At 64.4% G+C, this 55167-nt stretch carries 57 protein-coding genes and 1 tRNA gene (2 of these 58 only partly in view); 25 read left to right on the top strand and 33 right to left on the bottom strand.

Annotated elements, in window-relative coordinates; translation table 11 throughout:
• Positions 1-300: the start of a pirin family protein gene (locus EBB56_RS08960; RefSeq protein ID WP_124803977.1), read on the bottom strand. It extends 585 nt beyond the left edge of the window; the window shows 300 of its 885 coding nt (coding positions 1-300); its start codon is at positions 298-300; the stop codon falls past the left edge of the window.
• Between the two features lie 152 nt (positions 301-452).
• Here EBB56_RS08960 and EBB56_RS08955 point away from each other — a divergent pair, with 152 nt between their 5' ends.
• Positions 453-1370 carry a LysR substrate-binding domain-containing protein gene (locus tag EBB56_RS08955; protein ID WP_045995066.1) on the top strand — a complete coding sequence of 306 codons (918 nt, stop codon included), beginning with the start codon at positions 453-455 and terminating at the stop codon, positions 1368-1370.
• A 143-nt stretch (positions 1371-1513) separates the two neighbouring features.
• On the opposite strand, the gene EBB56_RS08950 is transcribed toward EBB56_RS08955, so the two are convergent.
• On the bottom strand, positions 1514-3022 hold the full coding sequence (locus EBB56_RS08950; RefSeq protein WP_045995065.1) for a sodium:alanine symporter family protein: 1509 nt from the start codon (positions 3020-3022) through the stop codon (positions 1514-1516).
• A gap of 216 nt (positions 3023-3238) precedes the next feature.
• Positions 3239-3607 (bottom strand): ribbon-helix-helix domain-containing protein, encoded by a 369-nt coding sequence (locus EBB56_RS08945; protein WP_083970678.1) that lies wholly within the window; start codon positions 3605-3607, stop codon positions 3239-3241.
• Between the two features lie 213 nt (positions 3608-3820).
• Between EBB56_RS08945 and EBB56_RS08940 the strand changes: the two genes are divergently transcribed.
• From EBB56_RS08940 to gloA, 3 genes are all read left to right on the top strand, one after another.
• Positions 3821-4387: a tat (twin-arginine translocation) pathway signal sequence gene (locus EBB56_RS08940; protein ID WP_045995064.1), complete on the top strand. Its 567-nt coding sequence runs from the start codon at positions 3821-3823 to the stop codon at positions 4385-4387.
• 131 nt (positions 4388-4518) lie between these two features.
• A complete protein-coding gene (locus EBB56_RS08935) occupies positions 4519-6102 on the top strand; it encodes a GMC family oxidoreductase (RefSeq protein WP_108133313.1) in 1584 nt (527 codons plus the stop codon).
• A gap of 43 nt (positions 6103-6145) precedes the next feature.
• Positions 6146-6688, top strand: a complete 543-nt coding sequence (gene gloA, locus EBB56_RS08930) for a lactoylglutathione lyase (RefSeq protein ID WP_045995063.1) — start codon at positions 6146-6148, stop codon at positions 6686-6688.
• Positions 6689-6753: 65 nt separating this feature from the next.
• Here gloA and EBB56_RS08925 read toward each other — a convergent pair whose 3' ends face one another.
• The 3 genes from EBB56_RS08925 to EBB56_RS08915 form a co-directional block, all read right to left on the bottom strand.
• Entirely contained in the window at positions 6754-7668 is a 915-nt protein-coding gene (locus EBB56_RS08925) for a complex I NDUFA9 subunit family protein (RefSeq protein ID WP_124803975.1), read from the bottom strand.
• The gene (locus EBB56_RS08920; RefSeq protein WP_124803973.1) at positions 7665-8345 is read right to left on the bottom strand and encodes a DsbA family protein; all 681 of its coding nucleotides are present in this window, start codon (positions 8343-8345) and stop codon (positions 7665-7667) included. The genes EBB56_RS08925 and EBB56_RS08920 overlap by 4 nt, the downstream gene beginning before the upstream one ends.
• 190 nt (positions 8346-8535) lie before the next feature.
• Complete coding sequence (locus EBB56_RS08915; RefSeq protein WP_197037138.1) at positions 8536-9024, bottom strand: Lrp/AsnC family transcriptional regulator; 489 nt, start codon at positions 9022-9024, stop codon at positions 8536-8538.
• A 164-nt stretch (positions 9025-9188) separates the two neighbouring features.
• Here EBB56_RS08915 and EBB56_RS08910 point away from each other — a divergent pair, with 164 nt between their 5' ends.
• Complete coding sequence (locus tag EBB56_RS08910; protein ID WP_124803971.1) at positions 9189-10112, top strand: DMT family transporter; 924 nt, start codon at positions 9189-9191, stop codon at positions 10110-10112.
• Between the two features lie 89 nt (positions 10113-10201).
• Here EBB56_RS08910 and EBB56_RS08905 read toward each other — a convergent pair whose 3' ends face one another.
• On the bottom strand, positions 10202-11203 hold the full coding sequence (locus tag EBB56_RS08905) for an NADP-dependent oxidoreductase (RefSeq protein WP_108133317.1): 1002 nt from the start codon (positions 11201-11203) through the stop codon (positions 10202-10204).
• Between the two features lie 388 nt (positions 11204-11591).
• Between EBB56_RS08905 and EBB56_RS08900 the strand changes: the two genes are divergently transcribed.
• From EBB56_RS08900 to EBB56_RS08875, 6 genes are all read left to right on the top strand, one after another.
• On the top strand, positions 11592-12392 hold the full coding sequence (locus tag EBB56_RS08900; protein WP_045995058.1) for a FadR/GntR family transcriptional regulator: 801 nt from the start codon (positions 11592-11594) through the stop codon (positions 12390-12392).
• A 7-nt stretch (positions 12393-12399) separates the two neighbouring features.
• Complete coding sequence (locus EBB56_RS08895; protein WP_108449155.1) at positions 12400-13440, top strand: TRAP transporter substrate-binding protein; 1041 nt, start codon at positions 12400-12402, stop codon at positions 13438-13440.
• A gap of 133 nt (positions 13441-13573) precedes the next feature.
• Positions 13574-14188, top strand: a complete 615-nt coding sequence (locus EBB56_RS08890; RefSeq protein WP_124803969.1) for a TRAP transporter small permease subunit — start codon at positions 13574-13576, stop codon at positions 14186-14188.
• Positions 14188-15492: a TRAP transporter large permease subunit gene (locus EBB56_RS08885; RefSeq protein ID WP_124803967.1), complete on the top strand. Its 1305-nt coding sequence runs from the start codon at positions 14188-14190 to the stop codon at positions 15490-15492. Before EBB56_RS08890 ends, EBB56_RS08885 begins: the two co-directional genes overlap by 1 nt.
• Positions 15493-15584: 92 nt before the next feature.
• Positions 15585-16259: a 2-dehydro-3-deoxy-6-phosphogalactonate aldolase gene (locus EBB56_RS08880; protein WP_045995289.1), complete on the top strand. Its 675-nt coding sequence runs from the start codon at positions 15585-15587 to the stop codon at positions 16257-16259.
• Positions 16256-17164 carry a 2-dehydro-3-deoxygalactonokinase gene (locus EBB56_RS08875; RefSeq protein WP_124803965.1) on the top strand — a complete coding sequence of 303 codons (909 nt, stop codon included), beginning with the start codon at positions 16256-16258 and terminating at the stop codon, positions 17162-17164. Before EBB56_RS08880 ends, EBB56_RS08875 begins: the two co-directional genes overlap by 4 nt.
• 344 nt (positions 17165-17508) lie before the next feature.
• Here EBB56_RS08875 and EBB56_RS08870 read toward each other — a convergent pair whose 3' ends face one another.
• The 10 genes from EBB56_RS08870 to EBB56_RS08830 form a co-directional block, all read right to left on the bottom strand.
• Complete coding sequence (locus tag EBB56_RS08870; RefSeq protein WP_045995291.1) at positions 17509-17817, bottom strand: hypothetical protein; 309 nt, start codon at positions 17815-17817, stop codon at positions 17509-17511.
• Between the two features lie 380 nt (positions 17818-18197).
• Positions 18198-18683 (bottom strand): gluconokinase, encoded by a 486-nt coding sequence (locus tag EBB56_RS08865; protein WP_311767531.1) that lies wholly within the window; start codon positions 18681-18683, stop codon positions 18198-18200.
• 186 nt (positions 18684-18869) lie between these two features.
• A complete protein-coding gene (locus EBB56_RS08860; RefSeq protein ID WP_124803961.1) occupies positions 18870-19727 on the bottom strand; it encodes a nitrilase-related carbon-nitrogen hydrolase in 858 nt (285 codons plus the stop codon).
• 60 nt (positions 19728-19787) lie between these two features.
• Positions 19788-19964, bottom strand: a complete 177-nt coding sequence (locus EBB56_RS21880; RefSeq protein WP_185696407.1) for a hypothetical protein — start codon at positions 19962-19964, stop codon at positions 19788-19790.
• Between the two features lie 199 nt (positions 19965-20163).
• The gene (locus EBB56_RS08855) at positions 20164-21471 is read right to left on the bottom strand and encodes an MmgE/PrpD family protein (protein WP_124803959.1); all 1308 of its coding nucleotides are present in this window, start codon (positions 21469-21471) and stop codon (positions 20164-20166) included.
• Between the two features lie 134 nt (positions 21472-21605).
• Complete coding sequence (locus tag EBB56_RS08850; protein WP_124803957.1) at positions 21606-22490, bottom strand: glycine betaine ABC transporter substrate-binding protein; 885 nt, start codon at positions 22488-22490, stop codon at positions 21606-21608.
• A gap of 49 nt (positions 22491-22539) precedes the next feature.
• Positions 22540-23433, bottom strand: a complete 894-nt coding sequence (locus tag EBB56_RS08845) for a glycine betaine ABC transporter substrate-binding protein (protein WP_124803955.1) — start codon at positions 23431-23433, stop codon at positions 22540-22542.
• A 45-nt stretch (positions 23434-23478) separates the two neighbouring features.
• Complete coding sequence (locus tag EBB56_RS08840) at positions 23479-24210, bottom strand: ABC transporter permease (RefSeq protein ID WP_124803953.1); 732 nt, start codon at positions 24208-24210, stop codon at positions 23479-23481.
• Positions 24211-24214: 4 nt separating this feature from the next.
• On the bottom strand, positions 24215-25375 hold the full coding sequence (locus EBB56_RS08835) for an ABC transporter ATP-binding protein (protein ID WP_045995114.1): 1161 nt from the start codon (positions 25373-25375) through the stop codon (positions 24215-24217).
• 187 nt (positions 25376-25562) lie between these two features.
• Complete coding sequence (locus EBB56_RS08830; RefSeq protein WP_045995115.1) at positions 25563-26228, bottom strand: ABC transporter permease; 666 nt, start codon at positions 26226-26228, stop codon at positions 25563-25565.
• A gap of 430 nt (positions 26229-26658) precedes the next feature.
• Here EBB56_RS08830 and EBB56_RS08825 point away from each other — a divergent pair, with 430 nt between their 5' ends.
• The 7 genes from EBB56_RS08825 (at position 26659) to EBB56_RS08795 (ending at position 33550) form a co-directional block, all read left to right on the top strand.
• Positions 26659-27120, top strand: a complete 462-nt coding sequence (locus EBB56_RS08825) for an SUF system Fe-S cluster assembly regulator (protein WP_045995116.1) — start codon at positions 26659-26661, stop codon at positions 27118-27120.
• A 79-nt stretch (positions 27121-27199) separates the two neighbouring features.
• On the top strand, positions 27200-28642 hold the full coding sequence (gene sufB, locus EBB56_RS08820) for a Fe-S cluster assembly protein SufB (protein ID WP_045995117.1): 1443 nt from the start codon (positions 27200-27202) through the stop codon (positions 28640-28642).
• Positions 28643-28716: 74 nt separating this feature from the next.
• A complete protein-coding gene (gene sufC / locus EBB56_RS08815; protein WP_045995118.1) occupies positions 28717-29469 on the top strand; it encodes a Fe-S cluster assembly ATPase SufC in 753 nt (250 codons plus the stop codon).
• On the top strand, positions 29466-30812 hold the full coding sequence (gene sufD, locus EBB56_RS08810; protein WP_108133009.1) for a Fe-S cluster assembly protein SufD: 1347 nt from the start codon (positions 29466-29468) through the stop codon (positions 30810-30812). Before sufC ends, sufD begins: the two co-directional genes overlap by 4 nt.
• A 2-nt stretch (positions 30813-30814) precedes the next feature.
• Positions 30815-32056 carry a cysteine desulfurase gene (locus tag EBB56_RS08805; RefSeq protein WP_045995120.1) on the top strand — a complete coding sequence of 414 codons (1242 nt, stop codon included), beginning with the start codon at positions 30815-30817 and terminating at the stop codon, positions 32054-32056.
• Positions 32057-32142: 86 nt separating this feature from the next.
• Positions 32143-32715, top strand: a complete 573-nt coding sequence (gene sufT / locus EBB56_RS08800; RefSeq protein ID WP_045995121.1) for a putative Fe-S cluster assembly protein SufT — start codon at positions 32143-32145, stop codon at positions 32713-32715.
• Positions 32716-32773: 58 nt separating this feature from the next.
• Entirely contained in the window at positions 32774-33550 is a 777-nt protein-coding gene (locus EBB56_RS08795) for a vancomycin high temperature exclusion protein (protein ID WP_124803951.1), read from the top strand.
• A gap of 100 nt (positions 33551-33650) precedes the next feature.
• On the opposite strand, the gene EBB56_RS08790 is transcribed toward EBB56_RS08795, so the two are convergent.
• The 4 genes from EBB56_RS08790 to EBB56_RS08775 form a co-directional block, all read right to left on the bottom strand.
• Positions 33651-34127 carry a hypothetical protein gene (locus tag EBB56_RS08790; protein ID WP_045995122.1) on the bottom strand — a complete coding sequence of 159 codons (477 nt, stop codon included), beginning with the start codon at positions 34125-34127 and terminating at the stop codon, positions 33651-33653.
• A 288-nt stretch (positions 34128-34415) separates the two neighbouring features.
• Positions 34416-35330: a 30S ribosomal protein S6--L-glutamate ligase gene (rimK, locus tag EBB56_RS08785; protein WP_045995123.1), complete on the bottom strand. Its 915-nt coding sequence runs from the start codon at positions 35328-35330 to the stop codon at positions 34416-34418.
• 33 nt (positions 35331-35363) lie between these two features.
• On the bottom strand, positions 35364-35801 hold the full coding sequence (locus EBB56_RS08780; protein ID WP_045995124.1) for a RimK/LysX family protein: 438 nt from the start codon (positions 35799-35801) through the stop codon (positions 35364-35366).
• A 91-nt stretch (positions 35802-35892) separates the two neighbouring features.
• The gene (locus EBB56_RS08775) at positions 35893-36930 is read right to left on the bottom strand and encodes a DUF3549 family protein (protein WP_045995125.1); all 1038 of its coding nucleotides are present in this window, start codon (positions 36928-36930) and stop codon (positions 35893-35895) included.
• Positions 36931-37409: 479 nt separating this feature from the next.
• On the opposite strand from EBB56_RS08775, the gene EBB56_RS08770 reads away from it, so the two are divergent.
• The 5 genes from EBB56_RS08770 to EBB56_RS08750 all read left to right on the top strand — a co-directional run bounded on the left by EBB56_RS08770 (position 37410) and on the right by EBB56_RS08750 (position 40663).
• Positions 37410-38156: an amino acid ABC transporter substrate-binding protein gene (locus tag EBB56_RS08770; protein ID WP_045995126.1), complete on the top strand. Its 747-nt coding sequence runs from the start codon at positions 37410-37412 to the stop codon at positions 38154-38156.
• Positions 38157-38173: 17 nt separating this feature from the next.
• Positions 38174-38848: an amino acid ABC transporter permease gene (locus EBB56_RS08765; protein WP_108450181.1), complete on the top strand. Its 675-nt coding sequence runs from the start codon at positions 38174-38176 to the stop codon at positions 38846-38848.
• Positions 38845-39594, top strand: a complete 750-nt coding sequence (locus tag EBB56_RS08760) for an amino acid ABC transporter ATP-binding protein (RefSeq protein ID WP_124803949.1) — start codon at positions 38845-38847, stop codon at positions 39592-39594. Before EBB56_RS08765 ends, EBB56_RS08760 begins: the two co-directional genes overlap by 4 nt.
• Positions 39595-39777: 183 nt before the next feature.
• Positions 39778-40122 carry a YqcC family protein gene (locus EBB56_RS08755; protein ID WP_108133007.1) on the top strand — a complete coding sequence of 115 codons (345 nt, stop codon included), beginning with the start codon at positions 39778-39780 and terminating at the stop codon, positions 40120-40122.
• A 40-nt stretch (positions 40123-40162) separates the two neighbouring features.
• On the top strand, positions 40163-40663 hold the full coding sequence (locus tag EBB56_RS08750) for a gamma-glutamylcyclotransferase family protein (RefSeq protein ID WP_124803947.1): 501 nt from the start codon (positions 40163-40165) through the stop codon (positions 40661-40663).
• A gap of 299 nt (positions 40664-40962) precedes the next feature.
• Here EBB56_RS08750 and EBB56_RS08745 read toward each other — a convergent pair whose 3' ends face one another.
• The gene (locus EBB56_RS08745) at positions 40963-41604 is read right to left on the bottom strand and encodes an OmpW family protein (RefSeq protein WP_124803945.1); all 642 of its coding nucleotides are present in this window, start codon (positions 41602-41604) and stop codon (positions 40963-40965) included.
• A gap of 268 nt (positions 41605-41872) precedes the next feature.
• Complete coding sequence (locus tag EBB56_RS08740) at positions 41873-42481, bottom strand: OmpW family protein (RefSeq protein WP_124803943.1); 609 nt, start codon at positions 42479-42481, stop codon at positions 41873-41875.
• Positions 42482-42780: 299 nt separating this feature from the next.
• On the opposite strand from EBB56_RS08740, the gene EBB56_RS08735 reads away from it, so the two are divergent.
• Positions 42781-43101: a hypothetical protein gene (locus tag EBB56_RS08735; RefSeq protein ID WP_108450176.1), complete on the top strand. Its 321-nt coding sequence runs from the start codon at positions 42781-42783 to the stop codon at positions 43099-43101.
• A 143-nt stretch (positions 43102-43244) separates the two neighbouring features.
• On the opposite strand, the gene putP is transcribed toward EBB56_RS08735, so the two are convergent.
• From putP to EBB56_RS08715, 4 genes are all read right to left on the bottom strand, one after another.
• Positions 43245-44723, bottom strand: a complete 1479-nt coding sequence (putP, locus tag EBB56_RS08730) for a sodium/proline symporter PutP (RefSeq protein ID WP_045994400.1) — start codon at positions 44721-44723, stop codon at positions 43245-43247.
• Positions 44724-44932: 209 nt separating this feature from the next.
• Positions 44933-48124, bottom strand: a complete 3192-nt coding sequence (putA, locus tag EBB56_RS08725) for a bifunctional proline dehydrogenase/L-glutamate gamma-semialdehyde dehydrogenase PutA (protein WP_108133002.1) — start codon at positions 48122-48124, stop codon at positions 44933-44935.
• 180 nt (positions 48125-48304) lie between these two features.
• On the bottom strand, positions 48305-49129 hold the full coding sequence (locus tag EBB56_RS08720) for an AraC family transcriptional regulator (protein ID WP_124803941.1): 825 nt from the start codon (positions 49127-49129) through the stop codon (positions 48305-48307).
• Positions 49130-49197: 68 nt separating this feature from the next.
• Entirely contained in the window at positions 49198-49569 is a 372-nt protein-coding gene (locus EBB56_RS08715; RefSeq protein ID WP_045994420.1) for a hypothetical protein, read from the bottom strand.
• Positions 49570-49954: 385 nt separating this feature from the next.
• Between EBB56_RS08715 and EBB56_RS08710 the strand changes: the two genes are divergently transcribed.
• On the top strand, positions 49955-50878 hold the full coding sequence (locus tag EBB56_RS08710) for a YeeE/YedE thiosulfate transporter family protein (RefSeq protein WP_108133000.1): 924 nt from the start codon (positions 49955-49957) through the stop codon (positions 50876-50878).
• Positions 50879-50993: 115 nt separating this feature from the next.
• Here the strand turns inward: EBB56_RS08710 and EBB56_RS08705 are convergent, their stop codons facing one another.
• The 6 genes from EBB56_RS08705 to EBB56_RS08680 form a co-directional block, all read right to left on the bottom strand.
• Entirely contained in the window at positions 50994-51401 is a 408-nt protein-coding gene (locus EBB56_RS08705) for a DUF1090 domain-containing protein (protein ID WP_124803939.1), read from the bottom strand.
• Positions 51402-51770: 369 nt separating this feature from the next.
• Positions 51771-51844, bottom strand: a tRNA-Gly gene (locus EBB56_RS08700).
• A 164-nt stretch (positions 51845-52008) separates the two neighbouring features.
• Positions 52009-53262 (bottom strand): methyl-accepting chemotaxis protein, encoded by a 1254-nt coding sequence (locus EBB56_RS08695; protein ID WP_045994406.1) that lies wholly within the window; start codon positions 53260-53262, stop codon positions 52009-52011.
• A gap of 355 nt (positions 53263-53617) precedes the next feature.
• Positions 53618-53962, bottom strand: a complete 345-nt coding sequence (locus EBB56_RS08690) for an AzlD domain-containing protein (RefSeq protein ID WP_045994407.1) — start codon at positions 53960-53962, stop codon at positions 53618-53620.
• Positions 53959-54684 (bottom strand): AzlC family ABC transporter permease, encoded by a 726-nt coding sequence (locus EBB56_RS08685; RefSeq protein WP_045994408.1) that lies wholly within the window; start codon positions 54682-54684, stop codon positions 53959-53961. The genes EBB56_RS08690 and EBB56_RS08685 overlap by 4 nt, the downstream gene beginning before the upstream one ends.
• Positions 54681-55167: the 3' portion of a helix-turn-helix domain-containing protein gene (locus EBB56_RS08680; RefSeq protein ID WP_045994409.1), read on the bottom strand. 80 nt of this gene lie beyond the right edge of the window; 487 of the gene's 567 nt are visible here — the last part of the coding sequence; its start codon lies off the right edge, out of view; its stop codon occupies positions 54681-54683. Before EBB56_RS08680 ends, EBB56_RS08685 begins: the two co-directional genes overlap by 4 nt.

Here is a 55167-nt window from a genome sequence, read left to right as displayed (position 1 = left end):
TGCGGTCATCCACTGAACGTCGCCCGGGCCGATGGTGCCGCCCCCGCCGGAGGAATCGCGGTGGCTGACCTCGCCGCGATGCACGAAGGTCACCGTCTCGAAGCCCCGATGGGGGTGCACGCCGACGCCACGCTTTTGCTCGCTGGGCGCGAAGTGGTGAGGCCCGGCGTGGTCCAGCAGCAGAAAGGGGCTGATGCGCTCGGCGCCAAGGCGGTCGTAGCTGAACAGCGAGCGCACCGGGAAGCCGTCGCCCACCCAGTGACCGCGAGGGGCAGCGTGTACGGCGTTGATGGTCTTCATGGGACACCTCCTGTCATGGAAGGATCGTTGGCGATCCGTCATGGTGACAGCATAGAATCGAGACGATGGAGGCGGTAGTAGGCAAAATTCGGACGCATCGTTGCATATGTGGAACGATGGTGCGCTCAATCACCCTCGACAGGACCCGAGCCGTGCAGGATCTCAACGACTTCTTCTATTTCGTCAAGGTGGTGGACCACGGCGGTTTTGCTCCGGCGGGCCGCGCCCTGGGGCTGCCCAAGTCACGGCTCAGCCGACGTATCGCGGCGCTGGAGGCACGCCTCGATACCCGCCTGATTCAGCGTTCCACCCGTCAGTTTGTGGTCACGGAACTGGGCCAGGCCTTCTATCAGCATTGCCAGGCCATGCTGTGGCAGGCCGAGGCGGCGGTGGAGGTGGTCGAGCGCCACCAGGCCGAACCGCGCGGGCGCATTCGCCTGAGCTGTCCGCCGAGCCTTCTCGCCACCTTGTTCACGCCGCTGTTTTCCGAGTTCCTGCGTCGCTGCCCCCGCATCGACCTGGACGTGGTGGCGACCAGTCGCCGCGTCGACGTGGTGCGAGAAGGTTTCGATCTGGCGATCCGGGTACGCTATCCGCCGCTGGAAGACAGCGAACTGGTGATGCGCAGGCTGTCGCGCAGCCCCCAGCGGCTGCTGGCATCACCGGATCTGGTGGCGCGCCTGGGGATGCCGGAAGCGCCGCAAGCCTTGAGCGATTGGCCCAGTCTCGACTTCGAGGAACCGGACCGGCGCCATCGCTGGCGCCTGGACGGTCCCGGCGGCGAGGAGCGAATCATCGAGCATCGGCCTCGGCTGGTGACCGACGACGTGGGGCTCTTGCACCGGGCGGTGCTCGATGGCCAGGGGGTGGCACGCTTGCCGTTGGTGGCCGCGGGCGCCGATCTGTGCGCCGGGCGTCTGGTGGACGTGTTGCCGGGCTGGGAGCCTCGGGCCGGACTGATCCACGCGGTCTACCCCAGCCGCCGCGGACAGTTACCGTCGGTACGGGCACTGCTCGACTTTCTCGACGGTGCCCTGGACGAGGAGGACGCGCCGCTGCCCAGGGCGTAGGGACGATCGGGGCGCAACGGTGCCTGGCCTGACGAGACGGCCCGTGTCCGGCCGTCGGAAACGACAACGCCACGGCATGGGCCGTGGCGTTGTTGGTGCCGGGGCTCAAGCGGCCCCTGCGGTCTTGCTGGTCCAGCGCCTGATCAGGCGTCCTTTCCGCTGCCCTTGGGCGCTTCAGAGGAGGAGGCCTGCGAGGCCTTGTTGCTCAAGCTCGGCCAGGCGCTTGGGTCCACCTTGCCCTTGAGCTTGGGGAACTCGTCCGGGTTGAAGGTCGGCTCCTGGCCGGCCTTGAGCTGACGCTCGTAGTCGCGGAACAGGGCGAAGGCCAGCGGCGAGAGCAGCAGGATGGCGGTCAGGTTGATCAGTGCCATCATGCCCATGGACAGGTCGGCGAAGTTCCAGATGGTGCCGAGCTGGGCGATCGAGCCGATCATGATCATCGCCAGCACCGCCAGGCGATAGATGAACACCGCGCCCGCAGAGCGACGCGAGCCCGCCAGGTACTCGATGTTGGATTCACCGTAGGAGTAGTTGGCGATCAGCGAGGTGAAGGCGAACAGCAGGATGGCGATGGCCACGAACATGCCGCCCCAGTCACCCACGTGCTCGGACAGCGCGACCTGGGTCAGCTGGATGCCGTTGGGCGCATCACCGCTCTGCAGCGCCGGCTCCGACAGGATGATCACCGCGGCGGTGGCGGTACAGATCACCAGGGTGTCGAAGAACACGCCGAGCATCTGGATAAAGCCCTGGGCCGCCGGATGGTTCGGTCGGGTGCTGGCGGTGGCGGCCACGTTCGGGGCGGAACCCATGCCGGCCTCGTTGGAGAACAGGCCGCGCTTGATGCCCTGCATCATGGCCTGGGCCACGGCGTAGCCGACGGCACCGCCGGCGGCTTCTTCGAGGCCAAAGGCACTGTTGAAGATCAACGCGATGGCGCTCGGCAGCTCATCGATATTCAGCGCCACCACCACCAGAGCGAGGATCAGGTAGAGCAGTGCCATCAGCGGCACGATCAGCTCCGCCACCTTGGCGATGGAGCGCAGGCCGCCGAAGATGATCGGGGTAACCCCCACCAGCAGGGCGATGCCGACGATCCAGGTCGGGATGTTGAATGCCTGCTCCATGGCCTGGGCGATGGAGTTGGCCTGGACGCTGTTGAAGGCGAGACCGAAGGCGATGATCAGACAGATCGAGAAGGCGATGGCCATCCAGCGCTGACCGAGCCCGCGCTCGATGTAGCGGGCCGGGCCGCCGCGGAAGGTCTTGTCGCCGTGGTCGACCTTGTAGGCCTGGGCCAGGGTGGACTCGACGAAGCTGGTGGCCATGCCGACCAGCGCGGTCATCCACATCCAGAAGATGGCGCCGGGGCCGCCCAGATAGATGGCCACGGCGACACCCGCCAGATTGCCGGTACCCACGCGGGCCGCCAGGCTGGTGGACAGGGCCTGGAAGGAGGAAATGCCCTCGCCGCCATCACGGGATCCCTTGAGCAGGGCGAACATATGGCCGAAGAAGCGGAACTGGATGCCGCGGGTCATGACGGTGAAGTAGAGACCGGCGCCGATCAACAGGTAAACGAGCAGTTTACCCCAGATCAGGCCGTTGCCGACGGAGACGGCATCGTTGAACCAGGTGGCGATGGAATCCATGTCAAATTGTCCATTGGGTAGGAATGCGGAGGCCATTCTTCACGAATTGCCGCGTATGACAAGGAGCGTAGAGAAAAGATTGAGATAAGGCGTAGTTTTCGAGAAAAAAGATATAGACTTTAGTCGCATCAAGAAAGGTGCTGTTCTCAATGGCGCCTCAGGCCAGACATGTGAGGCCGAACGAGGTGTCGGTGAGCCCCTTTACCCGGCGCCGTTTCAGTTTATGCCCAGCGATGCCCGAGACAGGCGTTCGACAGCGGGTTGGGCGGCATTCTGTTGGGCGACATTCTGTTGGGCGGCATTCCCCTGGATGACATTCTCCTGAATGGCATTCTGCTGGTGGATGGCGCAGGCCACCCGCAACAGCGATGCCAGGTTAGGCACCTCACCCCGGATCTCGATCACCTCCTGATGCAGCTCGCTGATGAACTGAACCGTGGTCAGATTCTGGCCGGCGGCGATCTCGTTGAGGATATCCCAGAACTCGTTTTCCAGTCTGACGCTGGTCACCGAGCCCTGCAGGCGGATGGAACGGGTGGTGCACTCGTACTTGGCAGGGTCGGTGGAGGCGTACATATGGCACATGGCGTGGTCCTCTCGCTGGCGTCCGGTCGTTATCGATGATGCCGTCTTCTGACCCTGCCTGGCTCTTGCGTCAAGGAGCATTAGACCATGGTCGACGTAGTACCCCAGTGTTACCCGCCGTAGGCGGAGGCGACATAGGCTTTGGAGAGACGCAGTGTCGCATGTGGCGCTTGTCGAATCTGAATTCTACGGCCTGGGGCAAGGAGTCCTGCTATGAAGGGTAGCGCTTTTTCTCGTCGTGTCTTTCTCAAGGCCAGCGGTGGTGTGCTGATGGGCACACTGGCGATGGCCTCCGGTCCCATCGCCCTGCTGGCGCCCAGTCGTAGCTGGGCCATGTCCCTTGAAACCCTGACCAGTCGCCAGGGCCAGGTGCTGCTGGCGATGACGCGTCACATCTTCCCTCACCCAGACCTTGAAGACGCGGTCTACGCCCTGGTGGTCAAGAGTCTGGACACCAAGGCCGCCGATCCCCAGGTCGCGGCCCTGGTAGCCGAAGGTATCGATGTGCTCGACCGTGAGGCGGGTGGTGATTGGCTATCGCTGTCGCCGAGCGAGCGTTTCGCCTTGCTGGAAGCGCGGGCCGGCTCGCCATTCTTCGAACTGGTGCGCGGCGACGCCGTCGTCTCGCTCTATGACAACGATCTGGCCTACGCCCACTTCGGCTACGAGGGTGAGGCGGGCAATCCCGGCTACCTGACCAAGGGCTTCAATGACCTGGACTGGCTGCCGGATCCGCCCCGGCCCGAGGGCGGCTACCTGCCCCATGAAGTACCGGGCTGACGCTGTCGCGGCGGGTGAGGCGAGCGTCGGTGACCGCTGGCGACAGCCACGGACAACAACAGCCAGCTACAGACAACAACAGACAACAACAGACAACAACTAACAATACGGACCGATGAGGAGACGTCGTCATGGCCATGACCGACAGTCAGAAGACCTTTGCGCTGGACGATGACAGTGTGGTGGTAGTGATCGGCTCGGGGGCCGGTGGAGGCACCCTGGCGAACGAACTGGCCCAGCAGGGCATCGACGTGGTGGTACTGGAAGCGGGCAAGCTGCACACCACCTCGGACTTTCTGGCCGACGAGTGGGGCGCCTTCAACCAGCTTTCCTGGCTGGACCCGAGGACCACCTCGGGAAGCTGGCGGCTGGCACGGGACTTTCCCAATCTGCCGGCCTGGATCGTCAAGTCGGTGGGCGGCACCACGGTGCACTGGGCCGGTGCCAGCCTGCGCATCCAGCCCCACGAGTTCGAGGCCCTGAGTCACTATGGCGCGGTGGACGGCGCTGACCTGCTCGACTGGCCGCTGTCCTACGAGGAACTGGCACCCTGGTACGATCGTGCCGAGGCGCGCATGGGGGTGACCCGCACCCACGACAACAAGGGGCTGCCGGGCAACAACAATTTCAAGGTGATGTACGCCGGGGCGCAGAAGCTCGGCTATTCCTGCAACACCGGCCATATGGCCATCAACAGCGAGATCCGCGATGGCCGGGCGCCCTGCCAGCAGCGCGGCTTCTGCTTCCAGGGCTGCAAGACCCAGGCCAAGTGGTCGACGCTCTATACCGAGCTGCCCAGAGGCATCGCCACGGGACACCTGGAGTTGCGGCCCGAGTCGCATGTGGCGCGTATCGAGCATGACGACGAGGGTCGTGCCAAGGCGGTGGTCTACTTTGATAGCGAGGGCCGCGAACAGCGACAGAAGGCCCGGGTGGTGGCGGTGGCCGGCAATTCCATCGAGACGCCGCGGCTGTTGTTGAATTCCACGAGCAGTCGTTTCCCCAAGGGGCTTGCCAATGGCGCGGACAAGGTCGGGCGCTACTACATGCGCCATATGACGGGTTCGGTCTACGCCACCTTCGATGAACCGGTGCACATGTATCGCGGCACCACCATGGCCGGCATCATCTCCGATGAGGCGCGCCATGATCCGTCGCGGGGCTTTGTCGGCGGCTACGAGATGGAGACGCTGTCGCTGGGGCTGCCGTTCATGGCTGCCTTCCTCGACCCCGGCGCCTGGGGCGAGCGTTTCGCCGGCGCGATGGACCAGTATGATCATATGGCCGGGATGTGGCTGGTGGGGGAGGATCTGCCCCAGGCCAGCAACCGCATCACCCTGAACCCGGAGGTGACCGATCGTTTCGGCCTGCCGGTGGCCAACGTGCACTACGACGATCACCCCAACGACGTGGCCATGAGGCAGCACGGGTATCAGCAGGGCAAGGCGCTGTACGAATCGGTGGGGGCGCGGGATGTCTACGAGGTGCCGCCCTATCCCTCGACCCACAACCTGGGTACCTGCCGCATGAGCGAGCGCCCCGAGGACGGCGTCTGCAACGGCTACGGCCAGACCCACGAGGTGGCGAACCTGTTCATCTCCGATGGCAGTCAGTTCACCACCTCGGCGTCGGAAAACCCGACCCTGACCATCGTCTCGCTGGCCCTGCGTCAGGCAGAATATATCGCGCAGCAGATGGCCGAGCAGGCGATCTGACGCCACCTGAACGACAATCGACCCCTCATCCAAGGAGACCGAGATGCACGACAATTTCCAAGGCGAACAGCACCCCGGCGTGGAGCCAGCCCCCGAGGCCACGCGCGGTTTTCGCCTCAATCACAGCATGCTGAGGGTCAAGGATCCCGAGGTGTCCCTGGCGTTCTATTCACGGGTCTTCGGCATGAGCGTTCTGAGGCGCCTGGACTTCGAGGAAATGCAGTTCTCGCTGTACTTTCTCGCCAACCTCGAGGCGGATGATCAGGTTCCCGAGGACGCCGCCGCCCGCTCCACCTGGACCTTTCAGCAGCGCGGACTGCTCGAGTTCACCCACAACTGGGGCAGCGAGGAGCAGGAAGGGCGGATCTACCACGACGGCAACGCCGAGCCCCAGGGCTTTGGTCATATCTGCTTTGCGGTGCCGGATCTGCACGCGGCGGTGGCCTGGTTCGATGAAAACGACGTCGAGTTCATCAAGCGCCCCGAGCAGGGCAAGTTGAAGGACGTGGTCTTCGTCAAGGACCCGGACGGCTACTGGATCGAGGTGGTGCAGCCGAGCCTGATGGCGAACATGGGCGACGCCTGAAGCGGTTATCTAACGCCAAGCCCCGGCGGCATCGGGTCGGGGCCATCGCGGCCCGTCCGTCGGACTCAGCCGGCCTGCGTTGGCAGGCAGTGCGGCAGGCTGTCACGCAGGCTGCGCGGATTGAGGCCCAGGTCGGCGAAGCTGCCGACGCCGTTGGCGACCAGGTTGTCCTCGCTGATCAGCCACAGGGTATCGCGGGTCAGCGGCGGCGAGGGCAAGGGCGAAAGGGCCAGTGCCAGGGCGTGCCACAGGGGCAGGGGGACCTTGATGAACCTGGGTTCTCTGCCGAGGTGTCGCGCCACCTGGGTGACCAGATCGCGGTAGCGCAGCGGGTCGGGCCCGCCCAGTTCGAAAAGTGCCCTGGGCAGGCTCGCCCGGGTGGCCAGGCGTGCCAGGGCGCTGGCCAGATCACCCACGTGGAGCGGTTGCAGGCGCATCTCTCCGGCGCCAAACAGCGGCACCAACGGCATCTTCACCAGCCTTGCCAGGGTCGCCACCAGGCCTGACTGCTGGCCATAGAGGGCGCTGGGGCGAACGATGACCGCGCGAGGTATCTCGCCCATCACCGCCTGTTCGCCTCTCGCCCTGGCGCGCACGTAGGGCGAGGGCGAATCGAGCCGGGCGCCGATGCCGGACAGCAGCACATAGCGATCGATGCCCGCCTCCCGGGCGAGCCGGGCCAGCCTGGCGGCGCCCTCGACATGCACCTGCTCGAAGCTGCGCTTGCCACTCTCGCGGTAGAGGCTGACCGCGTTGATCACCGCGCTGGCCCCCTCAAGGGCCGCCTTGAGGCTCTCCGGATCCTCGATATCCGCCTGGATCGCCTCGACCGGATCGCCGTCTTCCACCTCTTCCGGAAGTCTCGGGTGGCGGGCCACCACGCGGACCGCATGGCCCGCGAAGTAGAGCTCGCGCACCACGGCAGCACCGACAAAGCCGGTGCCACCGATCACCACCACCGGACGTGTGCGGTCACTCATGACGTCCTTTTGCCCTCATGCTGGCGCAGGGCATCCTGCAGGCGTTCCACCGCAAGAAAGAGCTGGCGCCTGGGTTGGGTGCCGGACAGGATGCCGGCGTGTTCGCCGTCGACCAGAAAGCGCAGCGCCGGAACACCGTGAACCCCCAGCGCCTGACCTTCCTCGCGGGAAGCTTGTACCGCCTCGCGGTCTTCACCGGCGGCAAGACTCGCTTCGAGTGCCGCGCCGTCCAGCCCCAGTTGATTGGCGATCTCGGCCAGGGCGCGGGGATCCGACAGGTCCAGGCTATCTTCGAAGAAGCCGCTGAACAGGGCCTTTCGCAGCGCAGCGACCTGGCTGGCTGACGGGGTGTCGCGATAGCGGCGCTCGGCCCAGGCCAGCGTTTCCAGGGCCAGACGCGAGTGTGGTTGGATGTTCGGCTGGCGCATGCTCAGACCTCGCTCCTGAGCCATCGGCAGCACCGCGTCTCGCCACAGCTCGTTCAGGTAGTCGCAGTGGGGATCGAGGGCAGGTTCCGGCTCGGGGCGCAGCTCGAAGGGGCGCCAGACGACGCGGATGTCATGACCGAACCTGTCTTCCAGCGCCTCCAGTTCGGGCAACTCCAGGTAGCAGAACGGGCAGCGCAGATCGCTGAAGACCTCCAGGGTCAGGCGTGGGGGAGCGGGCGGGGTCGGCATGCAACTCTCCTGGGTGGCGGTACGTGGGCCCGGACGGCAATGGGATCGACCCTAGCTTGACGATTGATGACGCCGAAGTGAAGCGCCGACGTCAGCTAGGCTCGATGCTGGCGAAGCTGCGTCAGCCGTGATCACCGGCTGAGGCGACGTCTGCCTGGTGGGGCTGTGCAGCGGATCCTCGTGTGGAGCCTTACGAATCGTCGTCAGTTGGACGGGCGTCGCGCAGATCCAGGGCGCCGGCGCGCTTGACGGCACGGATGGCAAAGCTCGAATCCACGGTATTGACCATGGGCAGGGTCTGCAGCTGTCGCACCCAGCGCTCGTAGCCTTTCAGGTCGGCGCTGACGATCTGCAGCAGATAGTCGAAGGCGCCGGACACGGTGTGGCACTCGATGACTTCGGGCATGTCTGCCACGGCGGCTTCGAAGGCTTCCACCAGGGCGTCCTGGTGGCGGCTGAGCTTGACGTGGACGAACACCGTCAGCCCCAGCCCCAGGCGTTCGCGGTCCAGCTCGGCGCGGTAGCGCTGGATCAGCCGCTGTTGCTCCAGCCGGCGTATGCGCCTGGCACAGGGTGACGGCGACAGCCCCACCCGCTCGGCCAGTTGGTGGCTGGTGAGTCGTGCATCCTGCTGGAGCAGGGCGAGCAGATGGCGATCGATACGGTCCAGTTTTTTCAACGGATTGGCTCAATCTTGCGGGTCGAAGAAAAATATTGGCATGTCCTGCCAATATAGGTCCAGCGCGTCGTTGTCTTTGCCTGCATTTGCCCGACCGTTGGCGGCAGACTGAGGGTCAGCAGGGGGCTCGTTCAGGCGCCCATCGAACCTCACGGAGTCCTGTCATGTCGTCTTCCTTGACCCAGGTGGCACCGCTTGTCGCCTCTCCCCGGCGCGCCCTGTTGGGGGTCGCCGCTGCGCTGGGGGCGGTGCTGATCTGGTCGTGCTACTTCCTGTCGCTGCGCCAAGGGGCGCTGTCACCACTGGGAACGCTCGACCTGACCCTGTTTCGCTACGCCGTGCCTGGCCTGGCGCTGCTGCCGTTGGCGCTGCGTCGGCGCCAGCGTCTGCTGGCGGTCAACCCGGTGTGGCTGGTCGGCATGATGGCCGGCGCCGGCATACCCTTCTTCCTGCTGGGGGCGGTGGGCATGGGGCTGGCCCCGGTGGCCCACGGCAGCACCCTGATCCCCGGGGCAGCGCCGCTGTTCGTCAGTACCCTGGCGGTTTGGGTCTTCGCTCAGCCGTTGTCGCGGGGGCGTGCCGCCGGCCTGGTCGCCATCGGACTCGGCGTCGTCTGCCTGCTGGCGTCCGGGGGACAGGGCTCGCAGAGCCTGCTGCTGGGGCAGGGCATGTTCCTGCTGTCCAGCGTGATGTGGGCGGTGTTCACCCTCAGCGTGCGTCAGAGCGGTCTGTCGGCGCTCGAGGCCACGGCGGTGGTCACGGTGCCCAGTGGACTGGTCATTGTGCTGACGGTGATCGGGCTCGAGGCGAGCGGGGCGGGGGGCCTGTCTTTGCATCTGGTGCCCACGAAGGAGTGGCTGGTGCAGTTGGTGGTGCAGGGCATCCTGGTGGGGCTGGGGTCTGGCCTGCTGATGGGCGTGGCGATTCGACGGCTGGGGGCCGAGGCGACCTCGGCGCTGGGCTCGCTTACCCCGGTGGCGGCCACGGCGCTGGCCTGGTGGGCGCTGGACGAGACGATCGGTGGGGTCACGGCGGTGGGCATGCTGATGGTGGTGTCCGGCGTGATGATTGCCAGCCGTGGCCGTTGATGGCGCGGCGGTCATTCGAGCAGTGCTGAACCAGAGACACCGCCCGTAGGCGGTGTCTGGGTCAATCGTCCAGCAAGGGCAATCAGCAATCAGCCCAGGCGCACCAGCATCTTGCCGGTGTTGGCCCCCTTGAATAGGTCGAGGAAGGCTTCCGGCGTGGCCTCGAGGCCCTCGCGCACGGTCTCCTGGTAGTCGATCTCGCCGGCCGCGACCTTGGGACCGACGTCCTTGAGAAAGGCCGGGTAGTTGTCCCAGTGCTCGAACACGATAAAGCCCTGCATGCGCGCTCGGCGAATCAGGATCATCGCCAGGTTGGCCGGTCCCGGTGCCGGGCCTTCATCGTTGTAGCGGGAAATCATGCCGCACACGGCGATGCGGGCGCCGACCCTGAGGTTGTTCAGCGCGGCTTCCAGGCAGACACCGCCGACGTTCTCGTAGTAGACATCGAAACCGTCCGGGCAGGCCTTGGCCAGATCCTCGCTGAGGGTGGCGGCGTCCTTGTCGCGGTAGTCCACCGCGATCACGCCCTGGGACTCGAGCCAGTCGCGCTTCTTCTGGCTGCCGGCCAGGCCGACCACAACACCACCCTTGGCCTTCGCCAGCTGTACCGCCAGAGAGCCCACCGCGCCGCTGGCGGCGCTGACCAGCACATTGTCACCCTGCTGCATCTCGGCGATGGCATTCAGGCCGGTCCAGGCGGTCATCCCCGGCATGCCCAGCACGCCCAGGTAGGCCTGTTCCGGCACGTCCAGATCGGGCAGGGCGGTCACGCCGTCGGCGGGCAGTTGGGCCACGTCTCGCCAGCCACCCATGTGGCTGACCTTGTCACCCACCTTGAAACGATCGTCACCGGATTCGATGACCTCGCCGACGGCGGCTCCTTCCAGCGGTGCCTCGAGCTCGAAGGGTTCGATATAGGTGGTGACACCGCTCATGCGCCCACGCATGTAGGGGTCCACCGACAGCCAGCGATTGCGGATGCGCACTTCACCGTCAGCCAGCGCCGGCAGGTCCTGCTGCTTGAGCTTGAAGACGTCCTGGCTGGGGGTGCCGGTGGGATACTCGCTGATGGTGTAGTAGTTCGACTGCATCATGCCTCCTTTGCGTGATGAACCGGAAGTCGATTGGCTGTCGTTCCGGAGAGTGCGAAGCGTGGCCGAGGGTCGCTCGGATTCACGCCTCGCTCCGTGATCATCGATAGGTGTACGGTCGCCACAATAGACCAGTCGGTCTGTTTCGTAAAGGGGGCGATTGTCTTCCTGGGTCCGAGGTCTATTCACTACGACTGTGCCGAATCAGCGAGGTTCCCCGAGGAGCGCCATGGACAGGGCGTGGCGGCAGGGCGCTACCCAATCATGACTAAAGTCTAAAGGCGTTTGAAACACGTTTTCGTCAAGCTATGTCGGACATAGCCTGTAGCACCGTCCGACACACGGCGCTACATGTCCGATTTCTCTCGTTCCCTGTATGGATGGCTCCATGTCGGCAAGTTCCACTTCCACGCGTCGCGCGCGCCCGGACATCGCCGATGCCCTGGCCGAGGCGATCTTCGCCGGTGAGTATGCGCCGGGGGACTTCCTGCCCAGGGAAGTGGATCTGTGCGAGCGCTTCGAAGTCAGTCGCTCCACCGTGCGCAGTGCGCTGCAGGTGCTGGTGGCGGCGGGCATGATCACGCGAATCTCGGGCCAGGGATCTCGGGTACAACCGCTGGAGGGCTGGCACCTGCTGGACCCCAGGGTGAGCGGCTGGCTGGCGCGCTTTGCCCATCCCAATCCGGTGATCCAGCGCGAAGTCTTCGCCTTTCGCGTGGCGGTGGAGCCCTTTGTCGCCCGTCTCGCCGCCGAGCACGCCACCGCCGCCGATCTGCTGGCCATCGAGACGGCCTATGAGGGCATGATCGAAGCGCTGGCCAACGATGATCTACGCTTTGATGGCAAGAGCCACGACGAGTATGACGTGGCCTTTCATGAGGCGATCTTTACCGCATCGCACAATCTGGTGTGGGCCCAGATCAGCCACGTTCTCAAACCCGCCATCGCGCTGCTGGTGGAACGCTCCAACCACAGCGCCGACAGGCTCAACGACAGCATGGATCGTCACCGCCGGGTGATGGAGGCGATCCGGCTTCGCCAGCCGCAGGAAGCCGCCCGAGCGGCTCTCGCGGTACTGGAGCGCACCGGGCAGGACCTGGGTCTTGAAGGGGTGACAAGGTCGCCCGCCACGATCGAGACCACCTTCGACGCTCCCGAATTCCCTGCAACTCGCCAACAAGAAGGATGAGATTCCCATGATGGCAAGCACCAAGCTCAAGTTCTCTGGTTCCGCGCTCACGACGTTGGGCGCGGCGATCCTCGCGGCAACGGCGACCTCTGCCCAGGCGGCCGAGTACGAGTGGACCTTCCAGACCTCCGAGACTGCGGGTGAGCCGCAGTTCGAGATGAAGAAGGCCTGGGCCGACAACGTCGAGACCATGTCCAACGGCCGCATCTCCATCGAGATCCTGCCGGTCAACGCCGTGGTCCAGGCCAACCAGACCCTGCAGGCCGTGCAGTCCGGCATTCTTCAGGGCCACCTGACCGACCCGAGCTACTTCACCGGCCAGAACCCGGCCTTCGGCATGATCGGCAACCTGGTAGGCGCCTGGAGCGATCCCTACGACTTCCTCGACTACATGAACAACGCCGGTGGCGAAGAGCTCTACAACAAGCTGGTCGAACCTTACGGCGTCCACCTGATCGGCGCCGCCGCCACTGGCCTCGAGTCGCTGCCGTCGACCAAGCCGGTGCGCTCCATCGACGACATGCAGGGCCTCAAGCTGCGTGCACCCGAGGGCATGGTCTACAACATCTTCGAGGCCGCCGGCGCGACTCCGGTCAACCTTCCGGGCTCCGAGGTCTATACCGGCCTCGAGAAGGGCGTCATCGACGCTGCCGACTACACCGTGTTCGCCACCAACCAGGCCCAGGGGCTGCACGAGTTCGCGCCGTACCCGCTGTACCCGGGCTTCCACTCGCTGCCGATGGTGGCGGTGTCGCTCAACAAGGACGTCTGGGACAGCCTCTCCGATGACCTGAAGGGCATCCTCGAGACCTCGGTCGACGCCCTGGCCTACGAGATGGTGGCCGAGCTCAAGACCCGCGACATGGAAGCCGTGCGCGAGGCTCGCCAGAACCCGGATATCGAGATCATCGACCTGCCGCAGGAGGAGCGCGTGGCGTTCCGCAATATCGCCAAGCAGGAGTGGGAGAACTGGGCCGAGAAGAACGAGATCACCCAGGAATTCTACGAGTCCGTGGTGGCCTACCTCGAGAACCACAACCTGCTGTAATCCTCGCTGGCGTGCGCCAGTGGAACCCGGGGCGGTGCCGAGGCACCGCCCCCTCCTTTTCATCTTGCGATGTCCGCGCCCGTTGGGGCGATAGATCACGGGCGTCGCGATACATCAATGTCGAGGATGTCTCATGAGTGACGAGACACGTGCAGGGCCTGGGCCCGACCCATCACCCGATCCGTCAACGGACAAGACGCCCGAGCGTGCCCCCGATGTGGTGCGCAGTCGGTTCGACCGTGGCGTGGTTCGGGTGGCCCAGTTCGCCGCCTGGCTGGTGTTCATCGCCATGGCCATCAGCGTCTATGAGGTGATCATGCGCTATGGCTTCGGCGCGCCCACCTCCTGGGTCCACGAGACCGTGGTCATGCTGGTGGCGGTCAGCTTCTGTCTCGGCGGCCCGGCCGCGCTGGCCTCCAACCGCCATATCCGGGTCAAGGTGCTCTACGACGCCGTGGGCCCGAGGTTCCGGCTGTGGCTCGATCGCTTCAATGACCTGGTCACCTTCGGCTTCTGCCTGGGCATGACCTACGCCGCCTGGGTGATGTTCTATGGCGCCTCCCACAACCCCCTCGGCGAGTGGCAACTGGAGCGCTCCGGCACCTCCTGGAACCCGCCGTTCCCGGCCCTGGTCAAGGGCATGATCCTCGCCGCGGTGGCGATCATGTGCGTCCAGGCGCTGATTCACCTGATCCAGTCGATCAAGGGCAAGCCCGCCCCCGACGCACCCGAAGGAGGCGCTGACTGATGAGCATCGCAGACGGAACCCTGCTGCTGGTCGGCGCCATCTTCGCGCTGCTGGTCACCGGCCTGCCGCTGGCCTTTATCACCGGCCTGGTGGCGCTGGCCTTTACCTTCGGCTGGTTCGGCCCCAACGCCCTGCCGCTGGTGACCAGCCGGGTCTACGGCTTCGTCACCGAGTACTCGCTGGTGGCGGTGCCGATGTTCGTGCTGATGGCCTCGCTGCTCGACCGATCGGGCATCGCCAAGGATCTGTTCAACGCCATGCGGGTGTTCGCCGGGCGACTGCCCGGGGGCGTCGCCGTGCAGACCGTGGTGGTGGCCTTCTTCCTGGCCGCGCTGTCCGGCATCATCGGCGGCGAGATCGTGCTGCTCGGCATCCTGGCGCTGCCGCAGATGCTCCGCCTCGGCTACGACAAGCACCTGTCGATCGGCGTGGTCTGCGCCGGCGGGGCGCTCGGTACCATGATGCCGCCGTCCATCGTGCTGATCATCTACGGCCTGATCGCCAGCGTCTCCATCGCCGACCTGTTTACCGCGGCGATCACCCCGGCGGTGATCCTGATGCTGTCCTACATCGGTTATGTGCTGGTGCGCTGCCTGCGCAACCCCGCCATGGGCCCGCCGATGAGCGAGGAGGACCGCAACGCCGGCTTCGCCTCCAAGGGTGCCGCGCTGCGCTCGATCATCGTGCCGGCGCTGATCGCCTTCATGGTGCTGGGCTCGATCTACGGTGGCGTGGCCTCGGTCACCGAGGCGGCGGCCATGGGCGTGTTCGGCGTGCTGCTGGCGGTGCTGGCCCGGGGCGAGTTCTCGTTCTCGATGATGCACCAGAGCCTGTCCCAGACCCTGGTGACCTGCGGCATGATCATCTGGATCGGCATCGGCGCCGCCGCCCTGGTCGGGGTCTACAACCTGATGGGCGGCAACCGCTTCATCTCCGGCATGATCATGGATCTGGACGTCTCGCCCATCGTGATCATCCTGGTAATGATGGCGATCCTGATCGTGCTCGGCATGTTCCTCGACTGGATCGGGGTGGCCATGCTGACCCTGCCGATCTTCGTGCCGATCATCGTGCAGCTGGGCTACAGCCCGATCTGGTTCGGCATCCTGTTCGCGGTGAACATGCAGGTGTCCTTCCTGTCGCCGCCGTTCGGTCCCGCGGCCTTCTACCTGAAGGGCGTGGCGCCACCGGAGATCAGCCTCAAGGACATCTTCGTCTCGGTGCTGCCCTTTATCGCCCTGCAGCTATGCGTACTCGCGGCGCTGCTGGTGTGGCCCGAGATGGCCATGTGGCTAGTCAACTAGGTCTGAACCCTGACGGCGAAGGGCGGCAACAGCCGCCCTTCGCTTTATCATGGGGCTGAGTTTTCCTTCTTTTCGACTTCGAGGACTTTGCGATGAACGACGCTCAACGTCGCGTGCTGGACGCTGCCATGGCCGAGACGCCGCTGGTGGCGATCCTGCGTGGTATCACGCCGGACGAGATCGAGCCGGTCTGTCACGCCCTGGTCGAGGCCGGTTTCCGGCTGATCGAGATTCCGCTCAACTCGCCTGAGCCCTGGGTCAGCATCGAGCGCGCCGTGGCCTGTTGTCCCGACGACGTCTTGATCGGTGCCGGCACGGTGCTCGACGAAGACGATACCGCTCGGCTTGCCGAGCTCGGGGCGCCGTTGATGATCACCCCCAACACGGAGGCCGAGCTGGTGGCGCTGGGCGCCGAGCGTGGGCTTGCGCCGATGATCGGCTGCATGACCCCGACCGAAGCCTTGGCCGCGGCGCGGGCAGGGGCGACGGCACTCAAGCTGTTCCCGGCGGCACGCCTGGGTACCGGCTACTTCAAGGACATCAGTGCGATCCTGCCCAAGGGCCTGCCGGTGCTGGCGGTGGGCGGTATCGATCGCTCCAACATGGCCGAGTGGCATGCCGTCGGCATCGCCGGCTTCGGTTTCGGCAGCAACCTCTACAAGCCCGGACGCAGCGCCGTCGAGGTGGGGGAGATCGCACGCGAGCTGGTGGCCGAATGGCAGCGTCTGGCGGCTGACCAGGCAGGCCAGCAAGGGGGTGGCGCATGAGCCGGCGGCTGATCGCCATTGACTGGGGTACCAGCAACTTTCGGGCCTTTCTGGTGGACCGCGACAGCGGCGAGTGTCTCGATAGCGTGCGCTCGGATGCCGGGCTCAAGTCGTTGAGCACGGACGAATTCCCGCATTACTGCGAGGCCCAGGTCGGGGCCTGGCGAAAGGGCGGTGAAGTGCCGGTCTACCTGTCGGGCATGGTCGGCTCGGCGCGGGGCTGGAGCGAAGCACCGCAGCTCGAGGTGCCGCGTTCGGCCACCGACCTGGCCGACAATGTCGTAGCGGCGCCGGGGCTGGACAACGCCTGGATCGTGCCTGGCCTCAAGGTGGTGCGCGAGGATCACGTCGACGTGATGCGCGGCGAGGAGATCCAGGCCTTCGGTGCACTGGCGCTGCTGGGCTTGTCCGCCGGGGTCTGCTGTCTGCCGGGCACCCACAGCAAGTGGGCCCGTCTGGAAGGAGAGCGGCTGATCGACTTCTCCACGGTGATGACCGGCGAGCTCTATCATGCGGTGCGGTTTCATACCCTGCCGGGAGAGCCGGCCAGGGGCAGCGACGCCCACGACGCCGATGGCTTTGCCCAGGGGCTGGCGGCGGCGGACCATCCGGCGGGCTTGATGCACGCCCTGTTCGAAGGCCGAAGCCGCCACCTGTACGCAGGACTTGGCGCCCACCAGGTGGGCAGTTTTCTGTCCGGGGTGCTGATCGGTGCCGAGGTGCTGGCCCAGCGCGAGCATCTGCTGGACCACCAGGGCGCGGTGGTACTGGTCGGCTCGTCCAGTCTCAATCCGCTCTACCGCCAGGCGCTGGAGCGCCAGGGCATTCGCGTCGAGGAAGTCGACAGCGACAACGCCACCCTGGCCGGGCTGGTTGCCTTGGCCGAACGCCACCGCGCGGGCTGATTGTCTGGGCCATGTCACCAGGGCTGAATTACTCAGGCCTAGTCACCCCAGCCTAGTCACCCAAGCCTAGTCACCAAGGCCTGATCACCAGTGTCTTGATCATCGGCGTTATGTCATCAGCGATGATCTCCGCACGCCAGCGGTGGGGAGTCGAGGCCGAAGCCTGAGGGGTGGCCCAAATGGGCCATCACAGGCATCAAGGACCGGCGACCGATGCAGTTTCTCGACGGTCCTTGATGTCCGCTGGTGCTTGATGCCTATCTAGATTGTTTCAGGTGCCAGGTTTTAGGTGCCAGGCGATTACCAGGTACGGCGTGGCCATATCAAGGCGCGGCCGCCAGGATTCAGGACGGGCGGAACTCGCCACTGGCGGTGGAGGACAGACCGTCAAAGGCACCATGACCGACAAAGGTCATGTCGTTGAAATCCAGCACGTAGCGCAGCGCCAGCTGTTGCTCCTCGAGTCCGTAGACGAAGATCCGGTGCTCATCGACCGGGGTCGCCAGGTAGGCGGAGCTGATGTCCTGAGCTTTCTGGGACGGTGAATTGCCGCCCAGGCGATGACGCATGCGGGTGGCATTCTCGAAGACGACGCCCCAGGTGGTGCCGTCACAGTTGAATTCAAACGTCTTGCCTACCATTGGATCTGTCATGGGAGCCTCCTGTCTGCTGATATCGACGCGCTGGCCAACTGTACTGACTAATCAGTAACGTGCCGTCCGATAACGTGCTGACGAGTTACGTACTGACCAGCGACGCGCTGATGTCGACGTTCCGTTGTCGACGGCCGGTTGTTGCCGCGATTTGCCGGGATGCGGTCAACGCTGTTCGCCGTCGGTACTGGTGGTCGACCAGAGTTGCAACATGACGACTTGGTGACAATTCTACGGGCTTCATTACTGCTGCATGGGCGAGAAACTTTGCCTTCGCGCTATCACCGATAAAAAAGCTGACAGCAGCCTGTCAGGAAAGGGCGATACCGAGGTCGGGTCGGGTCTCACTGCGACAGGTCGTTCAGCGCTGGCATGCGGGACTATCGACGGCTCGCAAGCTGTGCCAGGAAGTCATCGATGATGGCATCGGGGGTCATCTGGATATCGCAACGGATGGCCTCGTCATCGCCTGGCATCTCCAGGGTGGCGAGCTGACTCCTGAGCATGTGCTCGCCGGCGAAGAAGTGCTGTCCACGGCTGTTCAGCCGCTCCAGCAGGACCTCGTGGCTGCCATGCAGATAAAGAATCTCCAGCGCGGGTGCTCCTTCACGCAGCAGGTCCCGGTACTGGCGCTTGAGCGCCGAGCAGCCGATGACTAGCGATTGTCCCTGCTGCTGATGCTCCCGGTAGAGCCCTGCCAGGGTGGCAAGCCAGCCCTGCCGATCCTCGTCGGTGAGCGGTTCTCCGCGGGACATCTTGGCGATGTTTTCGGGGCTGTGATGGTCATCACCGTCGATAAACAACGCGCCGGTTCGTTCGGCCAGCAGTTTGCCGATATACGATTTTCCCGAACCGGATACGCCCATGACGAGCAGGCAAGAAGGAGAGGAAAGGCCGCAGGATCGAGACGATGTTGTCATAGGTGGCGCCGAAAATTGTCTGCAAGATGGAAGCGTTATCCTAGCATTTTCACCTTGAGAATTCTCGGCGCCGGGCGTCTCGATACCGTTGTCGAAAGCGCTGTCGAAAGCGCTATGCGAACCGGCGCTGTATCAGCGATAGCCGCTCATCAGTTCGCGAATCAGGGGGCTGTCGGCGTCACGCAGGGTCGGCAGTTCGAAGCGTGCCCTGGCGATGGCGGTACGCGACAGTTCGGCGCAGATCAGGGTCTCGCGATCCTCGGCCTCGGCCAGGCTCTCGCCGCGTGGCCCGAGGATGCGCGATCCGCCCCAGAAGTGGCTGTCGCCTTCGGGTCCATAGCGGTTGGCCATCAACACCGGCGTGCCATAGGTCATGGCGTAGAAGCGCACGTTGAGTGCCCAGTTTTCCTCGTTGGAAAAGTCCTCGGAGACGATGCCGGAGGCCGAATTGATCGGTGCACACAGTACCGTCGGCCGTGCCAGCAGGGCGGCATGCACCAGCGCCGGATTCCACAGGTCGGCGCAGATCATCGAGGTGGTGCTCCAGCCGGGGCGCACCGCCACCTCGGTCAGCCTGGCGCCATGGCTGAACCACTTGCCTTCCTCGAGTCCGCCGTAGGTGGGCAGGTTGAGCTTGCGATGCACCGCCGCGATGCGACCGTCCTGGAGGATCGCCAGGGCGTTGTAGATCTCGCCGGGGCTCGCTTCCTCGACGAAGCCGACGATGACTTGCATGCCGGCGGCCGCCTTGGCCAGCTGGATCAGCCGCGGGTCTTCCGATGGCATGGCCACCTCCAGCACCCGCGGGCCCAGGCCGTAACCGGTCAATGAGAGCTCGGGAAAGACCAGCAATTCCACGCCACGACGGCGGGCGTCATGAATCACGTCGAGGTGATGGGCGAGATTGGCCTCGACGTCACCAAGGCGCGCGTTGATCTGGGCGCAGGCGACCTGTAGCTGGTCCTGATGCTGCTTGGCCTGATGCTGCATTGCTGGAATTCCTGAGGGTGGGGGCAGGGCGCCACAAGGTGCCGCAATTTGCCCGGCGGATCAACGTTCCTCACTGCTGTCGCTGTTGTCTCTGCTGCGTCCGGGCGTTGTGTCGCGGATGGCATCGCTTTCCTGGGGCGGCTGCAGCTTGCGCTTGAGCAGGCGAAAGCCAATCCAGTGGATGACGGCAAGCCCGACGAGGACCGCGGCGATAAGGAGATAGAAGCGAGTGTCCATAGAAGGGGCTCCGTTTGAGGCCCCGGACCGCCCGGGGCCGAAATAATGCCTGACAGCAACATCTTCTATACGCCAAAAAGACAGACGGCGAGGCGACCTGGGTCAAGAGCCGACGAAACCAGGCGCTTGTCACCCTTTTAACCCTAGTCACCTCCCGTCATGTTGGACGCCTTGGGCTCGCGCGTTCAAGCTCGCGCGTTCAAGGTTGTCCCAGCAACCTCAACAGGTCACCGATGGGGCGTGTTTCCAGGGTGCCGACGACCTCCTCGATCTCATTGGCGCGTGCGCCCAGCACCGGGCTCGCCAGGGCCTGAAACTTGGCCGCGATCTCGTCATCGCTCAGCGGATTGTGAGGGTTGCCGCGGGCTTCCATGGCAGGGCTTTGAATACGGCGACCATCGCGCAGGTGCAGCGTAGCGCTGGCCCAGCGCTCGGCCGGAAAGTGTGCGTTGTAGTCATCGCATTCGGTGATCGTCACCCGCCGTGACAGCGCCACGAGATCGTCGTCGCCAAGATCCCGGCTGATGGCGGCGACGTCGATGGTGCCTCGATCGAGGGCGCAGGCGACCGACCAGGGCAGGCTGTACTGGGCCTGTTCGGTCGTGGTCGGGGCGATGGTATGAAGGCGCCTGGCTTCGTGGAAGGTGGTGATCTCGATGCGTTCGATGTTCTCCACCTGGCGTTCGGCGGCGGGTATGGCGAGTACCGCCTCCACCGCCGGCTGGGCCCAGCGGCATACCGGATAGGCCTTGAAGTACTGTTCCGACAGGTAGTCACGCCGTCCCAGATCACCCCATACCGCGGCTTGCTGCTCGTCGCACAGGGTCACCGCCGGGGCGCCGGTGAAGCCGTCATCGGCCAGCAGGGTGGCCGCGACGCCGGCCTGGGCACCCCAGCCGCTGCCATCCTTGAGCATGGTGGGGTGATCGATGCAGCGCATCATCTGGCTGCGCGGGCCATAGAATTCGGCGATGCCGAGTGCGTGTTCCAGCTGGGCCGGGGCGAGGCCCTTGAGGCGCGCGGTCACCGCTGCCACGCCGAGGGCATTCCAGGCCCCTGAGGTGTGGTAGTCGGGGCTCGAGGCGTGCAGCGCGATGCCGGCCCGGGTGGCGATCTCGTAGCCCATCACCAGCAGGCCGAGAAAATCCCTGCCGCTGACCTGCTCGATCTCGGGCAGCGCCAGCAGTCCCGGCAGGATGGCGACGCCGGCGTGGCCCTTGGTCAGCACCTGACCGTCGTGGGCGTCGAGTGCATCGATCAGCCAGGCACCGTGCAGGGCGACGCCGGTAGCCGACGCCGTTGACGACGCGAACAGCAAGGGGCGATCCCCCGCGTGCTGCACCCTGACGTAGCGGCGTGCGTGCTCGGCCAGGGCAGTGTCGGTGGCGCCGGCGGCGACGCCGATCAGGTCGATCAGGCAGCGCTTGGCGTGGTGGCACTGAGCGTCATCGAGGCGGTAGAGGGGAGACGTGAGGATCCAGTGGATGACGTCCCGGGAAGTGCTCATGGGGAGGTCCTTTGTCGAACAAGGGGAGCAGTAATGGAGGAGGGGGGGCGACCGGTCGCTGCTGCTGGAGGTTCCGCTCGCCACCGGTATACGACAGCTCGGTGAAAGGCCCCCGCACCCGGGGGGGCCGAGGGTCACAGCAACCGTTGTTCCTCGAGGAATTGCGCCGCCACGTCCTCCACCGTCTCGCGCTCGACGTCAACCTGGGCGTTGAGCCTTGCCATGGTGGCGTCGTCCAGCAGGCCCGACAGGATATTGAGCTGGGCGGCCAGCTCCGGGTGCGCCTCCAGGGTATCTTGCCTGACCACCGGGGCGAGGGCGTAGTTGGGGAAGAACTGCCTGTCATCTTCCAGCACGGTCAGGTCGAGTGCCGGGATGCGGCCATTGGTGGCCGTGGTCATGGCGACGTCGACCTCTCCCTGGTTGAGCGAAGGCAGGGTCAAGCCCTGATCCATGCGCTTGACGTTACGGCGACCGAATTCGAAACCATAGCGTTCCTGCATGGGACGCAGGCCGTCGTCGCGCGAATAGAAGGTGGCATTGGACGCCAGCACCAGGGCCTCGCCATTGTTGATCACCTCTGCCAGGTCGGACAGGCTAGTGATGCCCAGCGTCTCTGCCTGGTCCTCGCGCATGGCGAGCGCGTAGGTGTTGTTGGCATCGGACGGCTCGAGCCAGACCAGTCCCTTCTCCGCGTCCAGTTGCTTGACCCTGTCGTAGGTCTCCTGCGGATCGAGTTTCTCTTCGACCCCGTTGTAGCTGATCAGCGAGGTACCGGTGTACTCCCAGTACAGGTCGATCTGCCCGCTTTCCTGGGCCTTGCGAAGCACACTGGTGCCCATGCCGGAGCGTTCCTCGACCTCGTAGCCCCAGGCTTCGAGGTATTGGCTGGTCATCGAGGCGAGGATCAGTTGTTCGGTAAAGTTCTTGCCGCCTACCGTCAGCTCGTCGTCGGCCTGGGTCGTGCAGGCGAGTGTCGTCATCGCTGCGCCGAGGAGCAGTCGCTTGAAGGGGAACATTCCATCTCCTTGTCATGAAAAAAGGCCCCCGGACGGGGGCCTTGAAGGGTCACAGCAGTTCGTTGTCCTCGAGGAAGGACTCGGCGACGTCCTCGATGGTCTCGCGCTCGACATCCACTCGGGCGTTGAGGCTCGCCATGGTGTCGTCATCGAGCAGCGCCGACAGCGCGTTCATCTGCTCTGCGAGCTCCGGGTTGGCGTCCAGGGTGTCCTGGCGGACCACCGGGGTCAGGGCGTAGGCCGGGAAGAAGCCCTGGTCGTCTTCGAGGATCTGGAAGTCGAAGGCGGGCACACGACCGTCGGTGGCAAACACCAGGCCGATATCGACCTGGCCGTCGCGCAGCGCCTGATAGACCAGGCCGGAGTCCATGCGCTTGACGGCGCCACGCTCGACGCGGAAGTCGTAGGCGCGCTGCAGCGGACGCCAGCCGTCTTCGCGGGCGTAGAACTCGGCGTTCATGGCAAAGGCAAGCTCTTCGCCATCATTCACCGCGGACGCCAGGTCGGACAGCGTACTGATGCCCGTTTCCTTCACGCTCTCGGCGCGCATGGCCAGGGCGTAGGTGTTGTTGGCGGCGGAAGGCTCGAGCCACACCAGGCCCTTCTCGCCGTCCAGTTCCTTGACGCGCTGGTAGGTCTCGTCGGCGGACAGCGATTCGGTGATGTCGTTGTAGTTGATCAGCGAGGTGCCGGTGTACTCCCAGTAGAGGTCGATCTGGCCGTTTTCCTGAGCCTGGCGCAGTACTGCCGAGCCCATGCCGGCGCGGGTGTCGACGTCGTAGCCGAGCCCGTCCAGATACTGGGTGGTCATGCTGGCCAGTAGTTGCTGCTCGGTGAAGTTCTTGCCACCGATCACAATCTCGTCGGCACTGGCGGTCGTCGTGGCGGTAGCCGTAGCGGTAAACAGGGCCAGGCCGGTCAGGGTGGTCATCAGGGTCTTCATGCGAATATCTCCTTGCAGGGTGTCGTTGTTGGAAAGCCCAGGTGTTCAGGCCCGCGCCGGATTGACGCCGCGCGGCACCACGATGAAGGCCACGCCGGCCACCAGGGCGTCCACCAGGATCGCCAGCAGCGCGGTGGGGATGGCCCCGGACAGCATCATGATCGGATCGTAGAGATCGATGCCGGTGAAGATCAGCTCACCCAGTCCGCCTGCGCCGATCAAAAAGGCCAGGGGCACCGTGCCGACGTTGATGGTCAGGGCGGTACGGATACCGGCGAAGATGACGTAGAGGGCATTGGGCAGTTCCACCTTGAGCAGGCGCTGGGTCGGCGACATGCCGATCCCGGCAGCGGCCTCCTTGAGCGCCGGCGAGACGCCCTTGAGTCCGGCGTAGGTGTTGCGCGCGATGGGCAGAAGGGTGGCCACGAACAGGCCAAACACCGCTGGCACGGTGCCGATGCCGAGAAAGCTCATGGACAGCGCCAGCACCGCCAGGGTGGGGATGGTGGTGCCGACGTTGAGCACCTGCATCATCGATTCCGCGGCCTTGGCCATGCTCGGGCGCGACAGCCACACCCCCAGCGGGATCGCGACCAGGATCGCCAGGCTGCCCGACAGGAAGGTCAGCCACAGGTGCTGGACCACCAGATACTGGACGTCGGGCAGGTACCACAGGAAGTCATCGATGGCGCCGCTGGCCTGGGCCCATACCCCGAGCAGGAAGATGGCAATCAGGGCAAGGACGAGTCCGGCGCTTTTCAGGCTTCGAATCAGCATCGGCTCACTCCTTGGGCTCGGCGGCCACGGCGGACGTCTCGCGCTGCTTGGTACGGAAGCGGGCGCCTAGGTGGTGGGTCATGGCGCGCTGGGTGATCTGCCCGCAGACGCGGCCCTCCTCGTCGACGCAGGGCAGCCAGGTGATGTCCTGGGCGAACATCAGCGAGGCCACCTTGCGCAGGTCGTCGTCGAGACTCACCGTGGCCGGCACGTTCTGGAAGTGGTCGCGGCAGTAGCCCTTGGTGGTGCGGGCCAGGGAGCGGCTGATCAGGCCCACCGGCTGGCGCTTGTCGTTGATCATCAGGATCGAATTCTGGTAGCCGAAGTCGTCGATGCGTGCGAGCGCCGTGGTCAGGGTGTCCTCGGGCTTGACGGTACCGATCTCATCGCTGACCACTTCGGCGACCTTGACCAGGTTCAGCCGCTTGAGCGCGCGGTCCTCGCCGAGGAAGGACTCGACGAAGGCATTCTTCGGCGCCGCCAGCAGGTCGTCGGGGGACGAGTACTGCACCAGCTTGCCCTCGCGGAACACCGCGACCCGATCCCCCATCTTGATCGCTTCGTCGATATCGTGGCTGACGAACATGATGGTCTTCTTCAGGTCCTGCTGCATCTTCAGGAATTCATCCTGGATCACCGCCCGGTTGATCGGGTCGATGGCGCCGAAGGGCTCGTCCATCAGCATCACGGGGGGATCGGCGGCCAGTGCCCGGGCCACACCGATGCGCTGCTGTTGACCACCGGACAGCTCGGACGGATAGCGCTTGAGAAAGGCGTCGGGTTCCAGCGCGATCATGCGCATCAGCTCGCGGGCACGCTCCTTGTAGCGCGCCTTGTCCCAGCCCAGCAGCTTGGGCACCACCGCGATGTTCTCCTCGATGGTCATGTTGGGGAACAGGCCGATCTGCTGGATGACGTAGCCGATGTTGCGGCGCAGGTCCTGGGTGTCCATGCCGGTGGTGTCATCGCCATTGATGAACACCTTGCCGGAGGAGGGCTTCACGATCCGGTTGATCATCTTGAGGGTGGTGGTCTTGCCGCAGCCGGAGGGGCCGAGCAGGATGCAGATCTCGCCGCTGGGGACCTCCATGTTGATGTGGTCGGCGGCGACGACCGCGCCCTTGGGCGTATCGAAGACCTTGGTCAGGTTTTCCAGACGAATCATGAGCAAATCCTTGTATGCAAGTCGGCGTCGGCGAGCTCCGGGTCGTCGATGGGCGTCGACGGTGCCGCTGTCGAGGCGGCGGCTCACCTGTTGTCGTATCGACGTTCCGGCTGCGCTCGGGCGGTGTGGCGTGCAGGACGCGAGCCGCCGTGGCGGTATTTTCCCGACGCTGCCGGAACACAAATGGTCAGGCGGCGTTGGCGGCGCCTTCCATGCCCTTGGGCGTGAAGCGCTTCTGCACCGCCAGCAGGCCGTAGTCGACGATAATCGCCAGCAGGCTGACCGCCACCGCGCCGACGATCAGCTGGCGCGGGTCGGACTGGGAGATACCACGGCTGATAAAGGTGCCGAGACCGCCGGCGCCGATATAGGCGGCGATCGCCATGACACCGATATTGAGCACCACGGCGGTGCGCACCCCGGCCATGATCACTGGCACCGCCAGTGGGATCTCGACCATCCGCAGGCGCTGGCGGTGGCTCATGCCGATGCCACGGGCAGCCTCGCGCAGGGCCGGGTCGACGTTGTTGATGGCGGTGTAGGTGTTACGAATGATCGGTAATTGGGAGTACAGCAGCACCGCGATCACCGCCGGCAGGTAGCCGATGCCCTGACCGATCAGCGACAGCACCGGAATCATGATCCCGAACAGCGCGATGGAGGGCACGGTGACGATGATCGACGCTGCGTAGAGCACCGCCTGGGCGACGCGCTCGTTGCGGGTGATGGCGATGCCGATGGGCACCCCGGTGAGGGTGGCGATGCCGACGGCAACGCCCACCAGCGAGATGTGCTCGAGGGTCCGGGACAACAGCAGGTCGGCGTTGTCCAGGGCGTACTGAATCAGTTCCAAGGCAATAGCTCCTGTCGAGGCCTCGCGGCGGGGTGAGTCGGGCCTGTGAACGGCCCTGGGCCAGGACACACGTCATCGGCTCGGCCTGACAAGAGGCGAGGCGTTGCGTTCACTGGCCGTTGATACGGCACAAGCTTAGCAGAATGAAGTATCTATTTGGTTTGATCATGAATGACGATCTGCAATGACGGGAATTGATGGATCTGATGCTTGGGGGTGAGGCTGTCAACCCGGACGCATAGTTAAAGTAAATGAGAATGATTGGTTTTAATGTGTCTATCGGCGGCGATCGTGCCGAGAACGTGAGGACTATCGACGTGATAGATGTGTGCCGCTCTTCACATGGAGGTTATACAGGACTAAAATGGTCCCCAATCGAAGCAGGGGCTGAGCCCTGCACCGACGAGGGGAACTCCCCGAGGAGATGGGCATGCTGAAGCTTTCCCGGTTGACGGACTATGCGGCGGTGGTGATGGCACAGATCGCACGTCACCCCCAGCAGCCGCACGCCGCCGGAGAGCTCGCCGAAGCGGTGCAGTTGCCTCACCCCACGGTGAGCAAGACGCTGAAGATGCTGGTGCGCGCGGGACTGCTGGTGTCCCGGCGCGGCGCCCAGGGTGGCTACTACCTGGCGCGTCCTGCCTCGGAGATCACCGCCAGCGACATCATCGCGGCCATCGAAGGGCCGGTGGCGGTGACCGAATGCAGCCACGCCGATGGCGAATGCGACCTGGCCTCCACCTGCGGGGTGGCCGACAACTGGCAGCGAGTGTCGCTGGCGATCCGCGAACTGCTCGACAGCATCACCCTGGCGCACCTGGCCGACAGCGCGCCGCTGAAGCTGCCGATTCGCCTGCCGATCCAGAGCATCAGCCTGGCGGCGGAAGCCTGACCAGCGCCTCATCGACATCGACTTCATTACCCTGGGCGGGTAACGCCCGCCGACCGAACCGTCCGGGAGGGGACACATCATGGCAAGTCAGGAAATGGAACAGCTCGTCCGTCGCGAATATAAAGAAGGATTCGTGACCGACATCGAGAGCGACACGATCCCGCCGGGGCTGGATGAAGACACCATCGCCTTCATCTCCAAGAAGAAGGGTGAGCCGCAGTGGATGCTCGATTGGCGCCTTGACGCCTACCATCAGTGGCTGAAGATGACCGCGCCGTCCTGGGCCCATCTGGACTATCCGCCCATCGACTACCAGGCGATCTCGTATTTCAGCGCGCCCAAGCGTGAGGAAGACAAGCCCCAGAGCCTCGACGAGGTGGACCCCAAGCTGCTCGAGACCTACGAGAAGCTGGGCATCCCGCTGCATGAGCGTGCGGCCCTGGCTGGCGTCGCCGTGGACGCGGTGTTCGACTCGGTGTCGGTGACCACCACCTTCAAGGACAAGCTGGCCGAGGCCGGCGTGATCTTCTGCTCCATCTCCGAGGCGATCCGCGACTATCCGGAGCTGGTCAAGCAGTACCTGGGTACCGTGGTGCCGACCAGCGACAACTACTTTGCCGCGCTCAACTCGGCGGTGTTCACCGACGGCTCGTTCGTGTTCGTGCCGGAAGGCGTGACCTGCCCGATGGAGCTGTCCACCTACTTCCGCATCAACGCCGCCAACACCGGCCAGTTCGAGCGCACCCTGATCGTGTGCGAGAAGAAGGCCCAGGTGTCCTACCTGGAAGGCTGCACCGCACCGATGCGCGACGAGAACCAGCTGCACGCCGCGGTGGTGGAACTGGTGGCGCTGGAAGACGCCAGCATCAAGTACTCCACGGTGCAGAACTGGTATCCGGGTGACGAGGACGGCAAGGGCGGCATCTACAACTTCGTCACCAAGCGTGGCGACTGCCGTGGCGACCGTTCCCACATCAGCTGGACCCAGGTCGAGACCGGCTCCGCCATCACCTGGAAGTACCCGTCCTGCATCCTGCGTGGCAAGGACTCCATCGGCGAGTTCTACTCGGTGGCGGTGACCAACGGTCGCCAGCAGGCCGATACCGGCACCAAGATGATCCACCTGGGCGAGGGCTCCAAGTCCACCATCGTCTCCAAGGGTATCTCCGCCGGGCGTTCCAACCAGTCCTATCGTGGTCTGGTCAAGGTCGGCCCGCGGGCCAAGGGCGCGCGCAACTTTACCCAGTGTGATTCGCTGCTGATCGGCGATACCTGCGGTGCCCACACCTTCCCGTACCAGGAGATCGGCAACTCGACGGCCACGGTGGAGCACGAGGCGACCACCTCCAAGATCGGCGAGGACCAGCTGTTCTACTGCCAGAGCCGCGGTATCTCCGAGGAAGACGCGGTCAACATGATCGTCAACGGCTTCTGCAAGGACGTCTTCCAGGAGCTGCCGATGGAGTTTGCGGTCGAGGCAGAGGCGCTGCTCAACGTGACGCTCGAAGGCGCGGTGGGCTGACCCCCGGCGCAACTTCCACCCTTATTCGTTTTTCTCCCGCCGCCCGGCGCGGCGGGCATCGCAAAGGTGTCTACATGCTCGAAGTCAAGGATCTCCACGTCACCGTCGAGGGCTCTGAAATCCTCAAGGGTCTGACCCTGTCCATCCAGCCTGGCGAAGTGCACGCCATCATGGGTCCCAATGGCGCCGGCAAGTCGACCCTGTCCGCCGTCATCGCGGGCAAGGACGGCTACGAGGTGACCGCGGGCTCGATCACCTTCGAGGGCAAGGATGTCCTCGAGATGGAGATCGAAGAGCGCGCCCAGGCCGGTCTGCTGCTGGGCTTTCAGTACCCGGTGGAAATCCCGGGGGTCAAGAACATCTACCTGCTCAAGGCGGCGCTCAACGCCCAGCGCGAGGCGCGCGGCGAGGGCGAGATTCCGGCACCCGAGTTCATGAAGCTGATCAAGGAAAAGGTGTCCTTCATGAAGATGGACAACAGCTTCCTGCAGCGTGCCGTCAATGAAGGCTTCTCCGGCGGCGAGAAGAAGCGTAACGAGATCCTGCAGATGCTGGTGCTGCAGCCCAAGCTCGCGATGCTCGACGAGATCGACTCCGGCCTCGACATCGACGCCATGAAGGTGGTGGCCGATGGGGTCAACTCGCTGCGCAGTGAAGATCGCGGCATCCTGCTGGTGACTCACTACCAGCGCCTGCTCGACTACATCGTGCCCGACCACGTCCACGTGCTGGTGAACGGCCGGATCGTCAAGAGCGGCGGCGCCGAGCTTGCCCATGAACTCGAATCCCGTGGCTACGACTGGGTCGTAGAGGAGCCCGCTGCATGAGTGATGTGCAACGCTTTCTCGATCGTCTGAACGAGCGCAGCGAGGCGCGCCGCGGCGAACCCACCTGGATCGCCGCACGGCGCCAGGCCGGTGCGGCCCGCTTCGAGGCGATGGGCTTTCCCGATCGCCGCGTCGAAGAGTGGAAGTACACCGACGTGCGCGCCATTAGTCGCACCGACTTCCAGCTCACAGGCTCTGCCGAGTTTTCCCAGGCCAGCGCCGCTGCCCTGACGCTGCCGCTGGACGCCCACCGTCTGACCTTCGTCGACGGCGTCTTTTCCAGCGCCCTGTCGGACCTGTCCGAGCTGCCGGGTGGCGTGCAGGTGCAGCCGCTGTCCCAGGCCCTGGAAGAGAACCACGAGGCCGTCGGCGGCCCGCTGGGGCGCCTGACCGGGGTCGAATTCTCGGCCTTCTCGGCGCTCAACACCGCCTTCTTCGAGGAGGGCGCGCTGGTGCGCCTGGCGCCCGGCACCGTGGTCGACAAGCCTATCGTGCTGCAGTTCCTGTCCCGGGCCAACGAGGCGCCGGTGATGAGCCACCCGCGTATCCTGATCGAGGCGGGCGGACGCAGCCAGGCCACCGTGATCGAACACCATGTGGGTGAAGAGGGCGCCGCCAACTTCACCAACCTGGTGGAAGAGGTGATGCTCGATCGTGGCGCCAACCTGACCCACTACAAGCTGGTGGAGTCGCCCGAGCAGGACCTGCACGTGGCCAGTATCCACGTGGAGCAGTGCCGCGACGCTCAGTTCACCTCCTTCAACATCACCCTCGGTGGTGGACTGGTGCGCAACGACCTGGTCAGCGACCTCAATGGCCAGGGCGCTGAGGTGACCTTCAATGGTCTGTTCTACGGCCAGAATCGCCAGCACGTGGACAACCACACCCTGGCCAACCACAACGCGCCCCACACCTTCTCCCACGAGAACTACAAGGGCATCCTCGATGACCGCGCCCACGGCGTGTTCAACGGCAAGGTGATCGTCAAGCGCGACAGCCAGAAGATCGAGGCCGACCAGAGCAACGCCAACCTGCTGCTCTCCGATCGCGCCCAGATCGACACCAAGCCCGAGCTCGAGATCTACGCCGACGACGTCAAGTGTTCCCACGGCGCCACCACCGGTCAGCTCGACGAGGAAGCGGTGTTTGCCCTGCGTACCCGCGGGCTGGATGAGGCCACTGCACGTGGACTGCTGACCCTGGCCTTCGCCGGTGAGGTGATGGACCAGGTGAATCTGGACGCGGTGTCCGAGCGGGTCGAGCTGACCGTGGCCGGCAAGCTGCCCGAGCGCTTCCACCTGGCCGGTCTGGTGGAAGCCGCCGTGGCCCTCAACGAGGACTGAGCATGACCCACTTCAGCGATCTGCTGCTCGATGTGGCGAGGGTGCGCAAGGACTTCCCGATCCTCGATCGGGAGGTCCACGGCAAGCCCCTGGTCTATCTGGACAACGCCGCCACCAGCCAGACGCCACGTCAGGTGATCGAGGTGTTCGATCACTACTACAGCCAGATGAACGCCAATATCCATCGTGGCCTTCACACCCTGGCCGACGAGGCCACGGCGGCCTTCGAGGGCACCCGGGAGACCGTGCGTGCCTTTTTGAACGCCGCGAGCACCCGCGAGATCGTGTTCACCCGTGGCACCACCGAGGCGATCAACCTGGTGGCCCAGAGCTGGGGGCGCGCCAACCTCGGTCCCGGTGACGAGGTGCTGATCTCCCAGCTCGAACATCACTCCAATATCGTGCCCTGGCAGTTGCTGGCGGCCGAGCGCGGCTTCACCATCAAGGTCATCCCGGTGGATGAGCGTGGCGCGCTGGATCAGGACGCCTACCGTGACCTGATCGGCGAGCGCACCCGGCTGGTGGCGGTCAATCACGTCTCCAACGCCCTCGGTACCATCAACCCGGTGGCCGAGATGGCCCGGGTCGCCCATCAGCACGATGCGCTGATTCTGGTGGATGGCGCCCAGGCAGCACCCCATGAGCCGATCGATGTTCAGGCCATCGGTGCCGACTTCTACGCATTTTCGGGGCACAAGGTCTATGGTCCCACCGGCGCCGGCGTGCTCTACGGCCGCGAGGCGCTGCTCGAGGCCATGCCGCCCTGGCAGGGTGGCGGCGAGATGATCGCCACGGTGTCCTTCGAGACGCCGACCACCTTTGCCGCCATTCCCCACAAGTTCGAGGCGGGCACGCCGGCCATCGCCGAAGTGATCGCCCTGGGCCGTGCCATCGAATGGGTCAACTCGATCGGCCTTGAGCACATCAGCGCCTGGGAGCATCGCCTGCTCGAGCACGCCACCGAAAGCGTGGCGGCGGTGGATGGCCTTCGCGTGCTGGGCACCGCGCCGGACAAGGCAGGCGTCTTGTCCTTTGTGGTCGACGGCGTGCATAGCCAGGATATCGGTCTGTTGATCGACCAGCTCGGCGTGGCGATTCGTACCGGCCACCACTGCGCCCAGCCGCTGCTGGCCCAGTTCGGCGTCGATGCCACCTGTCGCGCTTCCTTTGCGGCCTACAACACCCCGGAGGAAGTCGACGTGCTGGTCGAGAGCCTCCAGCGGGTGATCAGCATGCTGCGCTGAAGCAGCAGGGCGGCTCGGGGCGGCGCGTGCCGCCTCGAGCCCTGGTTGGCAAGGGAGTCATTCGGCGTACCCGCCTAAGGAATTGCATGAGCGAACACGATCAGATTGCTCAACTGAGCAAGGGCCAGCAACTGCCGTTGCAGCGGGACGTGGAGGTCATCTCCATTCCCTTCGGCAAGACGGTGACACTTGACGAGGACAGCATCGTCTCGGTGATGCAGGCCAAGGGCAGCACCCTGAGTGTTGCCTACGAGGGGCGTCTGTACCTGATCGAGGGATCCAACCTGGACGCGGTGGGCCTCGAGCCGATGCCACGCCCGACACTGGACCCCGAGGCCGACGATGCGGCGATCGAGGCATTTGTCTGGGACCAGCTGAGGACTTGTTTCGACCCTGAGATCCCGGTCAATATCGTCGATCTGGGGCTGGTATACGGTTGTCGTATCGAGCGCCTGATCAGTGGTGAGCGCATCGTCACCATTCGCATGACCCTGACCGCCCCCGGCTGTGGCATGGGCGATGTGATCGCGGCGGATGCGCGCAACAAGATTCTGGGAGCACCGCAGATTTCCAAGGTGCATACCGAGATCGTCTTCGATCCCCCCTGGAGTCGTGAGATGATGAGCGACGAGGCCAAGCTGGAACTTGGCATGTTCTGACCCGGCCCTCTCTGGCCCGCGCAGCGGGTCCTGACTTCCGCTGTCAATTGGAATCGTCATGCGCGAGCCGCTGTTCACGATGTTTCGTCGCCTGCTGCTGTGTCTCGGTAGCCTGGTCCTGTTGCTCGCCCTGGCCTTCGTCGCGGCCAACGCCTGGGTGGTGGCCACCACCCGCGATCGCATCGCTCCTCGACTCGTCGAATGCCGCCCCCACCAGGTCGGCATCGTCTTCGGCACCTCCCACTGGACCCGCAGCGGTACCCGCAATCCCCACTTCGAAGGGCGCATGATCGCCGCCGCCCGGTTGATGAACGAGGGACGTCTGCGCCACCTGCTGGTGTCCGGTGACAATGCCACCCGCTACTACAACGAGCCGGTGACCATGTGGCGCGACCTCAAGGCGCGTGGCGTGCGCGAGGTCGACATGACGCTGGACTACGCCGGTTTCAGCACCTTCGATACTCTGGCCAGGGCCCGCGACGTGTTCGAGGTGGAGCGCGCGCTATTGATTACCCAGGACTGGCACCTGCCGCGGGCGCTGTTCATCGCTGATGCCCTGGGGCTTGAGGTCGAGGGCTGCCCGGCGCCCGAGAGGGAGGGTTCTCGCTGGCTGATCCTGCGGGAGTGGGTGGCCCGGGTGGCGACCCTGGGCGATCTCTACCTGTGGCAACGAGAGCCGCGCTTTCTTGGCCCGCTGGAGCCTTTGAAGATCGCGGCGCCGGCAGCTCGCATCGAGGCTCGAAGTCTTCACGAGATCATCGATGAGGTGTTGACCAGAGGCGACGCCAGTGCGGCGCCATTGCTGCTGCGCACGCCCGACGCCGACAAGAACTGAGAGCGGCCCCTTTACCCAGGCATCCGCTTCACCAATAAAAACGCCTTGCCGGCAGAGCCTGGCAAGGCGTTTTCGTGGATTGGCGTTGTGGTCGGCGGCGTCAGCGTTTGACGGTTCGACGGCCTGCGCCACGCTTCTGGGCGGTCGACTTCTGCAGGTCGTAGAGCTCGCGAATCAGCGCGCGGCAACCCTTCCATACCTCTTCGATCACCGGCTCGATGGGGCCCGGCAAGGGATGGGTAAACAGGGTGGAGAGGGATTGCATCAGCACCCGCTCCTGCTCGAGCAGCTCGTTGATCAACACCTGTGAGTCGTTGCCGACAAAGCTCTTGAGACGACTCCACAGCCACATGTAGTCGTCGCGTTCGACGTCGGCATCACGCGGCAGCAGGTCGAGGTGTTCGCGCGCCAGCTCCTGGAGCTCGCGCATGGTCTTCTGGCGCGTCTCGAAGTGGGGCTCCAGAGCGTCGCGCAGCGAGGGTCGCAGGCGCTCGAGATTGTCCTGGAAATAGTCGACGCTGTCGGCCAGGGCCTCCAGCAGGCTGTCCATCGCCACCTGGCGATTATCGAGAAACATGCGCGTCACCTCCTCCGGTGACGCAAATTGTGGGGCTCCAGCAGGAGTTTTGCCACCCCTAATGTGGCAAATATTTATGATTCTTGCGGTGGGATAGTCGATCGCTTCGACCTTGGTCGAAAAGCGCTGACAAAGTTGACCAGGTTGCGGCGAGATATCGTCGTAGGCGAAGGACAGCCTCGCGCTTATGAGGGACAACTGATCGCCAATAAGAAGACGGGCGACCGTACTATCGGTCGCCCGTCGGCGTCATCCTTTACGGGGCTTTTATCTTGAGCCCTTGCCGCTTCAGCCCTTGGGTTTGGCCGGCGTACGGGTCCGTGGACGCGCCGTGGCGCTCTTTTCCAGGTGTTCGATGACCAGGCCGGCGATGTCCTTGCCGGTGGCGCTCTCGATGCCCTGCAGGCCGGGCGAGGAGTTCACCTCCATCACCACGGGGCCATGGTTGGAGCGCAGCAGGTCGACACCGGCCACGCGCAGCCCCATGGACTTGGCCGCGCGGATGGCGGTGGAGCGTTCTTCCGGGGTGATACGGATGACGCTGGCGCTGCCGCCGCGGTGCAGGTTGGAGCGGAACTCGCCTTCGGCCGCCTGGCGCTTCATCGCTGCCACCACCTTGTCGCCGATGACGAAGCAGCGGATGTCGGCGCCCTTGGCTTCCTTGATGTACTCCTGAACCATGATGTTGGCCTTCATGCCCATGAACGCCTGGATCACCGATTCCGCCGCCTGGTTGGTCTCGGCCAGCACCACGCCGATACCCTGGGTGCCTTCCAGCAGCTTGATCACCAGCGGGGCGCCCTTGACCATGGTGATCAGGTCCGGGATGTCATCGGGGGAGTGGGCGAAGCCGGTCACCGGCAGGCCGATGCCCTTGCGAGACAGCAGCTGCAGTGAGCGCAGCTTGTCGCGGGAGCGGGTGATGCCGACGCTGTCGTTGAGCACGGTGACGTTCATCATCTCGAACTGACGCAGCACGGCGCAGCCGTAGAAGGTGACCGAGGAGCCGATGCGCGGGATGACGGCGTCGAAGGGCTCGAGTTCCTCACCCTTGTAGTGAATCGACGGATGGTGAGAAGCGATGCTCATGTAGCAGCGCAGCGTATCGACCACCCGGGCCGTATGGCCGCGTTGTTCGGCGGCTTCCACCAGGCGACGAGTGGAGTAGAGATTGCGGTTGCGGGACAGCAGCGCGATATGCATGTGCGAGTCTCCAGGTCAGGGGCGGTGGATCCGTCAGGGTTCGCCGTGCAGAAAGGTGGCGCCGGGCGCCACCAGCAGGCGGCGCAGTGCGCGGCGACCGAGAAGCATGGGGTGGCGCATGTTGCGCCGGTCGGTCAGGGATAGCTCGACGGGAAATTCCAGATCCCCCATCTGCATCTGGGTGCGAATAAAGTAGCGCCACTCGGCCTGGCCGTTGGAGCTGGTGACCTTGCGCCGATCATGCAGGTGCATACGGTACTGGTGTGACGGACTGTCGGGGCCGCCGGCACGGGTGACGAAGCTGACCCACAGGATCTCGTCCTCCTCGAAGGACTCGATCTCCTCGGCGTGCAGCGCCGAGGTGCGAGCGCCGGTGTCCACCTTGGCACACAGATGCAGGTGCATCTGCGGCAGGATCACCATCTCGCGGCGACCGACGACGGCCTGAGCCTGAAAGGGCAGGTCCTTCATGTCTTCTCCTTGTCGCGGGATGCTGCTTGTTATTCAGGCGACGTCCGTTGTCGAACTGTCAGTGGCAACGAACGTCACACGGGCAAGCGAATCAATGACCGCCTGTGCCCTTGACCGCCGCCAGTCGGCGAGCGGTGGCGGAGTCCTTCGGGGCCTGACGCAGCGTCATCAGTACCGGCAGACGCAGCCGGGGGATCTGCGCCAGGTCCCTCGCAACGGCCAGGAAGTCGGCCCCGTCGCATTCGGCGACCCGCTCCAGAAACAGCGGCAGGCGCTCGGCGTGCTCCAGGTGTTGCCAGCCCCGTGCGGCGATTGCCGCGAGGGTGTCCGGGCCGCAGGCATCGCTATCGGCCAGCAAGGCGTCGAACCAGTCACCGGCCAGGCTGTCGGGCGCGTTGCCCACGGCGCGTACACAGGCGCAGAAGGTCTCGATGTCGCCCTGGCTGGCGGCCTGTTCGCCGCGCTGACGCAGCGCCTCCGCAAGCTCTGCTGATAGTGCTACATGTTCCAGACAGTAGCATAGCGATGTCAGCACTTCGCTGTGCAGCTGCGGGATAGCGGCCACCAGCGAGGCCTCAGTCTCGGGAGTGAGACGCGCCACATGGTCGGCCAGCCCCTGCAGGCCCAGCGCCTGCCAGTCGTGGCCACCCTGGCCCGACAGGAAGGCTTCGACCGGCTCAAGGTGCTCGCTGGCGGGACGCTCCAGATCGGCGCTGGCTCGAGCGTGCAGCATCGCCTGAAAGGTCAGGGAAGGGGTGAAGGCCAGCGGGTTGTCCTTCATCAGATTGTCGATCTCGCCGCCGTCGGACTGCTCCAGCGCTTCTGCGCTGCGTCCCAGGGTGGACAGCAGGCGCTCGAGGAAGGCGTCCCGCTGGGCGGCATCCAGAAGGCCCTGTTCGTCCACCGGCAGCGCCAGGAACCAGATCAGCGGGTCGCTCATGTCACCCAGGCGAAACACCAGCGCCAGGCGGGCACGACCCTGCCAGGGTTCCGGCCAGGGGACCTGGCCGCTCTCGAAGTCTGCCAGGGTCTCGAGCGCGCAGGGGTGCACACGCCGTCCCATATGATAGAGACGCACCTCGGCACCGGTCAGGGTGAAAAAGTCGTGAAGACGATGGATCGCTTGCATGGCCCCTCCGAAAGATCAGCGTGCACTCTATCGCGCCGCTCGAGGAGTGTCAGCCGTCCTCGGCGGAAATTTGTGCATCCCTCGCACTGTATTTTGCTGCACCGCTGGTGAATTTTTGATCAAGCGCCGCGAAAGAGCGTCAGAAGCGGCCCGGCGTCATCTGTCAAAGGGTTATCCACAGGGACATTCAGCGCTTCTGTGAATGAATGATGGTGGGGATAAGTCGATGTTGTGACAGTCCGCCGACGGCGGTCAGCGGTTGTTCCCGGAAAGGGCGATCGCAATAGCAGGAGGCTATGGTTCACCCTGGGATTTTTCACTGCGTCTGCTATCGATTTGGAATATAATGCAGTTCGTTTATTCCAAATCATGCTGAGCCATCGAGCAGCCCAGGGTTGAAGTGGCGATGGATGCCTCCACCTGTCACCCTCCCGGGCCATGCCGCACTGGCCGCCCCAATCGTTTTCAAGGAGCCGTCCATGGTTCGTCATCTGGCTGTTTCTCTTGCCGCCGCAGGTGCCATCGGTCTCGCTGCCGGTGCCCACGCCGACACCCTGAAAGTCGGCATGTCCGGTGGTTACTTTCCCTTTACCTTCGTCGAGCAGGACACCCTCAAGGGTTTCGAGGTCGACGTGATGGAAGCGGTGGCCGAAGAGATGGGCACCGAGGTGGAGTTCGTCACCGCCAACTTCTCAGGGTTGTTCGGCATGCTCGAGTCTGGGCGCATCGACACCATCGCCAACCAGATCACCATCACCGAGGAACGTGAGCAGAAGTACCTGTTCACCTCGCCCTACGTGTATGACGGTGCTCAGGTGGTGACCAAGGAAGGCAATGACGAGGTCTCCGGGGTCGAGGATCTGGCGGGCAAGACCGTGGCCGTCAACCTGGGCTCCAACTACGAGCAGTTGCTGCGCGAGCTGCCCTACGCCGACGAGATCGATATCCGCACCTATGAGAGCAACATCGAGCAGGACACCGCGCTGGGTCGTGTCGATGCCTTCGTCATGGATCGCGTCAGCGCCACCCAGGTGATCAAGGAAAAGCCGCTGCCGCTGGCGCTGGCCGGCAAGCCGTTCTCCGAGATTCGCAATGCGCTGCCGTTCCGCCAGGACGACCAGGAACTGCGCGACGAGGTCGACCAGGCGCTTGACACCCTGCGTGAAGACGGCACCTTGAGCGAGATCTCCGAGCGCTGGTTCGATGCCGATATCACCACGCCCTGAGCGGTGATCGACTCTCCATGAGCATTCTCGACCTCGACTACATGCTCGGGCTGGTGCCCATCCTGCTCAGCTACCTGCCCCTGACCCTGGGGATGGCGCTGGCCGGGATGGCGCTGGCTCTGGTGCTGGCCTGTGGCCTGGCGGTGATCCGGGTACTCAAGATCCCGGTTCTCAACGGCCTGACGCTGTGGTTCATCTCGTTCTTTCGCGGCACACCGCTGCTGGTGCAGCTGTTCCTGTTCTACTACGGGCTGCCCCAGGTGCTGTCGTTTCTGACCACCATCGATGGCATCACCGCCACCATCATGGGGCTGACGCTGCACTTCTCGGCCTATATGGCGGAGTCGATCCGCGCCGCCATCGTCGGCGTGGATCGCAGCCAGACCGAGGCGGCGCTGTCCATTGGCATGACCAACGGCCAGTTGATGCGCCGAATCGTGCTGCCCCAGGCCACTCGCATCGCGGTGCCGACGTTGATGAACTACTTCATCGACATGATCAAGGCCACCTCGCTGGCGTTCACCCTGGGCGTCACCGAGCTGATGGGGGCGACCCAGAAAGAGGCCGCCGGCAGCTTCCTGTACTTCGAGGCCTTCATCACCGTGGCGCTGATCTACTGGGCCATCGTCGAGGCGCTGGCCTGGCTGCAGCGGCGCCTGGAATCCCGACTCAACGAGGCCTATCGTCGATGATCAAGCTAGAGCGACTGACCAAGCGCTTCGGTGATACCACCGTGCTCGACGGTATCGATCTGGAGATCCAGCAGGGCGAGATCATCGTGGTGATCGGCCCCTCCGGGACCGGCAAGTCGACGTTGCTGCGCTGTCTCAACTTTCTCGAGCAGCCCGATGGTGGCCGATTGACCTTGGGTCCGCTGAGTCTGGACCTGACCCAGGCCAGCAAGTCCGAGATCCTGGCTGCCCGTCGACACACGGCCTTCGTGTTCCAGAACTACGCGCTGTTTGCCAACAAGACGGCGCTTGAGAACATCGCCGAGGGCCTGATCGTGGTCAACCGCTGGCCCAGGGCCAAGGCCCACCAGCGAGCGCGTGAGATCCTCGAGCGCATCGGCATGTCGGACAAGGCGAACGCCTATCCGGCGTCGCTGTCCGGGGGCCAGCAGCAGCGGGTGGGGATCGGCCGCGCCATGGCCGCCCAGGCCGAGGTGATCCTGTTCGACGAACCCACCTCATCGCTGGATCCCGAGTGGGTCGACGAGGTGCTGGCGTTGATGAAGCAGTTGGCGCGTGAACGCCAGACCATGCTGGTGGTCACCCACGAGATGGCCTTTGCCCGTGACGTGGCCGACCGGGTGGTGTTCATGGAGGGCGGGCGCATCGTCGAGCAGGGGCCTCCTTCGGAGCTGTTCCATGCACCGCAGGACCCGCGTACCCGGGACTTCCTGCGCAAGGTACTGCCCGCCGCCGAGCCCCTGTAGGCCGAATCGCTCATCCATCCGGCGAGATCCTCGTTCGAGAAAGTCTGCACGTCGAGGCGTGCCCTTCGAGGTGCCGCATTTGCAGCGGTTTCTTGGGGGGCGCGTGTTGCTGCCGGGCTGGCCCTCGCTGGTCCGGCACGCGACAATGACGTGCACCAAGCCCATTTTCAAAGCGGAGGCATCATGCCCACCGAACCTTCCGTCCACGACGCCCTGGGCGCGGCCCTGCGCGAGCTCGAGGCGACCATGAAGGCCGCCAACATGTGGCGTATGGACAAGCCGGAGGCCGCCGCCTTCAACAGTCGGCAGCCGTTCTGCATCGATACCATGTCGCTGCCCCAGTGGCTGCGCTTCGTGTTTATCGCCAGGCTCGATACCCTGGTCGAACAGCGTGCACCCCTGCCCGCCAGTTGCGATGTGGCCCCGGCGGTGGACGCCTACCTGATCCAGGAAGGCGCGCGCGCCCAGGACCGGATGCTGTTGCAGAAGGTTGTCGAGGATATCGACCGGCTGATCACCGAGAACTGAATCGCCGGTAACGGAAGAAGTCCCCAGCGAGGAGAAGGCGATGCCCTGGTACTTTGCCTATGGCAGCAACATGAACATTGAGCGTGTCGCCGCCCGCATCGGCGAGACCCGGCGTGTGCTGGCCGGCAGCCTGGAAGGCTACGCGCTGCGCTTCAACAAGGCCTCCCGGGTGCCGGGCATCGCCCACGCCAATGTGGTGCCGGCGCCAGGCGATCGGGTCGAGGGTGCGCTGTTCGAACTCCTCGAACCCGAGCAGATCCGGCAGATGGATCCCTTCGAAGGTTACCCACACGAGTACGACCGTCATCGTCTGCCGGTGATCACCGAACAAGGGCCGATCGAGGCCTGGGTCTATATCGCCGGCGCCGAACGCCAGGGGGATGACCTGCGGCCCGCCCGCGAGTACCTTGAGCACCTGCTGGCCGGTCGGGACTTCCTCAGCGAGGGCTATCATCAGGCGCTGGCGGCGGTAGAGGCCGTCGAGCACCTCGATGATGCCACTCTGGGGCGACTGGGGCTGTCACGTTATCATCCCCGCTAAGGCTTGTACGAAAAGTGCCTGCGCTCGGTAATGCGGCGTTAAAAATCGCGTCAAAATGCTCATTTACACCTCGTAAACTGCGCTTTCTTACCGATTTTTGCCTTGTCAAACCATCGCTCGCCGGCTTTTCGTACTAAGCCTAGGCCTCTGCTTGCCCTGTTACCGCAGCCCCTCCCTCGAGAATTGCAGTGGCAACTGCCACGCGAGCGACCACAGAAGCCATCTTGTGACGGTGACAGCACAGCGCCCGCTCCTGCCAGGCAGGAGCGGGCGCTGCGTGTTAGCGGTCGAGCCCTGGATCAGAAGCGGTAGCTGATACCGGCCATGATCACGTAGGGGTCCACCTCGATCTCGCCGATGTCCTCGCCGTTGAGGTCGACGTCGCTGTCGATATCCAGATACCACACCGCCATGTTGGCCGCCCAGTGGTCGTCGATGACCAGGTCGAGGCCCGCCTGGCCGGCCCAGCCCCAGGACTCTTCCAGATCGAGATCGGCACCCTCCAGCGCGATATCCTCGTCGGAGAAGTGGGTGTAGTTGACCCCCAGGCCGACGTAGGGCTGCACCCGCGCCTCGGTGCCACCGAAGGGGTAGTACTGCACGGTCAGGGTCGGCGGCAGGTGCTCGACGCTGGCGCCGATATCGGTGCCACCTACGTTCAGGTCGACGTCGTGCTCGAAGGGCTCGGCGGCCAGCAGTTCGACGCCGAACTTGTCGTGGAAGCGGTAGCCCAGGGTAAAGGCGAAGCCGTTGTCGTCATGGACGTCGGTGTCCATGGTGCCACCCATCAGCGAGCCGTTGTCGGAGTCGGGCTTGACCTTGGCCACACCGATGCGGGTATAGATGTCACCCTTGCCGTAGGCGGCAAAGGCCTGGCTGCTGACGAGGGCGCTGCCGGCGATGGCGGCGACCAGGGCGGTGGTGATCAGGGGGTGGCGCATGGTGTTCTCCTTGCGTACTGGCAAAAGTGGGCGAGCCGGTCGGCGAGCCATTTGGCGAGCCATTCGGCGAGCCCGATTGCCAAGCAGTGTATGCCGCATCGAGAACGTGGTTATTGATCTACCTCAATACCTCCTTTGGTCGACATAAATGAACCGGCAACGCACCAAAAAAGGCGCCTGGCAAAGCCAGACGCCTTCGATGCTGCGGTTGGAATGCGGCGTGATCGAGCTGACCGCTTAACCGCTTATTTCAAGACCGCGCAGGCGCTTAGAAACGATAGGTGACGCCGGCACCGATGGTCATCGGATCGATCTCGGCCTCGCCAACATCGTGGCCGTCGACCTCGATATCGGAATCGACCTCGGCGTAGCGGGCGTAGGTGCCGACCAGCAGGTTGTCGGTGACGCTGAGGTCGAGACCCACCTGGGCTGCGGCGCCGTAGGAGCTATCGAGGTCGGCGTTGAAGCTCTCGTCGGAGAAGTGGGTGTAGTTCATGCCCACGCCAACGTAGGGGTGGACGCGAGCGTTTTCCACGCCGCCCAGCGGGTAGTAGTTGAGCATCAGGTTGACCGGGGTACGGTCGACGCTGCCCACATTACCGCCGTTGACCGCGATATCGTGCTCCATGGCCTCGGAGCCGTTGAGCTCGACACCGAACTTGTCGTGGAACAGGTAGCCGGCGCCGTAGGCGAAGCCGTTCTCCTCGGAGACATCGAGATCCTGGTTGGCGATATCGCCGTTGTCCGAGGTGGGATCGGCCTTCTCGAAGCCACCGCGCACGTAGATGTCACCTGCCTGATAGGCCAGGGCAGACTGGGCGGCGAAGGTGGTGGTAGCGAGCAGGGCTGCGGTGCCCATCAGTCGAGTCATGTTCATGCGGGACCTCCTTGATGATCCGATGGCATCCTTCCCGAGGGAAGTAACCTTGTACGCTTCGCAGTTTACGAACAGTGTTTCTAAATGTCTTGTAGAAATAGTTAATTGGCCAGATAGCAGTAACTAGCCAGAATTTATGGAACTAAATCGACTTGGGCGGGTAGGTAATGTAAATGCTGTACAATTTTTTTGCACATTGTGGCGTAGACGTCGATGCGCGCTTGTGCACTGCATAAACGCTCGCCGTCCGGCGATAAATCGTCTTCACTGTGGGAGAAGACTCCGGAGGAGAGTGCGGGATGGTGGCCAGACGAAGGCGTGAGAGGTTGCTCGGCATGTCGACGCTGCCCTGGGGCGGGGCGGCACTGGTGCTCGCACTGACCGCTCTGTTGGCGGTGTGGCTGCTGCTGGAACCCTGGCTGATTCGTGATCTCCCGACGCCGGCGAGGCTGGCCATGGTAGTTCTGGGCGTGTGGGCGCTGGGCGGGGGGTTGTCCATGCCGCTGCACTTCTCAGCGGTACCCGGCTGGTGGCGTCTGGCGGGGGCCATGCCTTGGTATCCGCTGGCACTGGTCAGCTTTATCGTGCTGCTGCTGTGTCGCTACGCCGGCCTGTTTTGAACGGGGCTGATGTGCACGGCTAAGGTGGGCAGGGCGGTTCGACCGTCAGTGAGCGTTGAGCGCCAGGTGCGTGCTGGATGTGTCCCGTAACGAAGAAGGCCGCCCGAGGGCGGCCTTCTTGCGTGGCAGACGATCACTGACGATCAGGCGTCTTCCAGGGTGTCGAACTGCTCGGTGATCTCCTTGCTCGGCTCGGCGGTCATCAAGCTCACCACCACGATGGCGATGTAGGCGAAGATCACGCCGGGCACGATCTCGTAAAGATCGAACAGGCCGCCGGACATCTCGGCCCAGGCCACCACGGTGATGCCACCGACCACGATACCGGCCAGCGCACCCCACTGGTTCATGCGACGCCAGTACAGCGACATGATCAGTGCAGGACCGAAGGCGGCGCCGAAACCGGCCCAGGCGTAGGACACCAGTCCCAGTACCGTGGAGTCCGGGTTCATCGCCAGCAGGTAGGCAATGACGGCGATGCCGATGACCGCAAAGCGGCCGACCCAGACCAGCTCGGACTGGCTGGCGTCGGGGCGGAACAGCGCCTTGTAGAAGTCATCGGTCAGGGCAGAGGACGACACCAGCAGCTGGGAGTCGGCGGTGGACATGACCGCAGCCAGGATGGCGGCGAGCAGCACACCGGCGACCAGCGGATGGAAGATGGCGTTGACCATGACCATGAAGATGGTCTCGCCGTCACCCAGGTCGCGGGTCATGTAGACCAGGCCCAGCAGACCGACCGCCATGGCGCAGACCAGGCACAGGCCCGACCAGGTCACGGCGATGCGACGGGCGGCGGGGATGTCGGCTTCGGAGCGGATGGCCGCGAAACGCGCCAGGATGTGCGGCTGGCCGAAGTAGCCAAGGCCCCAGGCCAGCGAACTGATGATGCCGATGGCGGTCAGGGTTTCACCGGTGGACGCATCGACGAACCAGCTCAGCATGTCGGGGTTCTCGGCCAGGATCTGCTGGCCACTGCCGCTGAAGCCACCCAGTTCGGTCAGGGCGATGACCGGCACGACCAGCAGCGCCGCTGCCATCATCAGACCCTGGATCAGGTCAGTCCAGGAGACCGCCAGGAAGCCGCCAAAGAAGGTATAGGAGATGATGGCCAGCGTACCGACGGTCACCGCGATGGTGTAGTCGAAGCCGAATACCGTCTCGAACAGCTTGCCGCCGGCAACCAGGCCGGAGCTGGTGTAGAACAGGAAGAACAAGAGGATGAAGACCGCCGAGATCACCCGCAACAGCGGTGCCTTCTCGCGAAAGCGCTTGGCGAAGAAGTCCGGCAGGGTCAGGGCGTCATTGGCCTTGAAGGTGTAGACGCGCATGCGCCGGGCGACAATCAGCCAGTTGAGCCAGGTGCCGATCAACAGGCCCACGGCGATCCAGGAGGCCGACAGACCGCTGACGTAGGCCGCACCGGGCAGACCCAGCAGCAGCCAGCCCGACATGTCCGAGGCGCCGGCAGATATCGCCGACGTCCAGGGGCCAAGCGAGCGGCCACCAAGGATATAGTCGGACAGATTGGTGGTGCGCTTGTAAGCAATGATACCGATGACCAGCATCAATATCAGATACAGCGCGAACGTGATGCCAATGGTGGCGTTGTTTTCGACCATGGGAGCGTTCCTTGTGGTTTTTGTCGTGGGTGGTTGGCGTTCTCAAGTCACCGGCCCTGTGTCGAGCGCGATGATCTCCCCGTGTGGGCGCGGTCGTCACGCGCGTCCCTGCGATCCGGCGCTCCCCTCGGGGTAGTGGGTGAGCGCCGGTTGCCGACGGTGCGCCGACCGTCGGGTGAGTGCGTTGGACCAGCAGGCCAGGGCCTGACTTACTCGTCCCCTAGCGCCAGCAGCGAGGCGTTGCCGCCGAGTGCCGCCGTGTTGTTGGTCACCGTCTTCTCGGTGGCGAAACGCAACAGGTAGTTGGGGCCGCCGGCCTTGGGACCGGTGCCGGAGAGCCCCTGACCGCCGAAGGGTTGAACGCCTACGACAGCACCAATGATATTGCGGTTGATGTAGACGTTGCCAACGCGCACTTTCCGCGCTATTTCATCGGCAAAGGATTCGTTGCGGCTGTGCACGCCGAAGGTCAGGCCATAACCACGCGCGTTGATCGAGGCGATCACCTTGTCGAGCTCGTTGGACTTCCAGCGCACCACGTGCAGCACCGGGCCGAACTGTTCACGCTCGAGCGCATCGATACCATCGATGGTGAAGGCCGCCGGGGCGACAAAGGTGCCTTCACTGGTGTGCTCGGGCTTCAGCGGCGTTTCGCTGATCAGACGTCCTTCACCCTTCAGCCGATCGATATGCGCCTGCAGGTTCTTGCGCGCGTCCTCGTCGATCACCGGGCCTACGTCGGTGCCGAGGTCGCGTGGGTCACCCACGTGGAGTTCGGCCATGGCGCCGTCGAGGATCTGTAGCACACGGTCGGCGACGTCGTCCTGCAGGTAGAGCACCCGCAAGGCCGAGCAGCGCTGTCCGGCGCTCTGGAAGGCCGAGTGGATGACGTCGGCGACGACCTGCTCGGGCAGGGCGGTGGAGTCGACGATCATCGCGTTCATGCCGCCGGTCTCGGCCACCAGTGTCGGCAGCGGCGCATTCTCACGCTCGGCCAGGGCGCGGTTGATGATCTGGGCGGTATCGGTACCGCCGGTGAAGACCACCCCGGTGATCCGCGAATCGCCGGTCAGCACGCTGCCCACGGTGGGGCCGTCGCCGGGCAGCAACTGCACCACTTCACGCGGCATGCCGGCCTGGTACAGCAGCTCGACCACCCGGTGGGCAACGATCGACGTCTGCTCGGCGGGCTTGGCCAGCACGGTATTGCCGGCCACCGCGGTGGCGACCATCTGGCCGCAGAAGATTGCCACCGGGAAGTTCCACGGGCTGATCGCGGCGAACACCCCCTTGCCGCCCATGTGCAGACGATTGGACTCGCCGGTGGGGCCGGGCAGCTCGGTGGGCTCACCGAAGATCTCCTCGGCGCGCACCGCATAGTAGCGACAGAAGTCCACCGCTTCGCGGATCTCGTCGACGCCGTCGGTCAACAGCTTGCCACCTTCACGCGAGCACAGCGCCATCAGCTCCGCCAGGTGCTCTTCCATCAGGTCGGCGAAGCGCCTCAGGATGTCGGCGCGCTCCTTGACCGGGGTGACCTCCCATGCCGGGAAGGCAGCCCAGGCCGCGTCCACCGCCCGCTCGGTCTGTTCGCGGGTGGTCCACTGCACGCTACCGACCACCTGGCGACGGTCGTAAGGACTGGTGACTTCGTGGGTCTGGGCGGGGTCCTCGGCGACCTCGAAGGCCAGCAGCGGACGCGCCTGGTAGCGGGTATCCATGTGCTTGCCCATGGCCTCCATCAGCGGCTGGTACTGGCTGTTGATGGTCAGGTTGACGCCGCGGGAGTTGGGGCGGTGCTCGCCATAGATGTCGCGAGGCAGCGGAATCTGGGGATTGGACAGGCTGTCGAACTGTCGCAGTGTCTCGATGGGATGGACGCACAGCGACTCCACCGGCACCTTGGGGTCCACCAGCTGATGCACGAAGGAGGAGTTGGCACCGTTCTCGAGCAGTCGGCGAACCAGGTAGGGCAGCAGGTCCTTGTGGGCGCCCACTGGGGCGTAGATACGGCAGTAGGTGCCTTCAGGTGCACGCTTTAGCGCGGCATCGTAGAGTGCCTCGCCCATGCCGTGCAGGCGCTGGAACTCGAAGGCTCGGCTGGTGTGGTTGGCCTGCTCGAGGATGGTGGTGATGGTATGGGCGTTATGGGTGGCGAACTGCGGGAAGATGCGACCCTTGGTGGCATCGGACAGCAGGAAGCGCGCGCAGGCCAGGTAGGCCACATCGGTGGATGCCTTGCGGGTGAACACCGGATAGCCGTCGACGCCGAGCTGCTGGGACTCCTTGATCTCGGTGTCCCAGTAGGCACCCTTGACCAGACGCAACGGGATCTCGTCACCCTGGAAGTCGGCCAGACGGTTGAGGTAGTGCAGCACCGGCAGGGCGCGCTTGGAGTAGGCCTGCACCACCAGACCGAAGTGGCCCCAGCCGCGGCAGATGTCGCTCTCGTAGACGGCGCGGAAGACCTCCAGCGACAACTCCAGGCGGTCGACCTCCTCGGCGTCGATGGTCACCGCCACGTCATTGTCACGGGCCAGCTTGGCCAGCTCCTTGACGCTGCCCACCAGCTCCTCGAGGACCTGTTCGCGGCGGCCAAACTCGTAGCGCGGGTGCAGCGCGGACAGCTTGATCGAGATCGACGGTGCCGGCGTCCTGTCGCCCAGGTTGCGGCTGGTCTTGCCGACCTGGCGGATGGCGGTGGCGTAGTCGTCGAAGTAGCGGCCGGCATCGCGCCGGGTACGGGCGGCCTCGCCCAGCATGTCGTAGGAGTAGGTGTAGCCCTTGTCGAACAGCGGCTTGGAGCGCTTGAGCGCTTCGTCGATATCACGCCCCAGCACGAACTGCTTGCCCATCACCTTCATGGCTTCGACCATGGCCCGGCGAATGACCGGCTCGCCCATGCGGTTGACCATCTTGTTGATGAAACCGCTGGGCTTGCCATCCTTGGGCTTGTCCAGGCTCACCACCCGGCCGGTCATCAAAAGGCCCCAGGTGGAGGCGTTGACCATCCAGGACTCGCTCTTGCCGAGGTGGGCCTTCCAGTCGGCCGGGCCCAGTCGATCTTCGATCAGCGCATCGGCGGTGGCCTTGTCGGGGATGCGCAGCATCGCCTCGGCCAGACACATCAGCATCAAGCCTTCGTGGGTATCCAGGCTGTACTGCTGCAGCAGCTCGTCGATGGTATCGACGGCGGTGTCCATCTCGCGCACTTCGCGCACGAGAGAAGCCGTCTTGTCGGCGACGCGCTCGATGTGCTCGTCCTTGCCATCGATCAGCTTGATCAATTCACTTACGAAGGCGTTTTCTTCGACCACGTAGTGATCGCTGATGCGCGCAAAGAGTGTATCCAGATCCTGCTGCCAGGTGGAGTTGTCGAGCATATTGTTGGCGTTGAGCATGTCAGTCCCCAAATGGTGAACCGCCGCGGGCGGAGAAAGGGCTTGCCGCAAAGTCGATCGCGGACGTGCAGTCGCGCAATCCGGGCATGTTGGCAAGACTAGGTTGCATGCCTCTTCCATGCTTGCCAAATGCACCGAAGGATTTGGCAAATCCACGGGCGTTATCGACTAACCCTAGCTTTAATGTGCCGATTTGGCAGTCAGATGGTGGAGATTCGGTGACGAAATCTCGCTGACATGACGTCGCGTCTGGCTGGGAGGATGGCCGTAATGCTTGCGGTAGGCGCGGGACAGGGCGCTCTGGTGGGCGAAGCCGGTGAGGGCGGCGATTTCCGACAACGGCAGGCGACTGCGCATCAGCAGCTGACGTGACGCCTCCAGGCGTCGACGCATCACGTACTGCCAGGGTGACAGGCCCGTCTGGGCGCGGAAGCGTTCGGTAAAGTGGGTTTCGCTGAGGCAGGCGAAGGCCGCCAGATCGGCGACCTTGAAGCGACGCGCCAGGTGATCGTCGATGTAGCGGTCGAGCGCGCGCAGGTCGATGCGCCGGTGGTGCATCGCGCCGGTTTCATCGCCGGCCAGACGCGCATGCAACGAGCCCAGCAGAGTGGTCGCCAGGCGCTCCTGATGCAGGGCAGGGACGGGGCCCTCTAGCGCCAACTGATTCATTTCGGCCACCACGAAACCCAGGAACTGTTTCAGAGGTGCGTCCAGGGTGAAGAAACGTGGCGCGTCGAACAGCCTGGCCAGTTCATGATGATGGCCGGTGAGCGCCAGGGCGTCATCGGGAAGGTCGAGGATCAGTTGGCGGTTGTTGCCGGTGCCGGCGTAGTAGTGGAGGTGGTTGGCGGGCACGATGCAGCCGCAGAATGCCTCGATGGTGCCGCCAAGGCCTTCGATGTCGAAGTCGGCGCGCCCGGCCAGGGCGATCACGATCTGATGGTAGTCGTGGGAGTGATGCCGGGTCGCGGTGTCCAGGGGGATCTGCCTGATGGCGCTGCTCATCGGGGGGCTCCCGCAGGCGGTAACGAGGACGTCATCATACCCGATGGGTACAGGATTCTCACTGACTGTCAGTCCCCCCTGGGCTGCTCCCTGAGGCGGATACGAGCGGCCAGGTGGTCGCGCAGTGCACGCAGGTCCTCCTGTCCGGCGCTGTCCAGCAGGGCCTTGCCTCGGGTCACCCGGCCAAAGCGCCCGTGTTCATCGACCAGGCTGCGAGCGCGGCGTCGGACGCCGTCCAGGTACTCGTCGTGGCGAATCGGATAAAGGATGACGGCATTCCATTCATCTTCGCCAACTGTGCTGTCGAGAGCACGGTCGAATAGGTCAAGCAGGTGCTGTGGCTCGGTGCGGTATCGTGGCGTGCCGGACAGCATCAACACCGCGAGCACCGCGACGAAGACGACCAGACAGACGACGAACACGAGCAGAAACAAGGACAAGGTCATGGCACGGTAGATCGCTTGAAACGGGAAAGGACGGCTGATCGCAAGGCTCTCACATCCAGCCGCACATGTCGCGGGTCCCGATCTGCGTTGACGCTGGTGTGGTGGCAGGGGCGTTCATTGCATATTGTTACATTATGGATGGATGTGAGGCCGCACGACCTCGAGATCGTCGTCGGGGTGACGGCCTGTCCGGCCATCCGCCGCGACACCAGCTCTGACCCCCGTTCTGAACAGACAGGAATGCAGAGAGGAATGCCGAAAGTAGAGGGACACCGGGCAATAGCATGGCGTGCCGGCCAGTATCGCACCATCGCCGGCCATGATCGTCAGATAGTGTTCCGCCCTTGTATTTCCGGAACCGTGTAAACGAGGAGATGTGATGGCTCTGTTGGTCTCCCTGCTGCTGGCTGTCGCGCTGGGGTGGCTCGCCCAGCGTACCGGTCTTTGCATGGTGCGTGCGGTTCAGGGGATACGCATGTGGCGGCCGGGTCTGTTGCTGACCATCGTCGGCTGCGGCGTCTGGTTCTGGCTTGCCAGCCCCCTGTTCATCCATTTCCCTCTTGGCGAGGTGCTCAGACGTCACGCGATCGGGTGGCCCTTCGCCGTCGGTGGGCTGCTGTTTGGCCTGGCCGCGGCGGTCAATCATGGCTGTTCGATCTCGACCCTTTCCGCCCTGGCGCGGGGGCAGTGGCACATGCTCGCCACCATTCTGGGCTGGGTTCTGGGGTGGTGGATGCTGTACCTGGGCGCCCCTGATATCTCCTACACCCGTCTGACGACGACCTTCACGCCGGCTTGGTGGCTGGTACTGAGTATCGTCGCAGTCTCGCTGCTGGCGATCTGGCGGCTGTCGCCGGCTCACCGCCGTATCTACGCGGGTGTCATGGTGTTCGGCGCGGTAGGCGGTCTGTTGGGCGTGCTGGAACCACTGTGGTCACCGAGCCAGTTGATTCGAGACGTCACCGAGCGGCCGCTGGCGATGGACATGGCCGTCGCCTGGCCTAGCCTCGGACGCGTCCTGATCAGCGTCGCGATCCTGGCGGGAATGCTGGTAGCGGCGCGAGCCCACTTCCGACCGGGCGAGTATCAGGGGTCCCTGGGGCGCTGGGTGAAGCATCTGCTGGCCGGAATCGTGATGGGCATCGGCGCCTCGCTTGCGCTGGGTGGCAACGATCTGCAGTTATTGATCGCGCTGCCGGCCGGCTCGCCGGGAGCGGTCGTCGCCCTGGCCTGCATGATCGCCGGCATCTGGATAGGGCTCGCCGTCGAGGAGCGCTGGGAGCGACGCCAGGACCGGGACTAGGCGCGGCCAATGGCGGTCGGCAAGCATCCCGACAGCCGATTGTCAGACTGGCGGTGCTACCAGCGCTTGACGCTCTGCGGCTGGCACTGTCCCTCGAATGTCAGCCGTACAAGGTTCAGCTGGCCGACGGCAGCAGCACCTTGAGCGCGGCGATGCGAGCGTTGAGCACCTCGATGGCGACCTCGAGAGCCTCGCGTTTACGCGTTATCTGGCCGATATCACCTTCGTCGAAGGCCTCGTTCAACTCCTGCTGGCGCTGTTCCACCATCTGCTGACCCTCACGTACGCGTGACTCGGCCTGGCTGAGCACGTCTTCGCCGGTGCAGCCGCTTCGGACACCATCCAGGGCGAGTTCCAGTTCATTCACCCGTGCGGTGTCCTCGGCATGACGAGCGAAGGCGAGGTCATGCTCGAGTGCCTGCGCGCGCTGATCGCAGCTATCCCTCGCGCCATCGGCCATGGCAAGTGTGCTCAGCAGCAGCCAGACAGGCGTCAGCAGCAGGGTGTGGCGATAAAAAGGCATACGGCGTCCCCACGACTTTATGATTGTGGCGCCAGCCTAGCGTGCGAAAACCGAGCTTGAACAGGGGCCCATCGAAGGGGGGCGTAGTCTTTAAGTATGAGGCCGATTCAGCGGTAGCGGCATGAATGGCGACATGCCGGGGCTCGCAGTACCCGGGGCGCTGAACAGGCAAGGCCAAAGCACGAGACAGTGCTCGAAAACGACGCTTGATCGCAGGATGAGGGATAGGTCAGGGGAGCGCGCAGCGGGAAGGGAGCGCTGTGAAAGGCAGAGCGAAGCGAACTAAAGGGCGCAGCGAAATAAGGGGCGTAGCGGGTCAGCTTGCTAAGCAAGGATGCAAGAGCACTGTGACCGAGAAAGGGGAGGCCCTGGAGCGGGTGAAGGGAATCGAACCCTCGTCTTAAGCTTGGGAAGCTTCTGCTCTACCATTGAGCTACACCCGCAAGGCGTTTTTGATAGTAATCTCCGTTGGTTACGCCTTGCAAGCAAAAGGCTCGCGCGGCGTGATTTTCGTCAACCGGACGAGCCCGGAGCCACGCCGCAGTCATGTGGCTTGTAGTGGCGACAATGACTGCGGTGCGGTATTGGTGCCTATCACACGCCACGATCAGAGCTTGCGAATCGCCGCCGAGACGTTGTGGGCGCCGTCCAGGATCTCGCGTATCACCAGTTGCGCCTCGCCGACCCGTTGCTGGCTGAGGTCACTGCGGGTGGCCACCTCGGTGATCTTCTGGTTGGCCAGTCGAATGCGTTGGTTGTTGTCGTTGAGCACCTGGGTGATCTGCTCGGCGGCGCGGGTGGAGCCCTGGGACAGTTCGCGAACCTCCTGGGCCACCACCGCAAATCCGCGGCCATGCTCGCCAGCGCGCGCCGCTTCGACCGCCGCATTCAGCGCCAGCAGGTTGGTCTGCTGGGCGATCCGCGAGATGGAGTCGGTTATGTTGTTGATCGCTCGCGTCTGCTCCTCCAGGGCGGCCACGATGGCTTGGGTCGCCTTGATCTCGTCGGCGGCCTGGCGCGACGACTCGACAGCCTCTTCGAGCTGGACCAGACCATTGTCGGCGATGGTCTCGGTCTGCTCCGCGGTGACTCGGGCGGACTCCACGGCACTGCGAGCGGCATCGTCGGCCTCGACAGAGCGGGTGATGTCGGTGGCGAACTTGACGACGCGTGTCACCCGGCCGGTTTCGTCGATCACCGGGTTGTAGGTGGCCTCGAGCCAGACGGTGCGCCCACTGGCGGTTATGCGTCTGAAGCGTCCCTGCTTGAAGGTGTTGGCGGCCAGTTCCTGCCAGAAGTCGGGGTGATCTCGATAGAAGGTATCGTCGCAGAACATCCTGTGATGCCGTCCAAGGATGTCGTCGAGACGATAGCCCATGGTGGTCAGGAAGTTGCCGTTGGCACGCAGTATTTCGCCTTCCGGTGTGAATTCGATCACCGCCATGGACGCGTCGAGGGCGCTGAGCACAGCATCCTGACCGGACGCCGCAAGGCGATCGTCGGTGACGTCATTGGCAATCTTGAGAATGTAGTGAATCTTGCCTCGAGCGGAGCGCACAGGAAGGTAGGTCGCCTCCAGCCATAACGGATTGCCATTGGCGTCGATGCGGCGAAAGGTGCCGGTTTTCGACTGGCCGTCCGCCAGCCCCCGCCAGAATGCCTCGTAGGCGGGGTCCTGATGCACCTCTGGCGGGCAGAACATGCGGTGGTGCTGGCCGCGTATCTGATCGAGCCGATAGCCGACGGTGGCAAGAAAGGCATCACTGGCTTCGCGGATGGTGCCGTCGGGACGAAAGACAATACAGGCGGTGTGGCTATTCAGTGCGCGATACAGGGCGCTTATTCTTCTGGCCGATACCATCAAGTTACCTCGGGAGTGGAAGGTGCTGGGAGCAAGGTCGAAGCAGGTTCTTGTTTTTTCTTTTTAAAATGCCTTTTCCATCCTGGAGCCGGCACTGGAGCCGAACGAGTATCGGCCGATATCGCGCGAGCTTTAGTATCTTGCGCGCATAAATGAGGGAGAGCGCCTGGCCGCGCAGGAAAAGCCTGCGGGTCAAACGATGGAACACGGCGAGTTGGGGGCAGGAAGGCAGCGGCCCGCCACCATTCGGTGCGGGCCTGACGGAAATAGGCACAGGGAAAGGAAAAGGCAAGACCGCTTGGGTTGCGGACAGCAATACCCGGTAGGCCTTTTCGGGTCAGCGTCGACTTGAGTGTCAGAGCGAACCGGCCAATACCAGCGTCAGTCCGTAGGCGGCCACGCCGGCAGCGACCGGCCAGCCCAGCGATCGCGTTCGATACCATACCGCCAGCGTCGCCAGTACCCCCACGCCAGTGGCGCTCCAGCTGGCGATGCTCGGCTGTGCCGGTACCAACGAGACGCCCAGCACGGCGGCGATCATCAAAGGCCCCAGCACCGACAGCCACTGCGGCATCGGTTCGACGCTGTCTTCTGTCTGGCGCTCGGCGAGACGACGACGCATCCATATCAGGGGCGCCATTCGCATCAGCAGGGTGCCCAGGGTGGTCGCTACCACCGCCATCCACAACGTAGTGGTCATGATCGACTCCTTGTGACCGGTGAGCGTTTGACGATAAAGAAGCACAGTGCGCCGCACAGAGCCGCCAGGGGGATGCCGGCATTGGCCACCCCCAGCACTGCCAGCAGGGCGCCTGCGGCGATGGTCACCAGGGTCGCCAGGCCCCAGCGGAAGCTGGACAGGCGAGGCACCACCAACACGAGAAACAGGGCAGGCAGGGCAAAGGGCATCACCTCGCCCAGCAGCGGCCAGCGTTCCACCACCCATTCGCCCCCCAGTGCACCCACGGCGGTACCTGCGATCCAGGCCAGCCAGGCCAGCAGGGCGGCGCCGGTGTACCAGCCAAGCCGAGCCGCCTCCGGCAGTTGCGGCAGACGCGTCAGCGCCAGGGCGAAGACCTGGTCGGTCAGACCGTGCATCAGTGCAGGCCACCAGCGGCTCGTGCTCATCGAGGCGGCAAGGTTCGGGGCGTAGACCACGTGGCGAACGTTGATCAATAGGGTCATGGCGACCACCAGCCATAGAGGAGCGCCACCTGCCACCATGCCGACGAACACGAACTGGGAGGCGCCGGCATAGATCAGGGTAGAGATGGCGACGGCTTCCCAGGCACTGAAGCCCGCCTGGACGGCTACCAGGCCAAAGGAGATGGCGATGGGGATATAGCCGCCGAGCAGCGGGATCGCCTCGCGGACGCCGGTCACCCAGGGGCTGGCACGCAAAGGAGTCGTCGTGGTGGTCATCGAGAGGTTTCCGGTGGATGGTAGACGATGGTCAGGGTGGCGGAAGTGGCCTGGTTGTCGGACGCGTAGAGGTGTGGACGATCCGCCGCGAAGGTGACGCTCTGGCCCGGGCCCAGGGTGTGGCTCTCGTGCTCGGGGCCGGTGGTCAACCGGCCGGAGATCACCGTGACGGTCTCGTGCACGCCCGCGGGGTGCGCTTCGCTGAGCCGATAGACGTCAGGGTCCAGGCGCATCCAGTAGACGTCGACGGCCGGTTGGCTATCGCCCTGATCGATCAACTGGACCTGCACGCCCTGGTCATCCAGCGCCGTGGTCACGGGTTTTATCAGGGTGCCGAAAGGCACCTCGAGGCAGCTCGCCAGGCGCCACAGGGTGTCCAGGGTAGGGTTGCCGTTGCCCTGTTCCAGCCGAGACAGGTTCGACTTGGCGACGCCGGCGTCGCTGGCCAGGCGGGATAGCGACCAGCCACGCAATTGGCGCAGA

This window comes from Halomonas sp. YLB-10 (genome assembly GCF_003856855.1).
Taxonomy (GTDB): domain Bacteria; phylum Pseudomonadota; class Gammaproteobacteria; order Pseudomonadales; family Halomonadaceae; genus Halomonas; species Halomonas litopenaei.
The sequence above is the reverse complement of the archived record's forward strand: the minus strand, read 5'-3'. Positions and strand labels throughout refer to the sequence as shown.

Coding starts and splice junctions, on each gene's coding strand:
- EBB56_RS08740 (WP_124803943.1), bottom strand. CDS start 42,481: ATGAACATGACTCGACTGATGGGCACCGCAGCCCTGCTCGCTACCACC.
- EBB56_RS08760 (WP_124803949.1), top strand. CDS start 38,845: ATGATCAAGCTAGAGCGACTGACCAAGCGCTTCGGTGATACCACCGTG.
- EBB56_RS08870 (WP_045995291.1), bottom strand. CDS start 17,817: ATGACAGATCCAATGGTAGGCAAGACGTTTGAATTCAACTGTGACGGC.
- EBB56_RS08840 (WP_124803953.1), bottom strand. CDS start 24,210: ATGCTGATTCGAAGCCTGAAAAGCGCCGGACTCGTCCTTGCCCTGATT.
- EBB56_RS21880 (WP_185696407.1), bottom strand. CDS start 19,964: ATGGACACTCGCTTCTATCTCCTTATCGCCGCGGTCCTCGTCGGGCTT.
- EBB56_RS08910 (WP_124803971.1), top strand. CDS start 9,189: ATGTCGTCTTCCTTGACCCAGGTGGCACCGCTTGTCGCCTCTCCCCGG.
- EBB56_RS08805 (WP_045995120.1), top strand. CDS start 30,815: ATGACCCACTTCAGCGATCTGCTGCTCGATGTGGCGAGGGTGCGCAAG.
- EBB56_RS08940 (WP_045995064.1), top strand. CDS start 3,821: ATGAAGGGTAGCGCTTTTTCTCGTCGTGTCTTTCTCAAGGCCAGCGGT.
- EBB56_RS08690 (WP_045994407.1), bottom strand. CDS start 53,962: ATGACCACTACGTTGTGGATGGCGGTGGTAGCGACCACCCTGGGCACC.
- sufB (WP_045995117.1), top strand. CDS start 27,200: ATGGCAAGTCAGGAAATGGAACAGCTCGTCCGTCGCGAATATAAAGAA.
- sufT (WP_045995121.1), top strand. CDS start 32,143: ATGAGCGAACACGATCAGATTGCTCAACTGAGCAAGGGCCAGCAACTG.
- EBB56_RS08950 (WP_045995065.1), bottom strand. CDS start 3,022: ATGGATTCCATCGCCACCTGGTTCAACGATGCCGTCTCCGTCGGCAAC.
- EBB56_RS08765 (WP_108450181.1), top strand. CDS start 38,174: ATGAGCATTCTCGACCTCGACTACATGCTCGGGCTGGTGCCCATCCTG.
- EBB56_RS08825 (WP_045995116.1), top strand. CDS start 26,659: ATGCTGAAGCTTTCCCGGTTGACGGACTATGCGGCGGTGGTGATGGCA.
- EBB56_RS08685 (WP_045994408.1), bottom strand. CDS start 54,684: ATGACCACCACGACGACTCCTTTGCGTGCCAGCCCCTGGGTGACCGGC.
- EBB56_RS08790 (WP_045995122.1), bottom strand. CDS start 34,127: ATGTTTCTCGATAATCGCCAGGTGGCGATGGACAGCCTGCTGGAGGCC.
- EBB56_RS08885 (WP_124803967.1), top strand. CDS start 14,188: ATGAGCATCGCAGACGGAACCCTGCTGCTGGTCGGCGCCATCTTCGCG.
- EBB56_RS08935 (WP_108133313.1), top strand. CDS start 4,519: ATGGCCATGACCGACAGTCAGAAGACCTTTGCGCTGGACGATGACAGT.
- EBB56_RS08865 (WP_311767531.1), bottom strand. CDS start 18,683: ATGGGCGTATCCGGTTCGGGAAAATCGTATATCGGCAAACTGCTGGCC.
- putA (WP_108133002.1), bottom strand. CDS start 48,124: ATGCTCAACGCCAACAATATGCTCGACAACTCCACCTGGCAGCAGGAT.
- EBB56_RS08860 (WP_124803961.1), bottom strand. CDS start 19,727: ATGCAGCATCAGGCCAAGCAGCATCAGGACCAGCTACAGGTCGCCTGC.
- EBB56_RS08750 (WP_124803947.1), top strand. CDS start 40,163: ATGCCCTGGTACTTTGCCTATGGCAGCAACATGAACATTGAGCGTGTC.
- EBB56_RS08920 (WP_124803973.1), bottom strand. CDS start 8,345: ATGCCGACCCCGCCCGCTCCCCCACGCCTGACCCTGGAGGTCTTCAGC.
- EBB56_RS08875 (WP_124803965.1), top strand. CDS start 16,256: ATGAGCCGGCGGCTGATCGCCATTGACTGGGGTACCAGCAACTTTCGG.
- EBB56_RS08780 (WP_045995124.1), bottom strand. CDS start 35,801: ATGAAGGACCTGCCCTTTCAGGCTCAGGCCGTCGTCGGTCGCCGCGAG.
- EBB56_RS08895 (WP_108449155.1), top strand. CDS start 12,400: ATGATGGCAAGCACCAAGCTCAAGTTCTCTGGTTCCGCGCTCACGACG.
- EBB56_RS08775 (WP_045995125.1), bottom strand. CDS start 36,930: ATGCAAGCGATCCATCGTCTTCACGACTTTTTCACCCTGACCGGTGCC.
- EBB56_RS08745 (WP_124803945.1), bottom strand. CDS start 41,604: ATGCGCCACCCCCTGATCACCACCGCCCTGGTCGCCGCCATCGCCGGC.
- EBB56_RS08720 (WP_124803941.1), bottom strand. CDS start 49,129: ATGAGCAGCGCCATCAGGCAGATCCCCCTGGACACCGCGACCCGGCAT.
- putP (WP_045994400.1), bottom strand. CDS start 44,723: ATGGTCGAAAACAACGCCACCATTGGCATCACGTTCGCGCTGTATCTG.
- EBB56_RS08880 (WP_045995289.1), top strand. CDS start 15,585: ATGAACGACGCTCAACGTCGCGTGCTGGACGCTGCCATGGCCGAGACG.
- EBB56_RS08890 (WP_124803969.1), top strand. CDS start 13,574: ATGAGTGACGAGACACGTGCAGGGCCTGGGCCCGACCCATCACCCGAT.
- EBB56_RS08945 (WP_083970678.1), bottom strand. CDS start 3,607: ATGTGCCATATGTACGCCTCCACCGACCCTGCCAAGTACGAGTGCACC.
- EBB56_RS08755 (WP_108133007.1), top strand. CDS start 39,778: ATGCCCACCGAACCTTCCGTCCACGACGCCCTGGGCGCGGCCCTGCGC.
- EBB56_RS08705 (WP_124803939.1), bottom strand. CDS start 51,401: ATGCCTTTTTATCGCCACACCCTGCTGCTGACGCCTGTCTGGCTGCTG.
- EBB56_RS08905 (WP_108133317.1), bottom strand. CDS start 11,203: ATGCAGTCGAACTACTACACCATCAGCGAGTATCCCACCGGCACCCCC.
- EBB56_RS08695 (WP_045994406.1), bottom strand. CDS start 53,262: ATGGTATCGGCCAGAAGAATAAGCGCCCTGTATCGCGCACTGAATAGC.
- EBB56_RS08925 (WP_124803975.1), bottom strand. CDS start 7,668: ATGAGTGACCGCACACGTCCGGTGGTGGTGATCGGTGGCACCGGCTTT.
- rimK (WP_045995123.1), bottom strand. CDS start 35,330: ATGCATATCGCGCTGCTGTCCCGCAACCGCAATCTCTACTCCACTCGT.
- EBB56_RS08855 (WP_124803959.1), bottom strand. CDS start 21,471: ATGAGCACTTCCCGGGACGTCATCCACTGGATCCTCACGTCTCCCCTC.
- EBB56_RS08770 (WP_045995126.1), top strand. CDS start 37,410: ATGGTTCGTCATCTGGCTGTTTCTCTTGCCGCCGCAGGTGCCATCGGT.
- gloA (WP_045995063.1), top strand. CDS start 6,146: ATGCACGACAATTTCCAAGGCGAACAGCACCCCGGCGTGGAGCCAGCC.
- sufD (WP_108133009.1), top strand. CDS start 29,466: ATGAGTGATGTGCAACGCTTTCTCGATCGTCTGAACGAGCGCAGCGAG.
- sufC (WP_045995118.1), top strand. CDS start 28,717: ATGCTCGAAGTCAAGGATCTCCACGTCACCGTCGAGGGCTCTGAAATC.
- EBB56_RS08835 (WP_045995114.1), bottom strand. CDS start 25,375: ATGATTCGTCTGGAAAACCTGACCAAGGTCTTCGATACGCCCAAGGGC.
- EBB56_RS08845 (WP_124803955.1), bottom strand. CDS start 23,433: ATGAAGACCCTGATGACCACCCTGACCGGCCTGGCCCTGTTTACCGCT.
- EBB56_RS08735 (WP_108450176.1), top strand. CDS start 42,781: ATGGTGGCCAGACGAAGGCGTGAGAGGTTGCTCGGCATGTCGACGCTG.
- EBB56_RS08795 (WP_124803951.1), top strand. CDS start 32,774: ATGCGCGAGCCGCTGTTCACGATGTTTCGTCGCCTGCTGCTGTGTCTC.
- EBB56_RS08850 (WP_124803957.1), bottom strand. CDS start 22,490: ATGTTCCCCTTCAAGCGACTGCTCCTCGGCGCAGCGATGACGACACTC.
- EBB56_RS08710 (WP_108133000.1), top strand. CDS start 49,955: ATGGCTCTGTTGGTCTCCCTGCTGCTGGCTGTCGCGCTGGGGTGGCTC.
- EBB56_RS08900 (WP_045995058.1), top strand. CDS start 11,592: ATGTCGGCAAGTTCCACTTCCACGCGTCGCGCGCGCCCGGACATCGCC.